Below are 57671 nucleotides of genomic sequence, written 5' to 3'. Positions count from 1 at the left end.
GCCCGTCGCACTTAGCGTGAGGCATCGTTACTGTCCCTGTACCCCTCCTCGCGCAAAGGCGCGAATCATCCTATTCGGCCCGCAACGCCTCGATCGGGTCGAGGTTCGACGCCCGCCACGCCGGGTAGACCCCGGTAATGATGCAGATCGCGGCGCCGACGGCCATAGCCATCGGGACGTAGACGACGCTCCCGGGCGCAAAGAAGTACTCGGCGGTGCCGACCATGCCAAGCACGACGATATAGCCGATGACGATGCTCGCAATGGCACCGATGACCGCTCCGACGAGCCCGAGGATCCCTGCCTCGTAGATGAACATCCGCAGGATCTCGGTTCGCTGCGTCCCGATGGAGCGGAGGATCCCGATCTCACGTACCCGCTCGTTCACCGACATCATCATGACGTTGAAGATCGAGACCGCGGCAACGAGGAGCGAGATCCCGGCAATCGCCATCACGAACGTCGTCATCGTGGAGACCGTCGAGGTGATGCTCTCCATCATGCGGCTGCTGTCCTGGACGGTGACCGTATCCTCTTTCCTGTTGAGTTCGTCTTCGATCGCCTCCGTGACCGCATCGATATCGTTTAAGTCGTTCACGACGACGTTGACCTGGTCGTACTCACTTTCGCCGCCGTAGATGCCGGTGAAGAGTTTCTGGGTGCCGACGATCGCCATATCCGTGGAGAGATCCATCGACATGCCGCGCTCCTCGAGGATGCCGACGACCCGGACAGTCGCGGTGGACCCATCGTCGGGGTCGCCGATATCGATCTTGCTCCCTATCTTGAGGTCGAGCCGTTCTGCAAGCGTCGGCCCGACCACCACCGAGGTCGTGCTCTTGGGGTACTCTCCCGTCTCGACGGTGAGGATCCCGCGGATGATCTCCGCATCAAGGCCGTAGATGGTCGCTCTTCCTTCTTTCGACCCGACCTCGATCCGGTCGGATTCCGACATGACGGTGTAGGTGGTCCCGTACTTCGCGACGATGCGCTGAATTGTCTTGAACTCTTTTTCCGTGATCGCATCGTCGTCGGAGGAGCCACCGTTGCCTCCACCGCCTGGTCCTCCCATCATGCCACCCCCGCCTCCGCGGTATGCGGTGACGGTAAGTTTGTTCGCCATATCGGAGAGTTCCTCCGTGACCGAGAGCGTCATGTTCGCCCCCATCATGCCGATCGAGGCGATGGCGACGACGCCGATCACGATACCGAGGGCGGCGAGGACCGATCTGAGGAAATGGAGCCTGACGCTCCGTATCGAGAGCGCGAAGATGATGTCGTTTCCGATCATGCGACCATCCCGTCCCGTATCGTGATCGTCCTGTCCGCGTACCCGGCGGTCTCCGGGTTATGGGTCACCATGACGATTGTCCGGCCCCTGCCGTGGAGACCCGCGAGGATTTCCATGATCTGGAGGCTCGTTTGCGAGTCCAGGTTACCGGTCGGCTCGTCGCAGAGGAGGATGGCTGGGTCGTTGACGAGCGCCCGGGCGATCGCGATCCGTTGCTGCTGGCCTCCCGAGAGTTCGCTTGGCTTATGTGCCGAGAGGTTTTCGTCGATCCCGACCTGGGCGAGGAGATCCCTCACCCGCCCGGTGTCGTCGTTCTTCCTGTGCTTCATGATATAGGGGTATTCGACGTTCTCGTAGGCGGAAAGAAGGGGGATGAGGTTGAACTTCTGGAAGATGTAGCCGATGGAGGTGAGCCGGAGGCTGGTCAACTCCCGGTCGTCCATCTCCCTGGTGTTCTTCCCGGCGAGAAAGAGGTCGCCCGACGTAGGACGATCGAGGCACCCGATCTGGTTGAGGAGGGTTGATTTGCCCGACCCCGACGGCCCCATGATGGCAACGAACTCTCCCTCGTCGATCCGGAGGGATATCCCTCTTAACGCCTTGACGTCGCCCGAAGGGAGGGGGTAGACCTTTTTGACGTCGTCGAGTTCGATAACCGGACTGATCATCTGTCTTCCCCCGGGTTACTTGCGGAGCCGGTCACGGATCTTCCCTAAGTAACCCTTCCGCCATGCGGCGACGACAGCCACGCCTCCGATGATCACGAGGAGGATCTCCGCTACCGGGATCTGCGAAAACCCGCTGCCGAACGATCCGAACATACCCATGCCCCCTCTTCCACCCTGCGGGCCGCCGGTCATGCCGGATGGCATCTGGTTGCCGGTGCCGGTCTGCGGCGCTTGTCCTGCGGAGGAGAGGGAGACGGTCACGGTCTCGCTGAAGGTCTTACCGTTCTCGTCTTTGTACTGGACGAGGAGTGGGATGGAGGACGCGCCCTCGGCGCTGCACGTGACCTCGAAGCTCGAGAAGTCGTCCGGTTCCAGTCCGCCGACGACGTAGACCGGGTAGGGGTCGGTCGGGGTCGCCGGGTCATCAACGGTGATCTTGACAGAGTACGCATCTTTCAGGCCGGCGTTGGTCACGTCGCCGGTCAGCGTGATCGCGCCGCCGCTCTGCGACACCTCGATGTTATTGACCACCATGTCCGGTTCGACCGTTCTCTGACCGATCTCGATAGGAACGGTCAGGATGGCGTGGTGCTCGTTGATCCCGTTCCGGTAGGAGACATCGAAGGTGAGTTCGGTCGACTGCGATGCCAGGATCCGGAACGAGGCGTTCTTCTCATCGTCCGGCGAGAGGGCGCCGAGGAAGACGGCCGTCTGGGTACTCTTGACGCCTTCGCCGGTCGGGGTGACGGTTACGCCGTTCACGCTGTTCTCACGGGGGTTTCCGACGGAGAGAACGATGGTGTCTTCGCTGTTTGCCGGGTAGGTCTCCGGGGCGTCGACGACGTTGACCTGAATCTCGGTGCTCTCAACCGTCACCGGAATGGAGTAGCGGACGCTCCCGCTGTCCCGGAGGTCCAGGTAGAAGACCGGGTAGTAGATGCCGTCCGCGGTATCGGCCCGCACGGTGAACGTGAACGACATGGTGTTCCCGGGGCCGATGATGCCCACCGAATCGTAGGTCTTGTCGTTGACGACGGCAATCCCGTTGGGATAGAGTTCAGCCCTGCTGATGGCAACGCCTGTCCCCCCGGTGTTCTTGATATCGACCGTCACCGTGCCCATATCCCCGCGCATGAGCGTCTCGGGATTGACGGTGACCCCGGTGACCGCGATCTGTTCCTCCGCCGACGCATTGGCCGCCGCCGCAGCACCCACGATTGTCGAGAGAAGGAGGAGCAGGATGCAGAGGTTACGCATCATCCGCTCTGCCTCCGGGCATGGGAGTTCCCGTACGGTATCGGTGCTGCTCTGGTATCGTTCTGGCAGGTTTCATGGTCTTCTCACTCACTTTTGATATGCTGCTCTGATGTCGCGCCCTTCTCGGAATCTGCGGGAAGGACTGCCGGACAATGTAAGGTACATTTTACATATTGTTATTTATAACCTACTAATGGTGATATATTTTGAACAAAATGGTGGGTTGACTCGACATCTTTCGTGAACGGGCACCGGCCTACGGGTACGTCTCGGTTCGTCCCGCCGAACCACCGGCTTCCATGGATCGTGCGCCGGCATGGTGGGTTATGCAGGATCTGCGATCAAAGGACGCACGAAATCCGGGATCGAAAAGTGGAGGCGATGGCCGGGGGCAGGCTGCCTTATTTGTTATGGTGAATCGGGATTGAGGGCCGGAAACGCCCGGGCAGCGCCCCCGGTCTTGGGGGTTACTTCCGCTCCGTCACATCGCCGTAGAGGAAGATCTCCTCGATGGCGACGCCGAAGAACCTGGCGATCTTGAAGGCGAGTTCGAGCGAGGGGTCGTACTTCCCCTTCTCGATGGCGAGAATGGTCTGCCGGGTGACCCCGAGCTCGTTTGCGAGCCCTTCCTGGGTCAGGTCGTGCATCGCCCGGTAGACCTTAATCCTGTTCTTCATCGGTATCCCAGCCCCCGTACTTGCGGGCGTAATACATCCTGAACCCGACGTACAGGAAGATCATCAGGCAGAGCAACGCCATCTGAAAGAGAGCGAAACCGCCGATGAACGGGAGTTCGAGCACGTCGGGTGGGGCCGTTCCGGGAGGTCCCGGGTGGGGCGGGCGCAACCCGAGCGGCCTCGAGAACGCAATGACCGCGCTCCCCAGGCTGACCGCGAAGAAGACCACCCAGAAGACCTCCAGTGTCCGGAGCGCCGCCTTCTGTGTGATCATCGCCGTCCGTTCGTCCTCTATTCTCTCTTCGACCGCCCTTCGCGCCGCATACAGCAGGAGGACGCCGAGGACGAACGCGACCTGGATCAGGATCGGTCTCTCGAGCTCCACCGAGAGCCAGAAGATGCCGACCTCGGCGAGCGCAACGATGCCGGCCAGAAGATAGAACGTGTTTCGCTTCATAGCAGTCTGTGTATACAAGCTTGGGCATTTCGTTATTAATGTTTAACTTCAGGGTCAGCAGGAGATCCCGCCGTCCTGACAGACGCCCTGTGCGATTATCCGGATTGTTCTCCGCCTGACACTCTGCCGGGAAGGGTTCTATGGTGCCCCTTCCTCCCCTTTTGCGCCGGCATGGGCGCCGATATCCCCTGGGCCGGCGATGAGCGAGACGGTGCACGGTGTGCATTGACGGGTGAGAGAGGAGCGGGCCGGGTACAGGGTATTTATTTTACAGAAAATGCGGGACGTTATCATTAAATGGATTTCCTTTAATCCTGTTAACCGAACAGGACTAAAACAGGTAACCTATGACAGCTACATCTCTACACCCCGGTTCGATTCTCGAAGAAACCCTCGGAGAGATCCGTGAGATCCTTGGAAGCGATCTCGATTCCATCACCGTGGAGCGGGTCGTGATCGGGATCTTCTTTACCGGCGTAAAACTCAGCGACGGCTCCGGGGGCCTCTGTTTCACCCCGATAAAGGAGATCCCGGAAGCGGTCTGCTGCCCGAGTTCGGCCCGCGCCATGCCCTACCCCGGACGGTTTACGGGGCGAAGCGCCGCGGAGTTCCTCCGCGACCTTCCCCGTGCGCCGCCGCTCAAGAAAGCGGTCGGCATCGCCATCCTCAACGCGCTCTCAGAGTCCTGCTGGAAGCGCCGGCCCGACTACGTCCGGGAGACCGGGCGGGACATCCTCGATACCGTCCCGCTGCCCGGGGACGGGTACGTCGCGGTGGTGGGGGCGCTCGTGCCGGTCATCCGGCGGCTCAAGGCGCGGGGAAAGCCGTTCGGGATCCTCGAACTCGACCCGCGCACGTTGAAGCCCGACGAACTGCCCTATGCCGTTCCCCGGGATGAGGTGGATGCAGCGGTCCAGAGGGCCGATATGCTCGTCATCACCGGCACCACCCTCATCAACAACACCCTCGAACCCCTGCTTGCCCTCGCCCGGCCCGGCGCCTCGATCGTCGTCGTCGGGCCGACCGCCAGCATGCTTCCGGACGCATTCTTCCGGCGCGGCGTAACGATGCTCGGGGGGGACAGCGTCACCCGCCCCGACGAGGTGCTCGATACGATTGCAGAGGGCGGCTCCGGGTATCATTTCTTCGGCAAATCCGCGGAGAAGACGACCGTCTGCCGGTCGGACGCCCCCTGAACGAACTTTTTTTACAGACCGATCTTTCGGAGCGGATCCGTCTCCGGGGCACCGGCCCGATCATCCATCGGCATCTGCGCAGGCGGACGATCCTGCCGCTCTGTTCGACCGATCCTTATTTCTGGTAGTATGGGACATTAATGATATATTGTTAACAAATCCGTAAATTATAGTGTGTTTATTTAACTTTGGAAAAGAATCAATATCCATACATGGCTGATGCAGAACCGACGAGATCATCTCTTACGGAACCGACCGGCGCTGCAGCGGAGACCCGGTTGCACACGGCCGGTGCAGCATCGGCCCCGTTCGTATCGGATCGAGAGTTGCCCGACTACCGGTTCCGGTTTATCCTTCTGCTACTCGCCGCCGTTTTCTGCTTCATCGGGTCGTTTGCCGTCGGCAGGTTCTCGCTCGCCGTCGCCGACGCTGTTCTCATTCTCCTCTCGCCGGCCGTTCACTTCGCCATGTCGATGGATATCCCGGTTCTGGGCGATATTGTTCACATCCTTCTCTCGCCGGTCGTCCCCGTGGCGGAGACCTGGGACGATGCAATGTACAGCGTCGTCTTCAACATCCGCCTGCCGAGAATCCTCGCGGCACTTCTCGTCGGGGCCGCCCTCTCGACGGCCGGCGCCGCATATCAGGGAATGTTCCAGAATCCTCTCGTCTCTCCCGATATCCTCGGAGCATCCGCCGGTGCCGGTTTCGGGGCGGCTCTTGCCATCTACTTTTACCTCGGGACCGGAGCGATCACGCTCTTCGCCTTCGCCGGGGGTCTTGTTGCGGTCGGCACCGCGTATGGGGTCAGCCGCCTGACGAGAGGAAACCCCACCCTCGGTATGGTCCTTGCCGGAATCCTTGTCGCCAGCCTCTTCTCCGCATCCACCTCCTACATCAAACTCGTCGCCGATACCAACGATCAGCTGCCGGCCATCACCTACTGGCTGATGGGCAGCCTTGCCGGCGCGACCATGGAGGACGTGTACTTTGCGGGCGTGGTGATCGTCATCGGCCTCATCCCCCTCTACCTGTTCCGCTGGAGGATGAACGTCCTCACCCTCGGCGAGGACGAGGCGAAGAGCATGGGGATCAACACCCACCTGCTCCGGCTGATCGTGATCCTCTGTGCAACCCTCGTTACGGCGGTCGCCGTCTCCATCTCCGGCATCATCGGCTGGGTCGGCCTCGTGATCCCGCACTTCTGCCGGATGATCTTCGGTTACGACTACCGGAGGATCATTCCTGCGGCAATCATTATGGGCGGCGGGTTTCTTCTCCTGGTGGACAATTTCGCCCGGACGATTGCAACCACCGAGGTGCCGCTCGGCATTCTCACCGCGTTTGTCGGAGCGCCGATCTTCGCTTATCTGCTGATGATGGGAGGGAAGCGGTCATGAGCCTGGAGATATCGCACCTCTCCTTTGCCTACGGCAGGCGTACCCGCCTGGTACTCGACGATGTCTCGTTCTCGGTGAAGGAGGGAGACCTCCTCGCCGTGCTCGGGCCGAACGGCGTCGGGAAGAGTACGATGTTCCGGTGCATTCTCGGATTTTTGCGAAACTACCGGGGCAGCATCCGGCTGAATGGCCTGGATATCAAGACGCTCGATCACAAGGAGATTGCAAAGCATGTCGCCTACATCCCCCAGTCGACGCATCCGGTCTTCAACTACACGGTGCTGGATGTGGTTCTGATGGGCCTGACCAATCAGGTGCGTCTGCTTGGTACGCCGAACCGGAGCCACATCGATGAGGCGTACGCGGCGATGGAGAACCTTGGCATCGCCCATCTCCGGGATGCAGGGTACGGCGAGATCAGCGGCGGCGAGCGGCAGCTTGCTCTGGTCGCCCGGGCGCTTGTGCAGAAGGCAAAGATCCTGATCATGGACGAGCCGACGGCAAACCTTGACTACGGCAACCAGTTCCGGGTGATGTGCCGGATATCGGATCTCGCGAGGGACGGCTATATCATCATCCTCTCGACCCACAACCCGGATCATGCATTTCTGTACGCGAACCGGACGCTGATGATCTACGGCGGGAGGGTGATCGCCGAAGGAACGCCGGAGGGTGTCCTGGACGCAGGCCTGATCAAGGATGTCTATGGTGTGGATGTACATATCGAGGATTACCAGTACGGCTCACGCCGCCACAAACTCTGTATTCCGATCGACGGCGGCATCGGGAAGCATGGGTAGCGCGGCTGTTAATTTATTTTGATTTACTTGATCAAAATTATAAGGTATTATATTTTATTCCGTCAAATCCAGATCATAGTTGTATGAGTTCCCGTTTTCGGGAGGTGCACGTATGAAGACAGTGATAAAAATGCTCGTGGTTCTCGTTCTCCTCTCCGGCACCGCCGTCGCATTCTGCAGCGCCGCCGAGGAGACCCGGACGTTCGTTGACGATGTCGGCCGGGAGATCACCCTGCCGGTCAATATCGACGCGGTCTCGCCGTCCGGCCCCCTGGCACAGATCGTGCTCTACTCACTCGATCAGGACCTCTTCGTGAGTGTCTCCAGCGAGTTTACCGATGCCCAGGCGAAGTACATCGATCCCCGGCTTCTGACGCTTCCGGTCACCGGGCAGTTCTATGGTTCCAAGGCTTCGACCATGAACCCGGAGTCGATCATGGAGTTGAACAAAAACCTCAATATCGACGTGGTTCTGGATATCGGCGAGGCAAAGCAGACCATGAAGGCGGATCTCGATGATATCCAGTCGAAGACCGGTGTGGCGTTCGCGTTCGTCACCCAGAACAAGCTCGAAGAGATCCCCGGCTCCTACGTGAAACTCGGCGAACTTCTCTCCCGCCCGGAGCGCGGCCAGGAACTCTCCGACTACGTCTCCGCGCTTCTTGCCGAGTTTGATACCGGCATGAAGGAGGTCGGCGACAATAAAAAGTCCCTGATCTACGTGACCGTCATCGACGGCAACTCCGTATCCATGATCGGAGAAGGCTCGTATCATGCCGAGATTATCGATTATGTCGGCAACAACCTCGCAAAACCCGCGACGACCGGCAGCGGGACGGGCGACGAGTACACGATGGAGGATGTCCTCCAGTTGAATCCCGATTACATCATCGTGGGCTACGTCGACGGGCACGCCTACTACAACACGATCATGACCGACCCGATGTGGCGGTCGCTCTCCGCAGTCAAGAGCGGCAACGTCTACGAGGCACCCTGCGGCCCGTACAGCTGGATGGGCGGTCCGCCGTCGATTCAGCGGCTGTTGTCGATGATCTGGCTCGGCAACCTGATGTATCCGGACGTCTTCGACTACGATATCGACGATCGCGTCAGGGAGTTCTACACGCTCTTCTTCAGGTACGACCTGACGGATGCGGAGTTGGACGACCTGATGGTGTATGCAAAGCCCGCACCGGCATCCGCGTCGGCACAGGCAACCACGCAGGCCCCGACCCCGCTCTTCGGCGTTCTTGCCGGTCTCGTTGCAGCAGCGGCTGTCGCCGGGAGGGGACGCAACCGGTGAGCTGCATGGCGGTCGACCACATCGCTCTCTGGAACGAGCAGCACGAGGCGGCGAACCGCCAGAAGCAGATCCGAAACGACGGCAAAAGTTTCTGGGAAGACCCGGCAAACATCCGCCGCTTTGTGGATCGGCTGCTGAACGGCGACCGGTCGCGTATCGTTGACCAGATTGCGGCGATGCAGATTCCTCCCGGGTCCACGGTGCTCGACATCGGGGCGGGTCCGGGGACCCTCGCCGTCCCCCTTGCTCTCTCGGGCTGCGACGTCACGGTCGTGGAGCCGTCCGCCGGGATGCGGGCCGCGATGAAGGAGTACCGGGAGATCGCCGGTGCTCCGGAGATCCGGGAGATCCCCTCCCGGTGGGAGGACGCGGACCCGGCGGAGGTGGGGACGCACGATGTCGTCGTCGCTTCGTTCTCGCTAGCGCTCGACGATATCGGCCCTTCCCTCAAAAAGATAGACTCGGCGGCGAAGCGGTCGGTACACCTGTTCTGGTTCCTGACGCCGCCCGCGTGGACCCGGGCGAACTTCAGTCTCTGGCCGCGACTGCACGGAAGCGAGTTTGCTGCCGAACCGACGGCGGATCTCCTCTGGAACTGTTTGTGCCAGCTCGGGATCTATCCGGATCTCACGGTCGAAGACGTGGAGAAGGGGCAGCGCTACCCGACCGAGGGGGAGGCTGTTGCCGACTACTGCCGGCGTCTCTATGTCCGCGACGACCGGCAGCGGGAGATCGTTACCTCCTTCGTGCATGAGCGGATCGTGCAGACGAACGCCGGATTCTGTATTCCGGGGGTCTCGAAGACGGCCCATATCCGGTGGGAGAAGTGACCAGTGCCCGGAGCATGAGATAGATCCGGCCACGTTTTGTGATTTCCATGAGGTAGTATGCGGTATGAAAGCACCGGTGCCTCCGGCACCACGATTGACTACGCCCGTTTGTGGGACGAACAGCATGCCCGTTCTCTTGCGCAGAAGGAGAAGATGGGCGAGGATCGCGGGAAGTTCTGGTCGAACCAGGATGTGGTCGACCGGTTTGTCCGAAACCTTATCCTTGGGGATAAGTCCCGTATCGAGAATCAGATCGCCGGGATGCAGATCCCGCCGGGTTCGTCGGTTCTCGATATCGGTGCGGGTCCCGGGACCCTTGCGGTTCCTCTTGCCCTCGCGGGCTGCAGGGTTACGGTTGTAGAGCCGTCGGCCCCTATGGGTGCGGCGATGGAGAGGTACCGCCGGCTGGTGAATGCTCCTCCGATCCGTGAGATCCGCAGTTGCTGGGAGGACGTCGGCCCGGAGGAGGCGGGGGTGCACGACGTCGTCGTTGCTTCGCGGTCTCTTGTCATGGGCGATATCCGCACCAGTCTTCTGAAGATGGATGCGGCGGCGAGGCACGCGGTGCACCTCTACTGGTTCTTCTCCTCCCCGTCCGCTTCGGGAGGGAATGCCGAGCTCTGGCCGGCACTGCACGGGGAACCGTACTACAGTGAAGCGAACGCCGATATCCTGTGGAACGTCCTCTGCCAGTTGGGCATTTATGCGAACGTGCAGGTTGAAACGAAGAAGAGAGGCCAGCGATACACCGGGTTTGAAGAGATGCGGGAGGATTATTACAAGCGTCTTTCCGTAACGGAAGACAGGCAGCGGGAGATCGTAGATGCGTTTCTTCTCGAACGGGCGGTCAGGGACGGTTCCGAGTGCGTTGTCCCGGGCCGTTCGCGAACCGCCCATATCTGGTGGGAGAAGGGTGATCCCACCCCGGATCAGCCCGCTTCCGTGTAATACGATCCCCGGGCGCAGTTGCCGCAGAGGACCGTCTCTTCCGCCACAATCTCTTTGTCGTCCAGGATCGTTTCGCCGCACCTGCTGCAGCGGGTCCGGTGCTTCGGGAAGCCGGGGAGGTCGCCTTCCGGGATCACGACCCTGACTCTCTGCACCCTGAAGAGATCCTCCTCCGGTGCGTCACGCAGCATCTTTCCTGCTTCGTTCATTGCTTCGGAACCGGGCTTCTCCGTTCGCTCCTTCTCCCGGGCCGAGACCCTGACGGCATCCTGTGTCGCGAGGTTGATGAACGTGGCGGCAAACTTGCCGTAGGGCCGGTATTTCAGCGTGCGGTGGCCGAGCGAGCACCCCGTGATCGCCTGGATTGCATCTGTGATGCAGCGGTCGATCTCCACGTAGACGATAAGATCCCTGTTTCTCACCATCGGGTCCATGTGGAGTTCCCGCATCCCGATCGTCGTCATCCGGGTCCCGAGCACGATCCCGGGGCACATATCACCGTGGAACTCTTTTGCCCGTGCCAGGAGGAGATCGATATCAGCCATCGGTTCTCCCCGCCATCTGTTCCGGCAGTTTCATACTGTATATGTCTCAGATAAGTAAACAAATAGTTTTTGATATTTTGAAAAAGTTAAATAAATATTACTGTATGTCCGAGAGTGGAACCAATATTCAGTCCATTTCTCGCCCGAATAGAGCCAGTCGACGGCGATGTCCGAGAAGAACTCCGGATACAGGTAGAGCCGCCGTTCCACGAACCCGAGACCGTTGAGCACCATGGCCTTGACGACCTCTCCGTGGGTGAGGTGATGCTGCGGTGTCTTTGGGATGGCACGGTCGATGACCGCGGCAATGCCGAGGGTCTCGAAGGCGTCGGCGACGATCCCGAGATGACCGAACGAGATGTTGGATCCTTCGATGAAGTTGGCAGAGGCGGGCACAGTAGATGCTTTACTGGAAGTATAAGGATCTTACGGTTTGAGAATTCTACCCGGGGCTCGAATTAGTGCGAAAGGTGGGTTGTACCATCGATTAATCGACTTGAGATACTCAGGATCTGTGCAAAAATAACGTAAGCATATTCTCCTCCTGGGGAGGGGGAGACCTCCTCACCGCCCTCCGGGGATTGCGCGGTGAGCAGGCTGTTTTCATCCGTGCAGTCTCTTTCCTCCCCATCTGCGTTTTAAGGGTGAATTGAACAACGCATCTCTCCAGATTGTGCTTCCATTATCATTGCACGGCTCCTGAGTAACCCATGTTATTCACCCCTCCGACTCGTACAACTCGTAGTAACACCCCTTCCTTTCCATCAGTTCATCGTGGTTGCCGCTCTCCAGAATTTTCCCCTCGCTCATGAAATAGATCGTATCCGCCCTTCGGATCGTCGAGAGCCTGTGTGCGATGATGAATGTGGTGATATTCTTTGAAACGCGGTTGATTGACTCCTGGACGATCGCCTCGGATTCGTAGTCGAGATTACTGGTCGCTTCATCGAGCACCAGGATCTCCGGACTTCGGACAAGAGCTCGAGCTATGGCGATTCTCTGTTTTTCTCCTCCAGAGAACTTGATACCCTGGTCTCCGACAATACTGTCATACCCCTCGGGAAGACCGGCTATGAATGCATGGATATTGGCTTTCTTTGCAGCTTCGGCGATCTCGTCATCTGAATAACTTCCCCCAAATGAGATGTTTTCCCGGACGGTTGTATTATAAATGAACGTATCCTGGCTCACGTATCCCACCTTCTGCAGGAGGGTCTCGCGGTTATATTCTCGCAGGTCGTATCCATTTATCTGGATACGGCCGCCGGTTACATCGTAATAGCGCAGGAGCAGGGAGACCAGCGTTGATTTCCCCGAACCCGAATGGCCGACCAGCGCGGTGACCTTCTTTCTCCTGATGGTCAGGTTGATACCTTCTATCAGGTCCTGGCCTTTATAATACGAAAAGACCACATTGTCAAAGACGATATCCGAAGTAAGGGTATCAAAGGTTCGTGCACCGTCCTCTATTTTGTGGTATTGTGAATCATTCAGGAACTGGTAGATCGTTTCAAGATTGGGCCAGGTCTCCATAACGATCATATACCGGTGGCTCATGGTGGTGATCCGGGGTATTACCTTCATTGCTGAAAATACGAACGTTCCCAGGAACGGGATGACGAACAGAAAACTCTCCTGGTAGATATAATACAGAGTTATTACCATTGCAGCAATCCCTATAAAAAATAAGAACTGGAGCGCTTCACCGGGCAAATGCCGGAAAAAACTGAGCCTGATGTACTTATCCCAGAATTTGTCGAGGGCGATATCGTATTGTTCCCTCCAGTACGCATCCCCGCACACGGACCGGATCTGCCGCAGTCCCTGTACGTAACCGCTGATCACCTCGTTCTCGGACTGCATGGAATGCATATGAAGCCGGCCAAGCCGGAAGGCAACTTTTTTCCCGACAACCCTGACTACCAGGACGAAAAGCAGGCTTCCTGCAATGATCAGGGCGGCTGCACCTGCCGATACAAAAAAAATTGTAACAAGTATGGTGACGACGATAATGCCTTCGGAAAGTATGGTGGTTGACGTTTCTAAGAAATACCTGACCTGACCCGGGGCCGTTACGACATTATAGAGAATATCCCCACGTTTATTCTCTACATAATACTGGTAATCATTGCTGATGAGTTTATCGAAAATCGTCCTCTTTGTCCTGGTTATCACCTTTTTAGTCAGGTATAACGAGAGATACCTGTATACCAGTGAAACAAGGAACGTTACGAATACGATCAGGGTAAACAGGAGAGAGAACAGGACAATGGCGGGCAGGTCTACAGTATTCTGCACGAAGGTATAGAACGGCTCAAGAATCGCGATCTCGGAACCCTGAAAGTTGATTGTGGCGTTTATGATCGGATAAAGAAGAATGATCTGAAACGTCTCCATAAGGCCCTGCAAAATACTCAGGGCAAATAGGGCGAAGAGATACCTCTTGTAACCGTAGCTGTAAAAACGCAGGAGCTGGAGTATCCGCTGAAGATCGTTGAGCGTGCCGGTCATCCGGTCATGAACCGTGGATGCTACCCGGACCACCCTGTTATGAACGCATGTTTTGATGCTTATGGTATCACCGGAACCGAAATTATCCGTTTTATCATCCCCTCGAAAATCGGTAGTGCTCAGGATACCTGAAGATCTATCCAGGAGCTTCTGACCGAATTACGGTGAGCAATACCCGCCTTCATACCAGATACCCGCACGTTGAGAGTGTTTCCAATTACCGGAGACACTATACCCTGCCTCTTTTCCTGGGAATTTGTTTCAGGGGAATAACATGGGGGATGTCGTCATAGTTCCTCACGCGCGCATGAATCCCGTAGACGGCTGCGAGGTTTTCCGAAGTCAGGACATCCTCCGGCCTTCCTGCAGCAAAAATCTTCCCGCCCTTCATCATGATGATCGTATCGGAATACCGCGCTGCCGTATTGAGATCATGGATCGCTATGATGGCGGTCAGGTCCTGGCTGCGCACAAGAGTCCTCAGGATCTCCATCACGTCGATCTGGTGCCAGACATCAAGGTTGCTTGTGGGCTCATCCAGCAGGATGACCCCCGTCTCCTGGGCAAGAGCACGGGCAATGAGCACCTTCTGTTGCTGCCCCCCCGAGAGTTCGGTGAACAGCGAAAGCGCCAGGTCCTCGATACCGAGGAGTCCGAGAACCTCCCAGACCTTCTGCTCGTCCCGGGCCTCCTCCCGCCACCCGAGATGCGGCCGCCTTCCCATGAGAACCACATCGAAGACCGTGTTCGGAAAGACCCGCAGCGAGTTCTGGGGGACGTATGCAATCATCCGGGCCAGCTCCATCTGTTTCATCCCGGAAACCTTCTGCCGGTCAACGATGACCTCACCCTTCGAAGGGTTGAGGATCCGGTCGATGCACTTGATCAGCGTCGACTTCCCGGAACCGTTGGGACCGACGATGCTGACGACCTGCCCGTCGCGGATGTCGAGGTTGACGTCCCGGAGGATCTCAGCGCTGCCGTAACTGAAATGAAGCCCTTTGACTGAAAGTTTTACTATCATGACCAGTACTCCTTTCTTCTCCCTCTGAGGATGAGATACAGGAAGAACGGGACGCCGATCACCGACATCACGGTCCCGGTCGGGATCGTGCTCGGGCTGAAGAGGTTCATTGCGATGACGTCCGCAAACAGGAAGAGAATCGCCCCGAGCCCGCCTGCCGCCGGAATGATATACCGGTGGTCGCTCCCGAGGATCAGGCGCGCGACGTGGGGTGCAACCAGCCCGATAAACCCGATGACCCCGACAAACGCCACAAGAGCGGCAACAAGGAGGCTTGAGACGACCAGCACGAAGATGCGGACATGGCCTGCGTTCACTCCCATGCTCGTTGCAGCTTCGTCGCCGACGGTCATCAGGTTGAGGTCCCAGGCCTTACTGTAGAGCAGCGGCAGGCAGATCATGGAGACCACCGCGATCACCATGATGCTGTTCCAGTTGAGACCGCCGATGCTGCCCATCCCCCAAATTCTCATCACGTCACGCTGTTCGTCGCTGGCGATATAACTGAAGAGCTGGTTCATCGCCTGGAACAGGTAGTTCAGGGCGATCCCGGCGAGGACCATCGTCTCGGAGGTTGCGCCCTTCAGCCCCGAGAGGCCGATGATAACCCCTGAACAGAGAAGAGCGAAGACGAAGGCATTCCCTATCAGGAAATACGGGCCGCCCAGGATGGTGATGCCGAACACCGCCGCCAGTGATACACCAAAATTTGCGCCCGACGAGATCCCGAGCGTGAACGGGCTTGCAAGCGGGTTTTTCAGGACCGCCTGCATCACGCACCCGCAGATGCCAAGTCCTAGGCCGACGGAAATGGCCCCCGCGACACGGGGCAGGCGGATCTGCCAGACGACAGTATTTATCATCGACTCGATGGAAAAGATACCGGGTACAAACTTATCAAGTATGGTGCAGTAGACCTCGATGATGGTGATGGGCATCGGCCCGATGGTGATGATCGCTCCTGAGGCGAGGATGAGGGTCGCCATCAGGGCAAGGATGAAGACCGCCTTTTTCCAGGCAGCACGGGAATACTTCTGTTGAATTTGAGGTATCTTTCCCGTTCTGGCCCGTTTAAGGTTTATCGGCGCCCTCCTCGAGCCCGGTCCCCGCCTCAACACCCTCACTCACCGATCCAGCGCCTTGACGCACCCGAGCGTCGTCCCGAGGCTCTCTGTACCGTTTGTGACGACGATGAGGTTGCGCTCTTTTGCGATCTCGGCAAGGGTCTGGAATTCACGAAGTTTCAGGGCGACCGGGGTCTTTTCATAGAGGCGGGCCGCTTCACTCATCCGCTCCGAGGCCTGATATTCGCCGTCGGCAAGGATGATACGAGCTCTCTTCTCACGTTCGGCTTCAGCCTGACGGGCGATGGCACGGAGCATATTCTCTGGAAGACCAATGTCACGGATCGTCACGACACTGACATGGATACCCCATGGATCGGTCACGTCTTCAATTATCTCTCTGATACGTTTGTTCAGGGACTCCCGGTCAGAGAGGATCGTATCAAGCTCGTTCTGCCCGAGGACATCCCTGAGGATTGTCTGGGAGATAAGCGCCGTCGCCTCCTCATAGTCCTCGACTTCCACGATTGCCCGGGCCGGGTCGGTGACATGGTAGTAGATGATAGCATCAACGTCGATGCTAATGTTGTCTCGCGTCACGGTCGTCTGCTTCGGGACGTCAAACTGCCTGACGCGGAGGTCGACCCTGATAATCTGGTCGACGAAAGGAATGATGACAAATATCCCCGGACCTTTCACTCCGGCCAAGCGCCCTAACCTGAAAACGACCGCACGCTCGTACTGGCGCGTTATCTTAATCGAAAACAACGCAAGTATGGCAAGAATCGCCAGTGTTACCAGTATCATAATTGTCGCACTGAAAGCCATCTGAATACACCTCTATATGCCATCTCTATCTCTACTGGACGCAACTGTTTTTCAGTGTCTTTGCATCGTACCAATTTGAACTGATCAAAAACAGGTAGTGATCGAAGAAACAACTGGTTTGGCAATGGAAACACTCTCATTGTACAGGTATTTGGTACGAGCACACGTTATCGCTTAACGCCATTCTGTCAGATTCACTGGAATGGATTTTCAGTCATATTCTGAAACACTACCCATCTTATTGGCAGATATCTCGACACGCTATCTTTACCTGCCGAATGCAGTTGTACTTAATCATGTTTACATCACTCAATAGTTAAGATTTATCATTTAACTTTGTGATTTCAACTCGTGATCTGTTTCCCAGTATTGTTATCTGCCTAAGATCCCGTGTGCAAATTAAGTCCGGCATTGGCTGCACATGGGATCGTTTTTCATCGATTTCTGAAACTGATCTCGCCGTTTGAGGACTTTTGCAGGGTTACCTGTCGGGAAATTCCCGAGCGAAAGGTTGGCGCGGTGGCAGCATGGGGGCCACATCTGCATTCCATTGAACAAACATTGTTGTCTGGAACAAGCGGCAGGGTGTTGAGTGCGGTGGCGGGAGATAGCACTTTATCTTCAGTTAATTTCTCTCGAAAGTCAAACAATAATATTTAATTCTCTCGTTTTTCAAACACATTAACAGATCTCGGGCATCTCCCTTTCCGGTGCGTGCCGGAGAATTCCAAGAGGACGTGGTAGTTATTACACAACATCGATATATTCTGCTCACCTTGCTCGGCGTCTGTGCAGTTCTCCTCTGCGTCTCCGCCGCCTGCATAACTGCTCAGGAAACACCCGCCCCGGCCGAGAACCGGACGATCACCGATATGGCTGGCCGGACGGTCGTCGTTCCGTCTGAGATCAAGCGCGTCATCTGTACGTCGCCGCCGCCGTCTACATTCGTCTACATGGTCGCGCCCGACCGGCTCGCGGCCTGGAACTCTGCGCTTGGTAAGAACGAATATATCCCCGAGAAATACGCGGAGGGCATTGAGCCCATCGGTGGCGGTGGGTCCGTCGTTGTAACCAACTACGAGCTTATCATATCGCTGAACCCCGACATCGTCGTCGTGAGTTGCACCACCGGCGACGAGGCGACGCTTGCCTCCATCGCTGAACAGCAGAAGAAGCTGGGTTCCATTCCGGTCGTCGCTGTCAAGGATGCCAGGAACTCCACCGGCTACTCCGCGCCCATACGGTTCACGGGCGATCTGCTCGGTGAGGAGGAGCAGGCCGAAGCGATGATCGCGTTCTACGAGGGCATACTCGCCACGGTGACGGAGCGGGCGGTCTCGATCCCCGACGGCGAACGGGTGCGGGTCTACTACGCCGAAGGTCCGCAAGGGCTCGCGACCGATCCCACGGGCTCGGTGCACTCCGAACTCATCGAACTCTGCGGCGGGAGAAACGTTGCAGACTGCGCGCTCAACCCGGGGTCGGGGATGACCGAGGTCTCGATGGAGCAGATCATCCTCTGGGATCCGGAGGTTATTCTGGTCCTCGATCCGGAGTTTTATGCCACGATCCGGACTGACCCGCTCTGGCAGGAGATCACCGCCGTGAAGACTAACCGGGTCTACCTCATTCCGCGAACGGCGTTCTGTTGGTTCGACCGCCCGCCGGGGATCAACCGGATCATCGGGATCCCCTGGACCGCGAAAGTCCTCTACCCGGACCGTTTCAGCGATATGGATCTTGAGGGGCTTGTCAAGGAGTATCACGAGCTCTTCCTTCACATATCGCTCTCTGACGACCAGATCTGGGGTATTTTGAATCTCTGAACCTGGGAATGAACCGGTTTGATTGTGAAACATCGCCGTCAGGTTAACCTTGAAAATCGGCTCTCCTCACCTCTTTTATTACAAATTCCAACAAAAGTAACTCTTTGCATCCCGATCTGCCCACACTACGGATCGTGTCACTTTATTTTGAAGATTTCGATGCGTGAGATACAACGCCAATAACCACACGTGAAGATGAGGTTGTGACCTCACGCAGAAGTGCGCGAAGGTCGCGAAGACGACATTGGATTTTTGGGTTTAAGATGACAAAGAGCACTACCCGCCCTCCGCTGTAAGATGAATCGACTTATCCCGGTAAGAGTTCTGGGCCGGCGTTTTTCTCACATTCCCCTCGTTGAATCAGAGTATCGGGGCAGCAACAGGGTCTCTCGCACTCTCGCGCGAAGCACGCGTGAGGACGCGAAGTCGGCGTGAGTGCTGGCAGTCCCCGCGCCCTTCGCGGCTTTGCGTGAGTTTTCCGGCCGCAGGTGCGCGAGAGAAAGCCGTTCCTGCTCCCGGGCGCTCCTGGTGCAGGTCTCTGCTCCGGCAGGTGTTTCATATACCTTTTGCAGGCAGTATTCATCCCGTGACTTCGTCGCGGGCATTCTGCCTGGATTTATTGTAAACATTGTATTGTTGACTTATATCAATTATAAATATGATTCAGTTAACTTATATACTACACACGCGCATATCTGGACGTAGTTTCCCAGGCTATTGCCCCGGGGGATACGGAAGCATGAAACTATGGAACGCAGAACACGTATTTTAGAAAAAGATGATGCGGTATCACCCGTCATCGGTGTCATGCTGATGCTTGTGGTGACGATCATCATCGCCGCGGTCGTCTCCGCGTTTGCCGGGGGGCTTACAGAAACTCAGAAGGCGGCCCCCCAGCTGACGATGGACGTGGCGATAGTGAACACAGGGCACTCGGGAAGCAGTTACATCCTGTTTGATGTAAAAGGGACGAGTGAGCCCATCCCGACGAAAGACCTGAAGATCGCGACCTCTTGGACGAAAGCGAGCGGGGAAATGGGCGGCGGCGTCTGTACTGTCGGAGAGTGGAACACCAATGTTGCAATACCGGGTCACGAAGAGCACGGCTTTAAGTATAACTCCCCCATCGGCTTTGGCAAGGGGGTCCAGGGTAAACAAGGGATAAACACAACCACCTACGGAACCGGGCAGTACTTCGCCAACTACACGTTAGTTGCGGGAACAACGATGAAGAGTTCGCCTGCAGCGTACGAAATGAGTGGCTACGGCGCAACAGACTCCTACAAATACGCTGTTGGAGAGTATTGGAAGGAGACTAACATCGACGGCATGATGGCAATCCTCGGCAAGGAGTGGTCTAAACTCAGGGCCGGTGACACCGTTGATGTCAGGGTCACTCATATCCCGAGTGGAAAGGTCATATTTACGAAGACCGTGGGGGTGCAGGGATGACCTCCCGGGAGAAGAACGATGATGCGGTCTCGCCGGTTGTCGGCGTCATGCTGATGCTCGTGGTGACGATCATCATCGCTGCGATCGTCTCCGGATTTGCCGGGGGGCTCGCGAGCGGTACGAGCAAGCCTGTTCAGGCAACGATCAAGGCGGACTACAGCCAGAACAACGGCATGACCATCACCCACACGGGTGGGGATACCATCAACACGCTCCAGACAAAGATCATTGTCGCTCCCACAGCAGATTTCGGCGGCTACGAGCATCTCAGGTGGGAAGTGAGCACCGCCAATGTAAACGTCGCGAAAGATGGAGGGGGCAGGCCCTGGTTTGATCCGAAGAAATCCTCAGGCGAACTCGCCCGCACCTTCCAGCCGGGAGAGATGGCCGTGGTGCGTGATCTTGCGCAGGTTCAGCCCGCAATGAGTGGGGAGCCTGGAGAAACCGATGTAAACAACGTGGATTACGGTTTCCAGAACAAAAACGCCCGCGGCCAGCGCTTCATCCTGAGTATTGTCGACGACACCGGGAGAACGATTGCACAGACCGAGGTGCTGATCAGGCCATAGGAGGTGATGAGCAATGAGACAGTCAAGAATGAAATTATTATCCAGTGAAGAGGCGGTCTCGCCGGTCATCGGCGTCATGCTGATGCTTGTGGTGACGATCATCATCGCGGCGGTCGTCAGCGCGTTCGCGGGGGGCCTGATCGGAAACGAAGACCAGAAAGCACCGAAACTCATAATGGATGCTAAGATCGTCAACACAGGTTACTGGTCTTCAAGTTACTTCAAGGCAGAGGTAACGGGTGTGGACGACCCCATTGATACGCAGGATCTGCAGATCATGACATCCTGGTCCAAGAAGCTCGTCAACGGGACCACGATTGACGGAGGTGCGACGATGGTTCCCGGTGACCGGAATTTCCGTGTGTTCTATGTCGTCAACGGCTGGTCGGCGAAGGATAACTGGACGTACGTCTGTCCCCAGGGGTACGGCCCCGGAGTCGGACTGAGTGGAGAGGAAAATACAAATTTCTGGCCTTTTGAGAAAGGTCCAAATTATACAAAGCCAGCTACCATGGCTCAATTCGAAACGGGAGGATTAACGAATTACTCATGGTTCGGTAATTATAACCTCCAGTCCGGCACTATTATGTTCGCCCGGCCGTTCGGTGGAAGATTGGGCGGGCAGGCAACGGGAGGTGGAGGATTCTCTGTTGGTTATGGCATGGCTGCCGATACCTCGCAGGGTAATACCGGTGGCGGCAGATACTGGTATTCATACGGGACGGACTCCAAAGGGGCAACTTTTGAGTCATATCCCGAAAGCATCGACCAGATGATGGCCGTCCTCGGGAACAACTGGAACTATCTCAGGGCCGGGGATGTAGTGACCATGAAAGTGATCCACACTCCGAGCGGAAAGGTCATATGGCAGAAAGATATTTCAGTGGAGGGCTAACCCATGGAGTGCGTGAATGAATCGGCAGTTTCTCCGGTCATCGGCGTGATGCTGATCTTGGTCGTGACGATCATCATCGCGGCGGTCGTCAGCGCGTTCGCGGGGGGCATGATAGGCACAGAGACCAAACCTCCCCAGGCAACAATCCAGGGAACATACAGCCTGTCTTCGGATATTCTCCAGCTTCATCATGCTGGGGGGGATCAACTGCCAACACAAAAAATTATTATAACGATCCAGCAGAACGACGAGGACTTCGGGGGGTATATGAGCCTTTTCAGCCAAAAAGGGACGGGTGCGGGATTAATCGTTGCAAATAAGTCGTGTATCCGTAACTCTGGCGGGGAATGCTGGCTCAATTCGACAACGGGCGCCTTCGAGGTACCGGTATTCCGTCCCGGAGAGACGATGTTCTACACAGATGTTATCAAGAAAAACATAGTAAATCTTGATCCCGTCGGCAAGTCCCTGATTCTCCAAGTGAGTACTACAGAAGGAAAACTTATCTCAAAGAGCAAGGTGATGATCGATCCATAGAAAAGAAATCATCCTCAATTCCAGGAGTGGTTTTTCCTTTCCTGGTAAACACTATCTTTTTGGTTAGTGTACTGCGAAGAACGAGAGAAGGATGGGGTTTAACACCATCCAATCCCTTATTTTTATTGCAAAATGAACGAGGCACCCGATCCCTTCTGGAAGACCGCCGGGGATGCCCGGCAGTACGACGAGTTCACCAAAACGACGTTCGCCGCAATCTACCCGGTCATCGCCGGGCAGGTTCTGGAACGAACCGGGATTTCACGCGGCACCTGCCTTGACGTGGGATCCGGACCCGCCCCGCTCGCGATCGCCCTTGCCCTCCAATCGGATCTCCGGGTCACTGCACTCGACAGCTCATCCAAGATGCAGTCGCTCGCCGCCCGGAATATCCATGACCGTGGGCTCGAGGGCAGGGTTATCCCCATGCTCGGCGACGTCCATGCGATCCCGGCTGATGGGGAAACATTCGACCTCGTGGTGAGCAGGGGTTCTTACCATTTCTGGGTCGATCTCCCCGGGGCGCTCCGGGAGATCCACCGGGTCCTGAAATCCGGCGGCATGGCATACATCGGCGGGGGATACGGCAGCCTGGAAGCCAGAAAGAGCGTTCTTGCCGGGCGGAAGAAGCGTGGGATCGTGGACGACCCGGACAACCCGTCCCGGCCGCGGTTCCGGAAGTTCCGGCCCGGGGAGATCGAATCTTCGATTGAAGCCGTCGGGATCGAGGATTACCGGATCATCAGCGATGATTCCGGGTTCTGGATGGTAATCAGGAAATCGGCATAACGTCGCGGCCTGAATCGTACATATGGCAATCGTTTTCCCGGCAGCAACGTGCAGGTAGCCGGATCTTTCCGGTCCGTGCCCGACGAGATGCAGGCCGGGATCTCCGGAATTCCCGAAGAACAACAAGTCCGCGTATATTATGCCGGGGGAACGACCGGCCTCTCGACTATCTCATTGGGTCGCCTCATTCGCAGTTGGTCGATGTCTGCGGGGGCTGAATGTCGCGGGAAGCCCGGTTCCCGATGGTTCTCAGTCGCCTGCGGCGACCGGGGAGTCGGTGCTAATGTGGAAACCGGACCCGGTCATACCAGCAAGCGAGGAATTCGCTGCCCTGGTCTATAACGATACGGCATGGCAGCTGATCCCGGCCGTGCAGAACTACAGGGTCTACCTGACACCAAGCAAGCCATACAACTGGTTCGCCCGCCCGCCGGGCGTCAACCGGATCGTTGGCATCCCGTGGACAGCGCACGTGCTCTACCCCGGCCTGTTCCTGGAGGACAGGTTCAGGGAGAAGGCAAAGGAATTCTACGCGATCTTTTATCACTACGATCTGAGCGGCGAGGAACTCACCGCCTTACTGTCCGGGTAACAGGGAGGTTCCCATGGCAGATGATGAATTTTCAGGCAAAAGAAAAATTGTCCGATATTCAGGCTCGTAGTAATCGACCGGAGAGTAAAACAAAATAGGTATATTTTTCAAAAAGTAAGTGTAATTTGTTTAATGCAGGCTGGTGCAAACAGGCCGGAGTACTCTGATGAAACTGATTATCTGTGGAAAAGGCGGATCCGGAAAGAGCACGATCACCGCGCTCCTGGCCCGGCAGTATGCCCGTGAGAGAAAGCGGGTCGTGGTCGTTGATACCGATGTGTCCAACGTCGGGCTGCACCGAATCCTGGGGATGGACCCCCCACCGGACCTGATCGGGTATTTCGGCGGCAAGACAAAGATGATGGAGTTCATGCGCGGGTCGCGGCGGGGGGATGTTCCTGCGGACACGCCTGCTCTGGGAACATGGACCTATGACACGATCCCCAAAGAATTCAGCTCGGTACAGGATGGTGTGCAGCTGGTCTCGGTCGGCAAGATCAACGAGGCGACCGAGGGCTGCAAATGCTCCATGAGCGCGCTTGCCCGGCAGTTCATCCTCGGCCTCTCACCGGCTGAAAACGATCGTGTCATTATCGATACCGAGGCCGGCATCGAGCATTTCGGCCGGGGGTTCGACACGTTGTGCAACGCCATCCTCATGGTCATCGACCCCTCGTACGAGTCACAGTGCCTTGTCGGGAAGATCTCGGGCATGGCGGACTCGATCGACGTACCTCTGTACTTTATCCTGAACAAGACGGATGAGGCCACTTCGGCGGCCCTGCGGGACACCATTCCGGACACGGCCCGGATCATCGGCGAGTTTACCCTCGACCCCGTGCTGATCGAAGCCGGTCTTATGGGCCAGGCGGTGCCGAGCGGTTACCCGGCCGCGGCCGCGGTCCTGGAACGCCTTGCAGCCCGGGTCGAAGGGACATGTCCCGCCGGATAATGACCAATGCCGGCGCAGATGCCCAGAACCACACCGGTTCTTCCGGCATCTCCCGGGAGGAATTACCATGAAACTGATGATTTGCGGAAAAGGCGGGTCAGGAAAAAGCACGGTTGCGGCGCTCCTTGCAAAGCAGTATGCGCATGTCGGGAAACGGGTTGTTGTCGTGGACGCGGAGGTCTCAACGGTGCTCGGCCCCCACCGCCTCCTTGGGACCGGTGTCCCTCAGGACCTGATCGGATATTTCAACGGGGAAAAGTCGGTGAGGGAGAAGATGAAGGCTCTCCGGCAGGCCGAAATCCCACCGGAAACTCCCCTGCTCGGCACCTGGACGTATGACACCATCCCGCAGGATTTCAGCTCGGAAAATGACGGGGTAAAACTGGTGACAATCGGGAAAATCAGGGATACAACCGTGGCATGCAAATCGCCATGGATGGCGCTTGCCCGGCAGTTCATCCTTGGGCTGGATCTTGCAGAGAATGATCGGGTCATCGTTGATGCGGAAGCGGGCATCGAGCACTTCGGCCGGGGAATCGATGCCGCATGTGATGCCGTCCTGATGGTCATCGACCCTTCGCACGAATCTGTCCGTCTTGCCGAACGGGCATCGGGCATGGCGGATTTTGTGAACGTACCCCTGTATTTTGTCCTGAACAAAACCGATGTGAACACATCCCCGTTTCTCCGGAAGGTCATCCCGGCCGGGAACCCGATTATCGGGGAATTCCCCCATGACCCGGAACTTCTTCGGGCCGGAATTGAAGGTCGGGCGCTCCCTGGCGGGTACCCTGTGGCTGCAGCAGTCCTCGATAACCTTGCAGTCCTGCAGGGGTGATCCTGATTTCCCGCGAGAGAGTTACAATGCCAGTTAAAAAGAACACCATTCCCCAGGCTTAAAAACATACCCTTTGAGTGGAACCATGAAACTGATGATTTGCGGAAAAGGCGGGTCAGGAAAGAGTACGATCACCGCGCTCCTTGCCCGACAATATACTGCGGAGGGAAAACGGGTCGTAGTCCTGGACACCGATGTATCAAATGTCGGGCTTCACCGTATCCTTGGAACAGCCGCACCCCCGGACCTGACCGGGTACTTCAGCGGGAAACGGTCGATGAGGGAGGCCATGAGAAATGCCCGGCAGAATGGGATCCCTCGCGGGACCCCGCTTTTGGGCACGTGGACCTTTGACACAATTCCCCCGGAATATCTTTCTGAGAACAGGGGCGTGGCTCTGGTCTCGGTGGGAAAGATCCGCGATGCAACGCAGTTCGGCAAAGGCCGCTGGGTCGGACTTGCCCGCCAGTTTCTTGCCGGGCTGGTTCTTGCCGCTGACGATCGGGTCATTATCGATACCGATGCGGGGGTAGAACACCTTGCGCGGAAGATGGGAGAGGCATGCGATGCCATCATCGTGGTCGTCGACCCCTCGTACGAGTCCATCTGTCTTGCAGCGACCGTGTCGGGTATGGCAGATCAGGTGCATGTCCCCGTCTATTTCGTCCTGAATAAAACGGATGTGCATTCGTCTGCGTTCCTCCGGAACGCATTGCCGGATTCGTTCCGGATCATCGCAGATTTCGGGCAGGACCGTGCCATTCTCGGAGCCGGGTTCACGGGCTGTCCGCTTCCTGCAGGCAACCCTGCTGTCATGTCGGTTATCGAGATGATCGAGGGAGTCCATGCGGCACAGTCCGGTTGTGCCCCGCTAAGAACATGATACTGGAGAGTCAGGTCAATGGAGAATAAAATTTCGTGGATAGTCGTCGTCGCATTGCTTGCGGCCATTGTATGCGGCATGTACGTCGTGCTTGTCGAACTGAACAATGTGGTGGCGGAGGCCCCGGCAGCGACGCCCGGTTCCTCTGCCGTAAGTGAGAGCACACTCCCGTCCGGACAATTTGTGGAACAGAATGCCTCGTATCGAACCGTAACCGATATGGCCGGGCGCAGGGTAACCATCCCCGCAAACGTTTCCCTGGTGCTCTGTACCGGCCCGCCCCCGACAACGTTCGTGTACATGCTTGCGCCGGAGAAACTGGGGAACGTCGAATCTTCTGCAACCAACCAGAGCGGATTGAACCTCTCATCGATTTCGACCCGTCTCACCACTACCGGCGGGGGTTCGACCAACTATGAAGCCTACATTGCCATGTCCCCGGATCTTGTTTTCATCTCCTGCGAATCGGGGCTCTCAGATCCCGGGAAAGCGGACCTGACCCAGGAGAAACTCGGGACTATCCCGGCGGTATGCGTGGACAATGCCCGCAACGCCACCATGTACGGCCCGACGCTCCTCTTTATGGGCGATGTCCTCGGCGTTCCCGATGTGGCTGCCAGACAAAATGCGTATTACCAGTCCGTACTCGCCGAGGTCCAGACAAAGGTCGCCGCGATCCCGGAGGAAAAACGCGTGCGGGTCTATTATGCGGAAGGTACCGACGGTCTCTCGACCGATGCCGGCGGTTCGTGCCACTCGCAGTTGATCGATGTCTGCGGCGGGATCAACGTAGCCGGCACCGACGCCCCGTTCAGTTCCTCGTCAGCGACCGTGACCAAGGAGTTGGTGCTGGTGTGGAAACCGGACCTGATCATCACAACAAGCAAGGAATTCACCGCTCAGGTCTATGACGATACGGTATGGCAGCTGGTCCCGGCCGTGCAGAACCGCAGGGTCTACCTGACACCAAACAAGCCATACAACTGGTTCGACCGCCCGCCGGGCGTCAACCGGATCGTGGGCATCCCGTGGACAGCGCATCTCCTTTACCCGGACCTCTTTTCCGAAGAGTGGTTCCGGGCAAAGGCAAAGGAGTTCTACCATTTGTTCTACCATGTCGACCTGAGCGATGAGGAGCTGACTTCGCTGCTATCCGGGTGAAAAAAAGGTCCCGTTGTGCCCGATATCGGTAGGGTAAATCAACACGTTCCGCGGGAACTCGTAGGGTGAACAGTCAGATGAACACACAATTGCCTGCATGTTGTTTTTGCAGGCAACAAACAACCAGAGGATTAAAAATGCACCAGGACACGAATGTAAAGAACTGGATCGACTGCTGGAAATCGTCGAGAGGTACACCTGACCCCATGAGCAAGCTCGGGTCGGTCGAGTTATGGAACGAGCGGGCCGACAACTTTGCAAAGGTGCTTGACCCGAAGAAGAGACAGAAGCGGATGGATGAGATCTTCTCGCTGCTGGATGAGGTCGGGTTCCGGGCGGAAGGTTCCCGCGTACTCGATATCGGGTGTGGGCCGGGGGCGATATCCATCCCGCTCGCCCGCGCCGGTGCAGAGGTGACATCGCTTGACATCTCGTATAAGGCCCTTGAGTACCTGAAGGACAACGCGGAATGCGAAGGGCTCTCGATCGAGCCGATCGAGGCCTCGTGGTGGACGGCAGACATCGACGAGCTCGGCCTGCGGAACAAGTTCGATCTTGTCGTGGTCTCTGCAACGCCTTCGGTCAAGGACCTTGAGACCTTCGAGCGGATGATCGCCTGTTCCCGGAAGTTCTGCTATTACAGCCATTTCCTCCCGGGCGGGAGGGGTCAGGCCAATGACGAGGGCCTCAGGAAGATCCTCGAGAAAGAGTCGCCCCGGCCCTCCCGCGGTTCGATGTCCGGGTTCATGTACAATTTCATGTACCTGTACCTGAACGGTTACCGTCCCATCGTGCGGGTCAATCATAACAAAAGGGAGACTGCTGTTGGCTGGGAAGAGGCGGCCGACCGCACAATTAAGTCTCTTGAACGCAGGGGGGGATGCACGGCAGCGACAGAGAAAAAAGTTCGGGACTATTACAAGGCAGCAGCGGTGGACGGAAAGTACCACTCTGTCTCCGAGGGGTATTCCGGCATGATGGTATGGAACGTGAATATTGAGGAACAAGCGAAAGGATCATAATCTCCGGATTCATGCGGATCCGTGAGCGCTGTTTGGGATCCCATGGGCCGGTATGGGATCAGTTCCGGGCAATCCCTGTCAGGGCGCCCGGATCTGAACATATACCAGATCAATATTCTGCTTTTACGGTATACAATCGCCCAAGCGTTGTCTGTTTTCGGAGAGATAGCCGGGTTGAGCAGTTCAACTGTATCGCCTGTATGCCCGGTCATCGTCAGGCCGGGTTGCAGGCAGACCTCACAGGCATGCTCCTTGAACTGAATTACAAAAAAAATGTCACATTCGGTTAGAATTTCACATTCCATCTAACCACACAGGTTTCCCGTCCAGGAGCCATAAGAGCCATTACATACTCACGTTATACTTCCGCTGGTGCTTCCGGAGCGCCGTCTCCATGTCCGGCGCATTCATCACATCATATTCAAACCTTGCCGGATCGCTGATGGCAACGGACATCGCAACATTGATCCCGTTCTCAAAGAGTACGTCCGGGATCAACTGCGCGCTCGAGCCGTAAAGCGCACGGATTCGGGCATGCTTCGCATACCCGACGACTTCCTCAAAGGTGCCGTTGACGAGCGTCGAGCCGGTGATGATCGCAACATCTGCGTCCCTAAGGACCTCTTTGTTCTCCTCCGCCGGGTGGACCATGATGCCTGCGGGTCCGTACTTGATTGTGTCGCCGACAACCGTTGTCCGGAACGTCTCCGGCGGCCGCTGGTCGGTGACGTGCAGTTCGCGGCACCGCCCCGCATAGCTCTTCACCAGCCCACCGTACCCGACGATAACCATCTTATCATCGCTTTTTACCTGGTCTTTGACCTCGATCCCGACCGAATATCCCTTTGCCAGCAGTACCTCATCGGTAACGAGCGGCTGTGAGAGTGCGTTGAGCGCGGCAAGAGCAACGGAACGCCTGCTGATACGGGGTTCGGCAAGGCAAGCGGATGCAACCTCAAAGAGGGGTTTTCCGACAAAGGATTGTAAAAATACCAGATCCTGCCGTGTTTCTTCTGTGCCGTAGAGCGGGTTGTTGTCCACAAAACTCATGGCAACTCCTGAGCACCCCCTGGTCCCGATCACGGCATTCCAGCCCGGGTTGAGGCCGAAGTTCTTTACCGCCGGTTCCGGCAGCCTGAGCCGCCGGTATTCGGCGATGAGTTTTGCATACGCCTTTTCAAGAATTGTTATGGGAGTGTCGCACATCATGGTCTCATTGTCCTGATCTCTGAAGCATACCGGAGAGTCTGCCGCCGGAAAACGATCCGGATGTCGAAAGTATAATAATACCATTAAACATTTTAATTTTGTCAATAATAAATATTTATAGCACTGCAGGAAAACAGAGAGCCGGGTATTGGAGAGGAGAGGAAACACGGATGATCGATATCGGCAAGATTGACTGGAACGAAGAATGGAAACGATCGGGGCCCGGACAGAAAGGGAGCAGAGGGTCGATCTCCTGCCTTGGTCGGTGGTCGGATCCAAAACGATGCAGAAAATATGACAAAACGGCCAAAGCGGACAACTGGGGGCGGTCGTGGGCACGAATCCGGGCGATGAAGATCACCCCGGCATCCAGGGTTCTGGATATCGGAGCCGGTCCCGGTACGCTCGCCGTCCCCCTATCTGGACTCGTCCGGCACGTTACCGCGATCGAACCCTCTGCCGGGATGGCTGAATGCCTGATGGAGAATATACGGGCATCCGGCATACGAAATATCAGGGTTCTTACCCGGAAGTGGGAGGATCTGGATATTTCGACGGACCTCGATCCCCCCTACGACATCGTGGTGGCATCTTATTCGCTGGGTTTCCCCGACCTCCGCGATGCCCTGCTGAAAATGAACGATGCCTCGGAGAAATACGTGTACATCTTCTGGTTCGCAGATATGCAGTCTCCCTGGCGACGGAATTACGGTGAGATCTGGGAACATCTCTTCGGGGTTCCAAACAAAGAACCCGGAAGGCCAAATATCATCTTCAACCTGCTCAATCAACTTGGCATCTATGCCAATGTTGAAATATCGAAGGAAGGGCACATTACGAGTTTCTCCAGCATCGACGAGGCGGTGGCCGATCAGGGGGCCGGCCTGGGGCTGACCACAAAAGAGCAGGAATCGATACTCCGTGAGTTCTTGACGCAGAAATTACAGCCTGATAACGGGAATTACCTGCTTCGTGGGACGTCATATCAGGCAAAAATCTGGTGGGAAAAGGAAGGGTGATCCCCTTCCGGAACAATCTTTACTCCGTCTCTGTGTAATACGATCCCCGGGCGCAATTGCCGCACATGATCGTCTCTTCCGTCACAATCTCCTTGTCGTCCAGGATCATTTCGCCGCACCTGTTGCAGCGAGCCCGGTGCTTCGGGAGGCCGGGAAGGTCGCCATCCGGGATCATGACCCTGACTCTCCGCACCCTGAAGAGATCATCCTCCGGTGCGTCACGCAGAATTTTTCCTGCTTCTTTCATAGCTTCGGGACCGGATTTCTCCGTCCGCTTCTTCTCCAGGACCGAGACCCTGACGGCATCCTGTGTCGCCAGGTTGATGAACGTGGCGGCAAACTTGCCGTAAGGCAGGTATTTCAGAGTGCGGTGGCCGAGCGAGCACCCCGTGATCGCCTGGATTGCATCCGCAATGCAGCGATCAATCTCTACGTACACGATAAGATCTCTGTTTCTTACCATCGGGTCCATGTGGAGCTCCCGCATCCCGATCATCGTCATCCGGGTCCCGAGCACGATCCCGGCGCACATGTCGCCGTGGAACTCTTTTGCCCGTGCCAGGAGGAGATCACTATCGGCCATCGTTCCTCCCGGCTCCTGCTATCTGCTCTAACAGCTTCATACCGTATATGTCTCAGATGAGTTAACATATAATCTTTGACATTTGGATAAGTTAAATGAATATCCTTATTTGTCCGGGAGTGAAACCAATATTCAGTCCATTTCGTGCCCGACTGTTCCCCGGCGAAGAACTGGACTTCAAATCCGTTGAGGTGACTGAAATGAACGAAAAAGCGGTACAAAAAGGTGAATTAGAGGGAATAGCAGCATACAAGGAAGCTGTACTAAAAGGAGATTTCGGCAAAATAACAGGATATTTCTCTTTACATGACTGGGGAGTGATCGTCTTTTTTGCAATTGTCGCATTCGCTACGAGCAGTTACGGGCTTCGCTACATCCTTCCGGGAGGGACTGCCCCGAGTTTTGTCCACGGATTTCTAAAATTACCCGGACCGGGAGCGGGCATCTTCATCAGCAGCGCCTTCATCTGTGTCTGGCTTGTGCTTGCGATCCTCCTGGTAAAAAAACCCGGCACTGTTCTGTGTGTGACCTTCCTGATGGTCATTCTTAGCACAGCGGCGTCGCTTATAACCGGAGGGAATGTCCGGTTTGATTATCTGCCGTTCCTCGTTGCGATCATCATCGAGGGAGCAGGACTGCTGTCGCTGGAGAAGAAACCGTACCGGTACATCTTTCCATCATTCCTCACGATCATGGGCCTCATCACCCTTGCGCTGATGCTGACCGGCAACGCGAAGATGGGCGAGAGCGGCGCGGCGGCTACCGTCTTCCCGCTCGGGTACGCGGTATCCGGTATCTTTGCCCTTGGTCTTGCCGTCATCTTCTTCTCGTATCCCTCGGTGAAGTTCATCATCGGCGCCGGTTGCGCGGAGATGTTCAACATCGTCTTCCGCTGGGCAACCCATGGGAAGACCGGCCTCTTCACCTGGGTTCCGGTGCCCCTGGCGATCCCACCGCTCCTGACGTTTGCCTTTGTCTGCGGTGCAGTGATGGCGTTCCTGGCATACTGCGTATACATCCTTTTCCAGACCTACCGGGGAGAAGGTCCGCTGGCACGGTTTAACCAGTGAAGGAGGGAGGGATCAAATGACACAACTGTTTTGGGATGTGCGCCAATGATCGGAAAAGAAATGAAATCAACCGGATACTTCTCCTTCAGGGAACTGGGGATGATTGCCTTGCTTGCTATACTTGCCGTTTTCAGCGGTACGTATGCGCCGGTGTATCTCCTGCCCGGAGGCAGCATTGCCGGGTTCGTCCACCAGTTCCTGATACTGCCGGGGCCGGGAGCGGGTGTGTTCGTCTTCGGGAGCATCCTGTGCTTCTGGCTTGTCCTCGGTCTTCTTCTCGTGAAAAAACCGGGAACAGCAGCGGTCATGTCGCTGCTGATCGTCGCCATCGACCTCCTCATCGGAACACAGGCTGTCAGCATCCATGCAATCGACGTGATAGTACTCGTCGCCGTGATCATCGAGATACTGACCATGCTTCCCCTCACGAACACCCCCCTGAAGTATGTGACTCCCGCGCTGCTGGCCGTGCTTGGTGCGACGACCCTGCTCCTTTTCCTTGCCGGGCAGGCCAAGATGGGAGAGAACGGTGCGCCAGCCACCTCGTTCCCGCTAGGCTACGTCGTTATCTCACTGATTGCTCTCTGTTACGCAGTGATCTGCTACCGCCACCCGGCAAAGTATCTGGCTGCATCCGCCATTGCCAACATGTATTATCTCCTTCACTTCTGGCTGTTCTGGGGCAGTTCATTCGCAGGAAGATTCCCTGTAGCCCCGGATATCATCCCGGTACTGCTCTGCGTCGCCGCAGTCGGCGGAGTGCTATCTGCATCCGGCGCATATGCAATCGATCTTCTCGTGAAGATGTACAGCAAAGCAGATGACGGCTTGGTGCAGGGTCAATGAGAAATATTTATCTTTTTGTAAAAGTTATGCATATCTATGAAACCAAGGGAGGTGAACTCGCGTGTGCATACCCGTAATTCTTCCTGAAGCGGCGATCGGTCTTGCGGCGGCCCATATCCTGGGTGTCGGACTGATTGCAGGAATCGTAGTGATGAACTCCAATGGTGTAAGGAAGGCAATGGGTGCTCTTCTGGGCATCTGGGAAGATCCAAAGACAGATCCGGACATCGTTCGTGCCACATAGACACCGTAAGATACAGTATGTCAGTGTATGACTATGTAGTACCTCCGATCCTGCAGCTGGAGCCCACGACGGCCTGCAACCTTAATTGCCCGTTCTGTCTGCGCAGTTCCCTGAACCGGTCGGAGGAATCCATCACTTTTGAGGCGTTCCGAAAGATCATCGATGCCTCGAAGAGCCGGTTCCTGACACTCCATGGGTGGGGGGAACCGCTCCTGCATGCAGATCTTCCTGCGATGATCTCCTACGCTTCCGGGAAGAGAATGTCTGTGAATTTTACTACGAATGCGACGTTGCTGCCCGGAAGAACGGACGAACTCCTGAACTCCGGGCTCGATGCGATCGCCTTCAGTTTTCCGGATTCACACCTGTTCGGGCCGATTGTCGAGAGAAATGTCAGCGGATTTATCCGGAAACGATCCGCCGGAAACCGGAAATCCCCGAAGACGTACCTGAACATTGCCCTTATAGAGGGAAATTCAAATTGCATCGAGGAGGGGTTTGATCTTGCCCGCGCAACCGGGATCGATGCCGTGAACTTCGAACGCTCCTTCCCGTGGACGGAAGCGCAGACGGAATCGGAAAAAGACCTTTTCGCCTATATTAAAAATGCCGCAAAAAAAACCGGGTGCAAAGTGACCTTGCCGGTGGTTCACTCCCGGCCCTGCCCCCTATTCAGGCTAACCCTTTTTGTCAGATGGAATGGAGATGTTGCTCCTTGCTGCTACCGTGCAGATCTTTCGCTCGGGAATCTGTTGGTGGATAACCTAGCAACGATCCTGAAGAACAGGAGGGCATTTCAGAAAAAAATGAACCTGGATCCGGTATGCCGCACGTGCCGGGTGTAGCGGTTGTTCCTGCATGCATAGGGGGGACACGCGACCGTAACGCTCCGGGTCAGCACCTTCGTATTCTTCCCGGAAAAAGATACGTTGCCCTACCGGTGCGCAAAATACGTGCTCACCCGGCCGCCGTCCGCCGAGTCTACCCTCGCAAACCCGATCCGCTCGAACTGGACGACGTTGTCCGCCTCGCCGGCGACCGGCGGCTCGCAGAACCCCTCGAGGCTTCCCTCCTGCTGCAGAAGGGTGCAGGGAAGTTTCGCGTCCGCCGGCAGCCACTGGATGATCGGCGCCTTCTCGCGCCGGGCATCCTCGAGTGCATCGCCCGCGTAGAATACGTGCGGCGTATCGCCGTCCCACGCGATCCTGATGTTATAGAGGTCTTTTAACCAGACCATGCTCCGGCCCTCGATGTCCGCTCGTGGTAGGAGGAGCTTTCCGGCGGTGACGAGGATGCGGACCCCCGGGAGGGGGCGTCCCTCTCCCGGCATAGAGGTTTTGGAACAACCTCGTATATTATTTTCGTTGACAAAACGATTTTATTAAATATATATGATTAACATAAGATCAGTGGTAGCGTAACGAAAGTTCTGCAGTACTAGAAGCGGACGGTCGGGAGAACGGCATGAAAAGCCTCATCATCTGTCTCCTCAACCCGGCGATGCTGCGGGAAGCATTCCGGCAGGCCGGAGCCATTCATACGAGAGGACCTACAAGAAGGCATATCGGAACGGTTACAGGGGTATCGGGGCGCCTCCCGGCATATGGGAGCCGTTTACAGGCAGGAAGCGGTTGTTTCTGAGGCGCACGGACGCGACCCGGACGTTTTCGATGGGCTACAGAAGCATTCTTGAGATGGAAGGCCGGATTCGAGGGCCCGATTGACGGTGCCGTCCGCGTGGTGAGCATGGAGAATGTCGAAGTGTTGTGGAGAGGAGAGGCATGAGAAGAATACTGTCGTCCGGCAGGCGCGCCGGGCTGTTCCGGCAGGCCGATGAAAAGATGTACATGCCGCGGCGCGGTGCAGATAATGCTATGCACGTCCGAACCCCCGCCCTCCTCCTGATCGCTCTCCTTCTCGTCGCGTGCTGTGGATGTATTGCCCTTGAAAAGGATGACGACCTCGACCCTGCTGAATCGCCATGGTCGGGTGCATATCAGCCGCCTCCGGGCGAAACAGCCCCTGCTTCTTCCGTGACAGGGAACAGGAATACGGTGATCCCGGTCGATCCGGTGCCGGTGCAGCCCGGCGAGCACCTCCCGAACCCGAACACGGCCAACGTCACGCCCATTCCGATGACCCGGATGGATGCCGTAAAGCCCCTCGTGGAGACGACGAAGATCTTCGAGGAACAGTATACCCTCTACCATTCCGCCAGGGGGCTGCAGGTGGACGTCGTCGACGTGCCCTTCATCATCACCTTCTCCGCGACCCCGAAGCACCCCGAACCGGACGCGAACTCCCGGCTCGTCGTCACCGTCCGCGACTCCGAAACCCTCCGGCTCATCACCGACGAGGGTTACCACGGGATATACGGGAGCGACCGGGAGAAGTCGATCAAGCTCTACCGGGCGGGACGCTATATCGTGACCCTGGACGGGCGATTCGTCGATGTGAAGGTGACGATGGGCACCGAGATGACGAGCGTCCCCGGATAGGCCGGGTCAGGGGCTGTCTCTTCGATCGCTATCCAGCCCTTCAGGTTCATACTCATTCTGTCAATCCGGCAGGTCGGCGTCATGAGGCGGCCGGATACCCCGGCCGCCCGGAACAGTGTCCGGGTTTGCACCGGTCAGTTATAGATGGACAATGCCCGGCGCAAACCACGCGGCATTCCGGCCGGCTATGCGCCTTCAGCGGGCGGAGACGACGACCCAGACCCGGCGCAGCGTCACCCCGGGTGCCTGACCGTCGGCGAAGGAGAGCGTCACCGCGCCGTCTTCGGAAGAGAATGTGCAGTTTTCGATGTTGTTGTAGGTCTTATTCATCTCATGGAGCGTCGTGTTGCAGTTCTCCCACAGCGATGTGTTCAGCGGGACCGGGAGGGCTGTGTTGACCGCAACCTCCATTTTCGGGTCGGCGGTCATGTTGATCGGTATCTCTTCCACCGTAGCATCCAGCGAAAGCGTCCCGATGCCGTTTCCGCTCGCGAGGTTATCTTCCCCGGGCTCGAACGTCACGAGCGATATCCGGACGGCGGTGCAGTTGCCCCCCGCACCCTCGTGCTCGATCCCGATGAGCGATCCGGCGAACCCCGAGGTCTTCGCGCCCTTGCGAACTTCCTCCATATCCGTGTATTCGAGCGGCGTCTGGAGGACTCCGTCAGTGACGTTGGTGTAGCCGTACTGCCAGGCGTACCCCTGGTCGCGCCAGAAGTTGTCCATCGGGGTGTAGGAGAACCGCGTCAGGTTGCAGTGGTAGGGCGTCCCGTTCAGGGTCACGTTCGCAACCGGCCCTCCCGGGTCCTCGATGACCCGGAGCGTCCCCCCCGACCTGACCGGGTCGAGGATCATATCTCCCCCGCCGAGGGGGATGCGTTTCGAGAGGCGCATATCCTGTTTAAGCGCCGCGGCGGTGGTCATGTCCGACCCGAACGCGAGGAACGACTCCTCGACCGCGTGCAGGTGCTCCACCTCCGCCTGCTGCTTGAGCGAGGGAATGACGACGGCGTTGTAGGCCGAAAGGAACGTCACCAGGACGGCGAGGAGGAGCATCGCCGCGACGACCGGCGAGACGGCGCGATCGTCCATTACCGCACCTCCCCGGTGAAGAGGACCGCCCGCGGCATGACGAGGCGCACCGTCTCGTCGCCGGCGACCGTCCAGTTCACGACGATGCTGCTCCCGAGGTCGAAGACCTGCTTTTCAGGCGACAGGATGAACGTATCGGAGCGGTACTTCCGGGTCGCGGTGGTGTTCGAGACGACGATTTCGAGGTCGGCCGCCCGCACCCAGTCGCCGCCCTTATGGTAGAGCGTGACGTTCTCCGTTGTATTCGTCATCATGATGGTGACCGTCGGCGCCCGCTCGGTGGGGAGGAAGTTCCCGAGCGATACGGCGAAGACGCCGACGAGGAGGAGCACGAGGGAGATCATGAGCATCTCCCCGACGACTTCGGATACCGCTTCATCGTTCATAGAGCACCCCCGATGAAGACGACGAAGACCACGACCGTCGCGATGAGGAAGACGATGCTGTGCTTGAACCCGGAGAGGATGCTGTTTGCGCTGAGTTGCCCGGCCATGATGCCCGAGAACGCCCCGAGGACGATGGCGACGTGAAACATGTCGGTCGTGTTCCCGGCGACGTCCAGGGCGACGTCGAATGCCGTGAAACTCGACACGAACCGGGTATTGAGTTCGAGGGCGGTGTAGAGGTAGACGCCGAAGGAGAGGTAGACGACGGCGATGTAGGTGAACGCCGAGTTGAACCGCTCCCGTTTCATCTTGAGATAGTGTTCGAAGTCGCTGATGGCGACCATGAGCGTCTCCCGCAGGTGATCGGTGATCTCGCTCGCCTTCACCACGAGCGATATCGCGCGCTTCACCGAGACGAGCCCGATCCGCTCCTCCATCCGGACGAGGGCGTTGCCGATGCTGACGCCCCGCCGGATCTCCTCGGAGGTGATCTGTAGTTCCGAACTCAGGAGCCCGAGTTTCGTGTTTGCGATCCGGTGGATCGCCGACTGGAGCGTCATCCCGATATCCTTCATATCGGCAAGTTCGCGCAGGAACTCCGGCATCTGGCGCTCGACGTTGTTGACGTACCACCGCCTCCCCTCGTAGGCGATCATCACGGGGAAGAAGGAGACGCAGACGATGGCGCAGACGCCGACCTCCAGGGTGTACATCGGGAACCACGCGTCGAAGTAGCCGAGCAGGAGAAGAGCGGTGGCGCCACCGCCGCAGAGCATCGCGAGCACGAGGCTCCAGCCGTAGTTCGAGATGTAGTGACGGAACGGCTGTCTCAGCGCCTTCATAATCCCGAGGGTGCGGTTCCGCGCCTTTAAGGCCTTGATCAGCCGCGGGTCGACGTCTCCTCCCGGGTCCGGGACGTCGAGGCGCTCGCGGTCCCCCCGCTCCTGCCGGCTGATCTGGAGATTTTCAGCGGGGAGGAGGGTGTACAGGATCCCGATCATCGCCAGCGCCCCGGCAGGAATGCCGAGGGTGATCAGCGGCATCCAGCCCGCGAGATCGCCCTGTCCGGCGAGGTTCTGCGAGAGGATCATGATCATGATGACGATCGGGCCCGCCACGAACGCCGTGACGTAGACCTCGGCCATGATCTCGATGGTCTGGAGCGCCATCTCCTGCTCGCGCTCCGCGACGTCCCTGAAGAACCCGGAGCGCGCCCCGAGGAACGCGGTGATGTCCCCCCCGCTGTCGGAGAGGAGGGCGAGGTCGTTGAAGAAGTCGGCGAGGTTCGGCGACGGCGTGGTGCGCTGGATGTTCTTCATCGCCGTATGCAGGTCTTCGCCGAAGAGTTCCACATCGCGCACGACCACGCCGAACTCTTTTGAAACCTCCCCGAAGAGATCCATCTCTTCGTAGACCTTCCGGATGACCTCGTAGAGGGTCATGGTGGTGGAGAGGGCCTCCATGTAGGTGATGGCGTAGGGGAGGTCGAGGTCGATCTCTGTCTTCCTCCCCTGTGCGACGAGGAAGGGGTAGCTGTAGAGGGCGCCGGAGACACCGGCGATCAGGACGAGGAAGAGGATGATCTTTGTGGCCGCGTCGGGGACGACGGAGAAGAGGAGGATCCGGTAGCCGGCGTGGGTGAGGTAGGCGATGATCGCGAGGTATACGGCTGCCGCGCCGGCGGTGGCAAGGATGACCTGTCGCAGATAGGCGGGATACGCGATGGGGATGTGCGCCATCCGCAGCGCCCTCCGGAGCTGGCCGCCGTCCGGAAGGGGCAGGTCACTCAGGACCGACATCTGCGCCTCCTCCGAATGCGGCTATCCGGCGGATCAGGTCGTCCACGCCGATACCCCCGTTCGCGTGTATCCGTGCGAGGAACTCCGCGCGGCGTGCAAGTTCCCTCTCCAGTTCGTCGGCTGACCACCCGCGCCTTCTGGCGATATCGTCGAGGACATGCGAACCGCTGCTTTCCCGGTGAAACTCATCGGTGAGGGGGTCCCAGCGGTAGAGGCAGTCGTGGACGATCTCCCTCCCCTGCTCGACCCGGATCTCGTGGAGCGAGTCGCACCGCCTGGCTGTTCCATCGTTCAGGTAATGGAGAGACTGGATGACCATCAGGTCCAGCGCCCCGAGCATCGCGGTCGGCACGTTGATCGGGTCGCTGACCAGGCGGTTGATCGCCTCGTCGATGCTGCCGGCGTGGAGGGTCGAGAACGTCGTATGCCCGGTGTTCATCGCCTGGAAGAGTGTCTGGGCTTCACGGCCGCGGACCTCCCCGACGATGATGAACTCGGGGCGCTGGCGGAGCGCCGCCTTGAGGAGGGCGAACATGTCAACGTCTCCTCTCGAACCCCTGACGTTGATCTCGCGGGTCTGCGTCGGCAGCCAGTTCTCGTGCGGGAGCTGGATCTCGCGGGTATCTTCGATGGAGACGATCTTTGAGTGGTGGGGAATGAAGAACGAGATCGCGTTCATCGTCGAGGTCTTGCCGCTCGCCGTCCCGCCGACGACGATCATGCTCTTGCGGTTCTCGACGGCAAGCCAGATGCACGCGAGCACCTCCGGGCTGTAGGTCCCGTACTCGATGAGCGAGACGGGCGTCATCGGGTCTTTGCGGAACTTCCGGACGGTGAACGAGCTCCCCCTGGTGGAGACGATGTCGGAGAACGTCAGCTGGATACGGGAGCCGTCGGGGAGCGACGCATCGACGAGCGGCGTCGTGAGCGATATCTGCCGGTCCGCCTTCTGGGCGATCTTGAGGACGAACCGGTTCAGTTCGTCGCCCTTAAACGTGATGTTCGTCGGCATACTCTCGTAGAGCCTGTGATAGACATAGACCGGGACGCCGACGCCGTTGCAGCTGATGTCCTCGAGGTAGTCGTCGTGCATCAGGGGTTCGATCCTGCCGAACCCCTGGAAGTTGCGCTTCAGGTAGTAGTAGAGGACAGCGATCCGGTCTTTGGCCAGTTTCGGTGCGAACCGCCGCAGGATCGGCACCACGTCGTCGTACGTGAGGCTGATCTCGTTCTTTTCCCGGGGCGAGTCGAAGAGGAATACATCGCGTATGTAGTCATGGGCTTCGTTGAGGAGGATGTACTCCGAGGGTTCCAGAGCGGGTTCGAAGACCTCATACTTCAGACTTGAGTTTTTATCCCGGGTGACGACGGCGTACGAGAACCCGGGGTCCAGCCAGTAGGTATTGACCGTGCCGTCGCCGGCGGAGGGGAGGGCCAGGCTATCGAAGGCGATCTCTGCCCCCGGCGCGTCGCGCGCCCTGAAGCGTGCGGCCAGGGTTTTGACGCCACCAAGTATCCTGGACGGAACTCCTCCGTTCGGGATGCTTCCGTTTTCTTCCGTCGAACCCTGATCCCGGTGCCTGAAGCGTTCGGTCAGCGCCTTGATACTCCCGGGTATCCTGAGCCCTGCGGTCGGGGTAGCTCCGTATGCTTCCTCTGTCGAGCCCTGCTCCCTGCGCTGCAACACCTCTAATCTCCTGGAGTATTTTTTATAGTTAATTAGTCCCCTAAGTTAACTATCTTATGTATACTCGCGAGGGTCTTTCCTGGGTGACGATCTCCTTGTGCGTGGCGGTGATGGTGGCCCGATCGTCGCGTCTGCCACAATCGATGAGAACCCGGACGGCACGGATGTTTTTCTATGAGTTCATCTGTTGGTTATGTGTAGTAACACTTATTATATAAATTATAATAGATTGTAATACTGGTGCAGATACGTCCGGGAGAATAAAAGATGGTATTCGGGGAAGGGTAGGGCCGTGCAGGTATTCTTTTCCGCGGTGAACGCCGTCCTGCTGGTAACCGTGGGCATCGTCGTCGCGAACATCCTCGCCGAGACCGGGGTCTTTTCCCGGCTTTCATCGTTCACCGGGCCGTTTTGCAAGATCTCCGGCCTCTCCGATGCGTGCGTCCTCTCGATCGTCGCGATGGGGGTCAACGCCACGGCAGGAAAGTCGATGCTCGCCGAATACTACCGCGACGGGAAGGTGACAGAGCGGGAGGTGATCCCGATCCTTATCATGGGCGCCTTCCCGGTGGTGCTCGGGGAATCGCTCTTCCGCGTCCAGCTCCCTGCGGCCCTGATCCTCCTCGGCCCTGTTGTCGGGGGGATCTACACGGGGCTGAACCTCTTCTCAAGCGGCATCCAGGCGCTTTTCGCCCTCCTCTACAGCCGCCGGTTCCTCGCAGATCCCGGACATGTGATCGCCCCGGTTCCTGCTGCCCCCGTGGCCGCGCTCGCGCTCAATCGGGGTTCTGTCATCGCCGGGTGCAGGAAGGCGGTCCCGCCGCTCCGGCGGGTCGTTCCCATCACCCTGGTCGCGCTGATCGTTTTTTCGCTTCTCTCCGCGACGGGGGTCATGGACGGCGTCGCTGCCGCGTTCGACCCGCTCCTCCGGGCCGTCGGCCTTCCCGGCGAGAGCGCCGCGGCGCTCGTGGCGCAGTTCGTCCACTTCTCGGCGGGCTACGCGATCGTTGCGTCCCTGCTGGACGGGGGCGTCCTCACGCTCGAGACGGCGCTCGTCACGCTCGTCCTCGGGAGCATGGTGGTCATCACCATGATCTACGTCAAGTACTCCGTGCCGCTCTACCTCTCGCTCTTCGGTCGGTTCGGCGTCCGGGTGGCGCTGGTCACGTACGCGGCGAGCATGGCTGCGAAAGTGGTTACGATCACGCTGGTGCTTCTTCTGTTCTGAGAGAAATGAGTACAGAAAAATGTGGTGGGGTTCAGGGTTTGATGATCACTTCAGTCTGTCCAAAGACCCGGCCTGCATCGTCGACAAACTCCACATAGAATGTTCTTCCGATATTGTCGAGATTGTCGAACTTGTAGGTTGCGCTTGCTCCGGGCTGCAGGAATGTAGAATTGTGATAGGGTGAAAGGATATGATGCGTTTCCCCGGGTCGGAAGGCCTTTGCGCCTGTCACACCGCTTGCTGCTAACCAGGGAGTTCCATCTGGGTAGGCAGTAGTTTTCTTCTCGTCGGTGATGCTTGTCTTGTTCACGACCCATCTCATGTGCTCGGCGTTCCCGAAGGTCTTTGAGGGCCGGACGATCACGTTGGTCGATATCGTTGCGATGGCGTCGCCACCGAGATGTTCGATGGTCATGCCGTCAGCCTGGCTGTACGTCGCTCTGAGCTGCACCTGCTGGAGTTTCTCCGATCCGCTACCCATGCCGCCAGCGAAGGCGCTCACCACTGCCGCGATGATGACCGTCACCACGAGCATCAGCATCACGCCCACCACCGGGGACACCGCATCGTCACGTTGTCTTCTCATTGTCTATCCCTCCACCACGACATTTTTCTCGAAGATGACCTTCCCGCTCGGGATATGTGCAAGTTTCACGCTAACCACATCTCCCGGCCGGAGATGGTACCAGTCCTCGCCGAGGATTGCCATCATCGCGTCGCAATCCTGGTTTGCGAGGCTGAACGTCGAGCCATCTGTGTATTGGTATCGCGATCCAGGCGTGACCCCGTAGCCGCCGTAAGTCTCGTTCCATCCGTATGCACTGTTGTGCATCGCTGTTCCGGCCATGATAGTGTAATTCCCGAAATGCTGCGATGATGTGTAATTGCCGGATGCCACCCAGTCTCCTGCACCTGGACCGAAGCCCAGTGGCGAGTGGTATGTACTTTCAGGGGTGCCGGTAGCGTTCTTGTAATGTGTGTTCGGCTCTATCGAAGGTCCGGTGATCGTTGCCCCTCCTGTGGTACCGTCCGATGCCTTCCAGCTGGTCACCAGTCTCAGGTCCTTTGTGGGGATGCCTTCGCTGGTACCAAGGCAGGTCAGGTCGAAACTGCTCCCGCCCCAGGAACCGTCGTTTGAAATGACGCACTCGAAAGAGGCTTGAGGCGCTGTTTGCTCGCTCTTCATCATGCCGCCTGCAAACGTGGAGACAACGGCGGCGATGATTATCGTGACGACCAGCATCAGCATCACCCCAATCACCGGCGAAACAGCGTCTTCGGTTATGTGCTGTTCTTTCATGTGTTTCTACTCCTTTTCAGTTTCGTGAGATCTGGTATTACAGATCGATCGATAAATAACACTAAGTGGAATATTAATGTTTTTATTTAGTAAAGCCGTCCGGAGTGCCGCCCGGGGGAAGGGGGTATCCCTGAACATCCTGTATCCGCTCCGGTGTGTTCCGGTGCAGTGGACGCCGGGAGGGGAAAACCTACTCGCGGCCTCGTGGTGCTCATGCTCCTTTGGGTCAATCCTCCCTATCAGACAGCCGGAAAATTTCATTCTTGCTATATCGTTGATTTATGCCGGATTTGAGCCCTAAACCGGGAGAGGACAACCGCCATTTCTTCGGGATCTCTTCCAAATCTCAACACCCCGCGGTCGCACTCCCGGCCTGCACAACGATTGTCGATGTGCCGAAAAACTCGGATGTAATGACTTTTTGATATTTGTTAGCATCATGTCATACAAAATTGGAACCACTCGGAATAAGTAATACAAATAATAAGATATTTAATACTATACACCAAACTCCCTGCAGTGACACCGAACAGAGCAGCACTCCTGTATATTCTGATCCTTGTGCTCGCGGTTCCCGTAGCGGCCGGTAGCGTCGAAAGGATCGCCGCTCCCCTCCCGGAAAGCCCGGAGGGTGGTCTTGAGGTGACGCTCACGGTGAACGATATCCCTGTCGGGGGTATCGTCGAGACCATCCCCGACAGCTGCACGTGGGCCGGGTGCGACCACCCGGACAACCGCACCCGGGTCTCCGACCAGCACGTCGCCTTCGCCGTTATCGGCGAAGAAACGATCTGCTACCGGGTGCAGGGGCCGCCGGAGGCCGGAGAAGCGTTCGCCGGCACGTGGGAAGACCTGTTGACCGGTGAGTCGGGCGTCGTGGGCTCGGACGAACCCCGTGACTCAGGGCAGGCTGCGCAGACAACTGCTCTGGAAACACCCGGTTTCGGGTATGCAGTCGCCCTGGCGGCGCTTACCGTGGTATTCGGGCGGGGGTGCTGTCGGTGACCCGGCGATTCCTCCTGCTCGCCTGCTGCATCTGCCTCCTGGCCGGGGCGACAGCGGCGGCGACAGTCCCGTGCGACCGTGACGGTGACGGCACCCTGACAGCATCGGAACTCGGGACTGCAATCCTTGATTCATTGGATGCCCGGTTCATGGGCGGAACGGTTGAGGGTCCGACGCCCGGCGACCTCCGGGACGCTGCGTTCGTCCATGAGCACTGGGACGGCCGGCCGCTCACAATAACCGACTCCTCCGGGCGAACAACGACACTTTCCCGCCCGCTCCGGAGGATTGCGGTCTTTAATAGCGATACCCTCGAGATGATGCGGTCGATCGGGATCGAACCCGACCGTTTCGTGGGTGTGAGCAAGTACACCCTTGAAGACCCGACATTCTTCCCCGAGTACCAGGGTAAGGCAAACCTCGGATCGATCTGGTCGCCTGACTACGAGCAGGTTACCGGGGCTCGTCCCGATGCGGTCTTCCTCTACGCAACCCTCTCCGAGAGTTCGTGCACCGAGATCGAAGAGACCCTCGGGTCCATCGATCCCGGCATCCGTTTCTTCCGGTTCGACAGTTACCGGCCGGCGGTATACGCCGACGAGGTGCGGACGCTCGGGCTCCTTCTCGGGAAAGAAGAGGGAGCAGAGCGGTTCCTTGCGTTCCATGGGAACGTTACGAATACGGTGGCAGAAGTGGTCAACGCAATCCCGGTCGACGACCGGGTTCCTGTCTACCTGGAGAGCTGGAACGACTACAAGAGCGCTGGAAAGGGCTCGGGCTACGACGAGAAAATCGAACTTGCCGGCGGCAGAAACATCTTCGCCGACAACCCGGTCGAGTACCCTGTGGTCGACCCCGAGGCGGTCATCAGCAGGAACCCCGACGTCATCGTCAAGATTGTGGGTGCCGGCGAACTGGTGTTCGGCGGCTACGGCGACGACGACCCGTCGTCCTTCGAGAACGTCCGTCGTTCGATCGCGAACCGCCCGGTCTGGGATAGGATCGGTGCGGTCAGGGACGACCGGGTGCATATCATCCACTCCGACGTCATCGGAGGGCCAGAATACTTCATCGGCGTCGCATACATGGCGAAATGGTTCTACCCAGACCGTTTCCCCGACCTGGATCCCCGTGCCGTCCACCGGCAGTACCTGGACGAATTCCAGCGGCTCGACTACGACCTCGACGAACACGGAACGTTTGTGTACCCGGCATGATAACCGATACCGGCAGGCAGGAATACGCGCGGCTCACCGAGAAGCGAGCCCTCTTCATCACTAGCCTCATTCTGATCCTCATAGCGCTCGCCGGGGTCGCGGTCACCCTCGGGTCGGCCGACCTCTCGGTCGCCGACTCCTACCTCGCGGTCCTCGCCGGGCTCTTCCCCGACGCGGTCGACCTGCCTGACCGGATGATTGAGTCCAACGCTGTCGGGATCGTCTGGGGCTGGCGGCTGCACCGGGTGCTCTTTGCGATTGCGGCAGGATTCGGGCTTGCGATTGCAGGCTCGGTGATGCAGGGAGTCCTCCGAAACCCGCTTGCAAGCCCCTTCACCCTCGGGATCGCCTCAGCTGCTTCGTGCGGCGCATCGGTTGCCATCATTCTCGGGGCCGGTTTTCTCTCCGGCTACCTCGTCGTCGGCAACGCCTTCCTCTTTGCCATGCTCGCTGCCGGCGCCATCTATGGCATGGCCCGCCTGCGGGGCATGGGGAGCGAGACGATGATCCTCGCCGGCATCGCGCTCATGTACCTCTTCTCGGCCGTCACCTCTCTTCTTCAGTACCTGGGTAACTCGGAAAAGGTGCAGGCGGTCGTCTTCTGGATGTTCGGGTCCCTGGACAAGTCATCCTGGCCGAAACTGGCGATCGTGACGGTCGTCGTCGCCGCAGCCGTCCCGCCCCTCCTCTGGCGTGCGTGGGACCTCAACGCCCTCGCCGAGGGCGACGAGACGGCCAAAAGCCTCGGTGTGCCGGTGGAGCGGTCCATGGCCGGGTTCATGCTCGCCGCCTCCCTCGTGACGGCGGTGATCATCTGCTTCACCGGCACTATCGGGTTCATCGGCCTCGTGGCGCCCCACATCACCCGGATGGTGATCGGAACCGATCACCGCACCCTCCTCCCCGCGTCCGGGCTCGTGGGTGCCGTCCTCCTCCTCGGCGCCGACTGCCTCGCCCGCACCCTGATCCCGGGGACCATCATTCCGGTCGGGATCATGACCGCGTTCCTCGGCATACCGTTCTTCCTCTACCTCTTCATGCGCAGGAGGGATGCCTGATGCCGCTGCTCTGTGCAAGGAGGGTCTCGTTTGCCTACCGCGACCGACAGGTGCTCGAGGACGTTTCGTTCGTCCTCGATGCGGGGGAGGTCATCGGTCTCGTCGGGCCGAACGGCTCGGGGAAGACGACGCTGCTCCGGTGTCTGGACCGGATCCTCGACCCGGAAGGAGCCGTTTTCCTTGAAGGGAGGGAGATGTGTTCCATGAACCGGACGGAGATCGCGCGGGCGGTTGCCTACGTCCCGCAGAACGGCGGTGTATCCGGTTCCGCGACGGTCTTTGAGACTGTCCTGATGGGCAGACGGCCGCACCTGCGCTGGAGTGTCTCCGAAGAAGACAAACAGAAGGTCTCGGAAGCGCTCTCGCTTCTCGGTATCGGCGACTTCGCATCACGCAGGGTCGATCGCCTCTCGGGCGGGGAGCGGCAGCGGGTGCTGATTGCACGAGCAATCGCGCAGGATGCCCGGATCCTTCTCCTCGACGAGCCGACGAGCGCGCTTGACGTCCGCAACCAGATTGAGGTGATGGATCTCCTGCGCCGGCTCGCCGAAGAACGCCGGCTTGCAGTGGTGGCTGCGATCCATGACCTGAACCTCGCCGCCCGCTACTGCCACCGGCTCCTGATCCTGAAAGAAGGGCTGGTGCTCGGCTGGGGGACGCCGTCCTCTCTCCTGAGTGGGGAGATGGTGCGCGCAGCCTATAGCATCGAGGCGTCCGTAAAGGACGAGATGGGCGTGCCGTACGTGGTCCCCCTTCGTCCGTCAAACAACGATGATCCGGTGAAGATCGAATGAAAGTAACTATAGTAGCCTGGGGCAGCGAACTGCTGCAGTTTTCCGGTGCAGCGCGGGAGGCGGGGATCGCTCTTGCCGCGTGGCAGGTACATGAACTGAAAGACGATCCGGAGCAACGGAAGCGATGCATCGAGTCGTGCAACGGGGCGGATGTCGTCCTGATCCACCCGTCACACGACCCGGTCTGGGACGAGATCCTGGGCGGTCTCCGGGAAGGTGTTCCGGTTATACCGTTCGGCTACACCGATGCCTCGTGGTCGGCCTCGACCGTGCCGCTCGCCGTCGTCTCCACGGTGAGCGCTTACTTCCTCTACGGGGGGCCCGAGAACATCCGGAACCTGATCAGGTATGTCCAGGCTGAAGTTACCGGTATGGACGTCGCTTACGATCCTCCGCACGAGACCCGCTGGGAAGGGATCTATCACCCGGACATTGGGTGTGTCTTTGATGATCCCGATGAGTACCTCGCCGGGTATCCGTCCCGGCACAGTGTCCGTGTCGGCCTTCTCTTTTCCCGGACGCACTGGGTAAACGGGGACCTGGCCGTCGAAGATGCCCTGATCCGGGAGTTCGAGAAGTATTACGACGTCCTCCCGGTCTTCTGCTTCGGGGTACAGGATCAGGGGATCGGGGCGCGTTCCGACCCGGAAGTGATAGATACCTTCTTCAAAGGCCGGATCTCTGCGCTCATTGATGCACGGACGTTCACGCCGCCCCGTGACGGCGATGCCTGCACCGCGGCGCTCGTGAAACTCGGGGTGCCGGTCTTTCACCCTCTGATCCTCTATCACCGGACCGAGGCCGATTGGAAGGCCGATACGGACGGGATGCGTGGGAGCGACGTCTCCTGGTACGTTGCGCTGCCCGAGTTCCTGGGCGCGATCGAGATGCTGCCGGTCGGCGCGGCGGAGAGCCGTGACCCGGTGGGCACCGAGGGAGAGCGGCACGTCCCTATCGCTGAGCGGGTAGAGAAATTCGTGGGCCGGGTCCGGAAGTGGGTCAATCTTGCGCAAAAACCGGCTGAAGAGAGGCGGGTGGCCTTTATCCTCCACAACAAACCCTGTTCATCGGTCGAGGCGACGGTCGGGTCCGGGGCGCATCTCGATACGCTGGAGAGTGTCGCAAGAATCCTCAAGGCGATGCGCGACAGGGGGTATGCGGTCAAATGCCCGGAGAGCGGGAAAGCCCTGATCGAGACGATCATGGAGAGAAAGGCGATCAGTGACTTCCGCTGGACGTCGGTTGCGGAGATCGTCCGGAGAGGGGGCGCCCTCGCGCTGGTAGAGCCCGAGGATTATGCTCTCTGGTTTGAAACCCTGCCTTCCGGGATTCGAACCCGCATCTGTGAGGCGTGGGGACGGCCCCCGGGCGAAGAGGTGGACGGGGTTCCGCCGGCGATGGTCTACGAGGGGAAGATCGTCGTCACCGGGATACGCTACGGGAACGCCGTCGTCTGCGTCCAGCCCAAACGCGGGTGCGCAGGCGCGCGGTGCGACGGCGAGGTCTGTAAGATCCTCCACGACCCGGGCGTTCCGCCGACTCACCAGTACCTTGCGACCTACCGCTACATCGAGGAGACGTTCGGTGCGGACGTGATCGTCCATGTCGGCACGCATGGGAACCTCGAGTTCCTCCCCGGCAAATCGGTCGCCCCCTCGGATGCCTGTTTCCCCGATATCGCCATCGGGACTGTCCCTCACCTCTACATCTACAACGCCGACAACCCGCCGGAGGGGACGCTCGCCAAGCGGCGGAGTTACGCAACCCTGGTCGACCATATGCAGACGGTGATGGTTGCAAGCGACCTCTATGCGGGGTTAAAAGAACTCGAAGAGCAGATCGCGGACTATCACCGGGCGAAGGACGTCGATCGGGCAAGGGCGCACGCGCTCGAGCATACCATCGCCGACCTGCTTGAGCAGACCGGCATAGCCGACGAGATCGGGTTTGCGGCCATGCGCGAAGAGGGGAAATCGTTTGGGGAAGTGGTTGCCGCCGCCCATACCGCCGTAACCCGGATCGCCGATACCCGGATCCCGGAGGGAATGCATGTCTTTGGAGAGGTGCCGGAGGGCGAGCGCCGGGTGGAGTTCATTCATGCCGTCATGCGCTACGACGGCAAGGTGAGGGAAGCGGTGCTCCGGATGATGGGGCATGACGCCTTGACTGCGGACGAGGCCCGGTTGCGGGATGCCGACGTTGCGGCAAAAAGTCTGATAGCCGCGATCCTTGCGGGGGAGCCCCCTGACCGGGCGGCGGAGCAGGCACTCTCCGACTGCCTGTGCAGGCACGACCATGAGGCGCTTGAAGCAACCCGGGCGGGTGTTATCGATATCGCGGCACGGATGGACGCCTCCGACGAGATCGGGAGCCTTCTGTCGGGGTTCGCCGGAGGCTACATCCCGCCGGGCCCTTCAGGGTTGATCACGCGGGGCAAGCCTGAGGTGCTCCCCACCGGGCGGAACTTCTACTCGCTCGACCCCTTCCGGGTTCCCACCCGTGCCGCGTGGCGGATCGGGACGCGGCTTGCGGAAAGCGTCGTTGCGAAATACGTCGATGAAAATGGGCGGATTCCGGAGAATATCGGCATGTACTGGATGGCATCCGATGTTATGTGGGCCGACGGCGAGCAGCTTGCCCAGATCTTCTCCCTCATCGGGGTCGAGCCGGTCTGGACGGACGGCAGGGTCAGGTCCTACCGGGTGATCGCCCTCGAAGAACTCGGACGCCCGAGGATCGACGTCACTGTCAGGATGAGCGGGATCCTCCGGGACTGCTTCTACACCTCCATCGAACTCCTGGACGACGCTATCAGGGAGGTCGCCGCGCTGGACGAACCGCCCGAGATGAACTTCATACGGAAGCACGCCCTGCAGGGGAGCGGCACGGCCCGGATCTTCGGGAGCCGGCCGGGAACCTACGGCAACGGCGTCAGCCTGGCGGTCTACGCATCGGCCTGGAAGGGGGAGGCGGATCTTGCGGAGGTCTTTGTCCGGTGGAACAGTTATGCCTACGGGCGGGGGAGTTTCGGTGAAGAGTCCCCCGAGACCTTCTCCGCGCAACTTGCCGCCGTCGACCTGACCTTCAATAAGACGGTAACCGACGAGTACGATCTCCTCGGGTGCTGCTGCTACTTCGGGACGCACGGTGGGCTGACCGGGGCGGTGCGGGCTCTCTCGAACCGGGACGTGCCCGCCTATTACGGCGATACGCGTGACCGGGACCGCGTGGAGGTCAGGACGGTCGCTGAGGAAGTGCGGCGGGTCGTCAGGGCGAGGCTTCTCAACCCGAAGTGGATCGAGGGGATGAAGCGGCACGGCTACAAGGGTGCCGGCGATATCTCGCGGCAGGTGGGCACTGTCTATGGGTGGGAGGCGACGACGCAGGAGGTGGACGACCGGATCTTCGACGATATCACCCGCACGTTCGTCCTGAACTCGGAGATGCGGCAGTTCTTCGCGGACGAGAATCCCTGGGCACTCGAGGAGATCGGGAGGAGGCTGCTTGAGGCGCACGAACGCGGTCTCTGGGATGCCGACCCTGACGTTCTTGAGGGGTTGCGGACGGCATACCTGGAGATGGAGGGCTGGATCGAGGATCGGATGGGAGCTGTCGGCGGCGATGTCCAGGGAGGCGCGGTTCGCGTGGTGACTGTCGAAGAGGTGAGAGCGTTTCGGAAGGGGCAGAAGGGTGAATGAAGAGTATGGGGAAGAGATCACTGCCCTGCCGACATGCGGGGCTGTACCGGCGAAACGATGGAAAAGGACGTGTGCCACGGCGCGGCGGAGACTTCCGTAGCGCACCTGCCCGAACCGCCGCACTCATCCTGATCGTCGTCCTTGTCGCCGCGTGCTCCGGATGTATCGCCCTCGAGAAGGACGATGAGCCGATCCCCTCCGACGCCGTCGATCAACCGTGGTCGGGCTCATTGGAACCGTCCCGGGAGAACCGCCCGACCCCCTCCGTGACGCAGAATTTGAATCTGGTGGTTCCGGTCGATCCGGTGCCGGTTCAGCCCGGCGAGCACCTGCCGGATCCGAACCCGTGCAACGTCTCATCTCTGCCGATGACCCGGGTGGATGTCGCAAAACCCCTCGTAGAGACGACGACTGTCTTCGAGGAGCAATATTCCCTCGTTTATTCCGCCAGGGGGCTGCAGGTGGACGTCGTCGACGTGCCGTTCATCATCACCTTCTCTGCGACCCCGAGACATCCCGAGCCGGACGCGAACTCCCGGCTCGTCGTCACCGTCCGCGACCCCGAAACCCTCCGGCTCATCGCCGATGAGGGCTACCACGGGATATACGGGAGCGCCCGGGAGAAGTCGATCAAACTCTACAGTCCGGGGCGCTATATCGTGACCCTTGACGGGCGGTTCGTCGATGTGAAGGTGACGATGGGCACCGAGAAGGTGAACGTCCCCGGATAGGCCGGGCCAGGGGTTTCCCCTTCGATTCGGCGTGTCCCCTGTCCTGGCCCCCACATTTTCCGGGATCCTGTCCCTCACGATGCGTAGCGAAGGAGCCGGCACCGCCGGTCCTGCGCTTCATGGCACACAGTATCATCTGTTGCACTCCGGGGTGATCGCAACGGAGATCTGTAAGAGGGAGTATTGCTGGCTCGACTGGTTTTAAAGACTCTGGTGGGTGCATGCAGCGCCCCCTTCGAGTGACCTAGGGCATGCCGGTCGGGCGGTTTGCTACTAAGATCTTATTTTATAATATTTGGTGCTACTACTCGAAAGATATATGTTACCTGCTGTTCTATCCCCAACCGGCGGGCGGTGGCAAAATCTCCAGTTCGACCCGGGCTGCGGAAGGGCCATGGCCACCTCGCCGGGCTCCCGGAGCTCATCGTCGCCGCCTGCCGAACTGCCCTGCACGGCTGGCGGGGCAGAGGTGACTGAACATGAAGAGATGTATTCAATCCGAGAAAGGCGAGATCCTCCTCGACACCGACCGCGACGCCTGGCTCTACCTCGCGCCGCGGGGCGGTGACGCAGGCGGGGCATTCGGGCGCGGAAGGGATCTTTACCTGCACGAAGAGGAGGGGCTGCCGGACATCTACTACATCCATACCTGGTCGATGGTGCCCGGCGAAGACGAGCAGCTTCAGCCCATCTCCATCGTCTCCGCCGAGGAGTTTCTGGAGTCGCGGGGGCTCGTGCTTGCCGCATACCCGGAGCAGCGGGGGAGCGAGGTACTGCGGTCATACGGCTACGGCATCGCGGAAGAGTTCTGAGACCACATGGTTCCGGGCGGGGGCAGGGCCGCCCTCGTCCGCTATTGGTTATTACGAAATAGAAACTATTTAACATCAATTGCATCATATTCTCTCATATGTCATACTCGGCGCGAAGGAGTGTCCTTCCGTTCACCGCTATTGTCGGTCAGGAGATAATGAAACGTGCGCTCATTCTCAATGCCGTTAATCCGGGGATCGGCGGCGTGCTCATCCGTGGCGAGAAAGGAACCGCAAAATCTACAGCAGTCAGGGCGCTTGCCGACGTGCTCCCCGAGATCGATGTGATCCGGGACTGTCCGTACAGTTGCGATCCCACAGGCAACGGTGGCCTGTGTACTGCCTGTACCGAAAGGGAGGCCTTGGGCGATGACCTGGAAGTGGAACGGCGCCGTGTCCGCGTCATTGATCTCCCGCTCGGGGTGACCGAAGACCGGGTGGTGGGCACCGTCGACGTGGAGCGAGCGATCCGGGAGGGGAAGGTAACCATCGATCCGGGCATCCTCGCGGCGGTTAATCGCGGCATCCTCTACATCGACGAGGTCAACCTGCTCGACGACCATGTTGCCGACGTGCTCCTGGATGCCGCCGCGATGGGCGTCAACGTGGTGGAACGGGAAGGTATATCGTTCTCCCACCCTGCCCGGTTCATCCTGGTCGGCACCATGAACCCGGAGGAGGGAGAACTGCGGCCGCAACTGCTCGACCGGTTCGGGCTACAGGTGGCCGTGGAGGGGATCGAGGAGGTCGCCGAGCGGGTGGCGATTATCAGGGCCGCCGAGGCGTTCGCGTGCGACCCCGACGGGTGTCGGGGGGCATACCAGGCGGCACAGGAGGAACTGCGCAAAAAGATTACCGATGCACGTGCGCTGCTCCCGGCAGTCACGACCGACGACACGCTTTTGAATGCTGTGGCGGAAGCATGCATCCGGCTAGGAGTCAGGACCCACCGTGCCGATATCGCCGTCGTCCGCACGGCGAAGACGATCGCCGCTCTTGACGGACGAACCGCGGTTACCCGCGACGATGTCCGGGAAGCCATGGAGCTTGCGCTCCCGCACCGGATGCGTCGAAAACCGTTTGAAGAGCCCAGGATTGATCCCGAAGATATCGACAAAGCACTGGATGACGCCGGGAGGAGGCATGACGACTCTCCCCGGGACGGTGGGGAGCAGGGCGGTGACGAGCACCCCGGCGGGCGTGGTGGGGAACCCCCCCCTTCCCAAGGAAACGGTATGCACGAAACCGTTTTCCAGGTTGGAAACCCGGTCGATGTCGGAAAGATGAGCCTGCCGAAACGACGGGATACCCTTGAACGGCTGAGACCATCCGGCAGGCGACTCGAGACGTTCTCAGCGGATAGCGTGGGGAGATATGTTTCTGCACGGTTTCCCACCGGAACTGCTGATGTCGCACTCGACGCCACGCTCCGGGCCGCCGCTCCGCACCAGTCGGTGCGCGACCGAAAGGGCATGGCGGTCGCCGTTCGCGAAGAAGACGTCCGCGAGCGGGTCCGGGTGGGGAGAGTTTCCATCGCATGCGTCTTCGTGGTCGACGCCAGCGGTTCGATGGGAGCCGCAAAGAGAATGGAGTCGGCCAAGGGCGCGGTCCTCTCGATGCTGCTGGACTCCTACCGGCATCGCGACCGCATCGGTCTTGTGGCGTTCCGGGGGAGCGGCGCCGAAACCCTCCTCCCGCTCTGCTCAAGTGTCGATCTCGCGCAGAAGCAACTGGAAGATCTCCCCACCGGCGGGAAGACGCCGCTTTGCGCCGGGCTGATGAAAGGCATGGAGGTTCTCCTGCAGGAGCGGCGGAAGAACGGCGAGGTGATCCCGATGATGGTCGTCATCTCCGATGGTCGGGCAAACGTTCCTGTGTCGGGAGACGTGCGCAATGAGGTTCTCGGTGTAGCAGAGGAGATTCGATCGCACGGCATCCGGATGGTGGTCATCGATACAGAGGAGGCGGGGAACTCTTTTCTGGAGTTCCGGCTGGGCTACTGCAGAGTCGTCGCGGAACATGCCGGCGGCGGGTACTACCCGATCGCCGACCTCTCTGCTGGCCTCCTGCAGAAGATCACGGCGGCCGAACGGGATGCGGCGGTGTACCCTGCCTGAGCGGCCGCCAACCCTTTTCACCGGCAGTACGGCGGGAATTTCCCGACCCGGTGTTCCGCCTGCCGGACGATTCGTCAGGGTTTAGGCCGTTTCAAAACGTGGATCCGTTTCAGTACCCGCACTGCTAAACTATGATCGTACCCGTTGGTTGGGGTAACACAGGGGTTCTTTCACCAGCCTCATCGATGCCCGGATCGCCTTCCCGACGATGACAATAAACCGTTCAAACCGGAACGCGCTTCCCGGACGCCCGGTTCGCTCCGTATGTCTCGGGTTGCCGTTGAGGTAAACTCCCGTTGTCGTGGCTGGTCGCATGTCGCTGTGAACATTCGTTCCATCCCGACGGGGTCGCCGATGCCGGGACCTGCCGGGTTGATCAGAGTCACCACCGGGGGTTCTCCTCCCTCTGTCTCACATCTCTCTTGCCCCTTCATATCCTCAAGCACTCCTGACTGGGCATCTCGGTACAATCATGTAATTATATGTCGAACGAATAGTACCTGCATCCATACCACGCCATACATACAGACGAACGCGAGGATAACGGTGAGAAGTGCATGCGTTCGAGGGATATATCTGCTGTACTGGGTGGCTGCGACATGGACAATGAACGTCCATACAAAGCTGATGGTGCCTATTAACCAGAAGACCATCCAGAATACCGCTATTGTGGGATCGGTTGAAAGATTTGGAAGGGAAAGATAGCCAGAGCCCATCATCAAACGAGACACTTCATGCATGATCTGTCGTCCGGCGAGAACGCTGAAAATTGCCTGAATAAGACTGATCATATATCCCACAAGGAGACCATACGCTGTGAATGTGAGAAGTCGGGTAAAAGACCCTTCTCCGCGAAACAGCACCGATATCCCGAAGACAACACCGGTAATGAGACCCAGTGAATGGCGGGGCCGATCATGAGCAGTACCATCGACCAGAGCGCAAACCCGCCGGCGGGAAAACTGCTTCCTTCGAGCAGTCGTACCGTGTAGTCTGCGAGTACCTGGAAATGCCATACGCTCCGCACCAAGCAGATACCCAGTATGAGGAGCAGCGGCGGCAGGAGGCGTGGATGCTCCAACCTGCCGTCGAAGAATTGAAACGGGTGGAACAACAACTTCCGGAGGTTCCGGAAGAGGTGTCCCGGCATCTCATCGATCGGCATTTCAGCACTCCATCACATAGACTCCCGTTATCTCCACGTAGCCACCCCCGGCGAAGTCTTTGTTAACCTCAGCCGAGACACACGACCTCTCGTGTATATCATCTCCTGAGGTAGCGCTGCCTGCTCGTCCTCTCACCCTGACTATCACCCGGTGCAATCCACCCCTACATTGTAGACTGAAGTAGAGCGATAGATTATTTCGTGGTCCCTCAGGTTCAATCCAGTGCCCGGATGGCCATCACCAGCACCGAAAATGCCAGTCCGAGGATCATAAGCACCAGCCCGACCCGTGCCCAGAACCGATTGTAATACCATGTTCCCCGCAGTTCCGGGTCCCGGGGGTGCATCCGCCAGTCGATGTAATCCCGCATGAACGGACGGCCGCACTCCGGACAGATGGAACGAAACTCCCTACTCCTGCGCCCGCAATGTGGGCATGTGAAACCCTGTACTGACCCGTCATGAGTTCCGGACTCCTGCTCCGCAGTCCCCTTCAGGAGAACGATGACCATAATGCACTTCGTGGGATTCCCGTTCTATTGAGCCGGTTCGTCGTTGCCTGCCCGCGGAAGTACTGTTCGAGCAGCATCGGCATGGTCGTCCTGCCGGTACCCGGGACCGATGCAATCACGTAGGTACGGCTTGTGAAGATCCACCGATCACATAACACGATAGTGAAGGATATTAGCATGTGATCATATCAATAATCGGATAAAAGCATGTCGATCCGGATGTCTCCCGCAGTCTTGGGGCAATTCGGTTTTATCGGTTCGATGGCGGCAGTTATATCGAATTTTCCCTGCCTGCCGTACTGAAAGGGCTCGGCGTCGCTCATGGCCGCCTCCCGGATCTCCGGCCGAGCATCGGGAGGAGAACGAGCGCCGCCAACGCTCCTGTAACCCCGAACCCCGGGGACGCGGGCGTTGTCCGGTCGTCGAACGCGATCACGGAGATATCGTCGCCGTCACTGACGGCAATCATCCGGCCGTCGGGCGACCACTGGTGCATTATGGCATTGCCGGGAGCGAGCGGTTCGAGGTCCGAGCCGCCGCTCTTCATCACCCAGAGCGCCGATTGGTTCCGCGACATCGACCTAAACGCGATCCTGTCGCCGTCGGGCGACCAGGCCGGAGCCTGATCCAGGTTCCCGGAAGTCAACTGTCGCACACCCGATCCGTCAAGGGGGACAACCCAGAGAGAAAATTCCGGCCACTCTCCCGCCGGAGCTCCGACAACACAGACGATCGCACTCCCGTCCGGCGACCACGCATACCCGGTGACATTCCCTTCGAAGAACGTTACCTGTTCCGCTCTCCCGCCGCGGTCCGTGACCCAAACCCCCTGGCCCCCGGACTTCGTCGAAAGGTATGCGATCCGGTCGCCGTGGGGCTCCCAGAGGGGGAGCCGTGCATCCCCGCCGGTCGTCAGCTGGCTCTTATTGCTGCCGTCCGCATCCATGATCCAGATGTCGGCGTCTTTCCGGATATCCGAGTAGTTCACTGCAGGCGACCCTTCCGCGGTGGTCGCCACGAGGGTCTTCCAGACAGCTGAATTGTCGAAGAGGCAGGAGGTGTAGACGATTTGCCTCCCGTCGTCGCTCCAGTCGGCTCCATATCCCGCGAGCGGCAGACCGGGAACGATCCGGCCTCCGTCGGTCAGGCGCATCCTTTCGGTCCCGCCCGGGTTCATTCTCCAGAGATCTGCGTCGGTGGAGAGAAAAAGGAGAGTTTTCCCGTCCGGGGACCAGGGGTCGAACGGCGCGAACTCCCACGAACGTCCTTCTCTCGTCTGCTCCATG

At 58.6% G+C, this 57671-nt stretch carries 57 protein-coding genes and 1 pseudogene; 33 read left to right on the top strand and 25 right to left on the bottom strand.

Annotated elements, in window-relative coordinates; all coding sequences use genetic code 11:
• Window positions 1-70: 70 nt before the first annotated feature.
• The 5 genes from L21_RS00710 to L21_RS00690 all read right to left on the bottom strand — a co-directional run bounded on the left by L21_RS00710 (window position 71) and on the right by L21_RS00690 (window position 4350).
• Window positions 71-1291 carry an ABC transporter permease gene (locus L21_RS00710; RefSeq protein ID WP_074368589.1) on the bottom strand — a complete coding sequence of 407 codons (1221 nt, stop codon included), beginning with the start codon at window positions 1289-1291 and terminating at the stop codon, window positions 71-73.
• A complete protein-coding gene (locus L21_RS00705) occupies window positions 1288-1959 on the bottom strand; it encodes an ABC transporter ATP-binding protein (protein WP_074368588.1) in 672 nt (223 codons plus the stop codon). Before L21_RS00705 ends, L21_RS00710 begins: the two co-directional genes overlap by 4 nt.
• A 15-nt stretch (window positions 1960-1974) precedes the next feature.
• Complete coding sequence (locus L21_RS00700; RefSeq protein ID WP_074368587.1) at window positions 1975-3219, bottom strand: COG1361 S-layer family protein; 1245 nt, start codon at window positions 3217-3219, stop codon at window positions 1975-1977.
• 464 nt (window positions 3220-3683) lie between these two features.
• Window positions 3684-3893 (bottom strand): helix-turn-helix transcriptional regulator, encoded by a 210-nt coding sequence (locus tag L21_RS00695; protein ID WP_074368586.1) that lies wholly within the window; start codon window positions 3891-3893, stop codon window positions 3684-3686.
• Window positions 3877-4350 (bottom strand): DUF2178 domain-containing protein, encoded by a 474-nt coding sequence (locus L21_RS00690; RefSeq protein ID WP_074368585.1) that lies wholly within the window; start codon window positions 4348-4350, stop codon window positions 3877-3879. Before L21_RS00690 ends, L21_RS00695 begins: the two co-directional genes overlap by 17 nt.
• Window positions 4351-4697: 347 nt before the next feature.
• Between L21_RS00690 and L21_RS00685 the strand changes: the two genes are divergently transcribed.
• From L21_RS00685 to L21_RS00660, 6 genes are all read left to right on the top strand, one after another.
• The gene (locus L21_RS00685; RefSeq protein ID WP_074368584.1) at window positions 4698-5546 is read left to right on the top strand and encodes a DUF364 domain-containing protein; all 849 of its coding nucleotides are present in this window, start codon (window positions 4698-4700) and stop codon (window positions 5544-5546) included.
• A gap of 212 nt (window positions 5547-5758) precedes the next feature.
• Window positions 5759-6946 carry a FecCD family ABC transporter permease gene (locus L21_RS00680; RefSeq protein WP_083608674.1) on the top strand — a complete coding sequence of 396 codons (1188 nt, stop codon included), beginning with the start codon at window positions 5759-5761 and terminating at the stop codon, window positions 6944-6946.
• Window positions 6943-7746, top strand: coding sequence for an ABC transporter ATP-binding protein (locus L21_RS00675; RefSeq protein WP_074368583.1), 804 nt, complete (start codon window positions 6943-6945; stop codon window positions 7744-7746). Before L21_RS00680 ends, L21_RS00675 begins: the two co-directional genes overlap by 4 nt.
• Before the next feature lie 112 nt (window positions 7747-7858).
• Window positions 7859-9049: an ABC transporter substrate-binding protein gene (locus tag L21_RS00670; RefSeq protein ID WP_143727175.1), complete on the top strand. Its 1191-nt coding sequence runs from the start codon at window positions 7859-7861 to the stop codon at window positions 9047-9049.
• Between the two features lie 5 nt (window positions 9050-9054).
• Window positions 9055-9879: a class I SAM-dependent methyltransferase gene (locus L21_RS00665; RefSeq protein ID WP_074368675.1), complete on the top strand. Its 825-nt coding sequence runs from the start codon at window positions 9055-9057 to the stop codon at window positions 9877-9879.
• 57 nt (window positions 9880-9936) lie between these two features.
• Window positions 9937-10827, top strand: a complete 891-nt coding sequence (locus tag L21_RS00660) for a class I SAM-dependent methyltransferase (RefSeq protein WP_074368581.1) — start codon at window positions 9937-9939, stop codon at window positions 10825-10827.
• Here L21_RS00660 and L21_RS00655 read toward each other — a convergent pair.
• The 6 genes and pseudogenes from L21_RS00655 to L21_RS00630 form a co-directional block, all read right to left on the bottom strand.
• Window positions 10809-11372 carry an FmdE family protein gene (locus tag L21_RS00655; protein WP_074368580.1) on the bottom strand — a complete coding sequence of 188 codons (564 nt, stop codon included), beginning with the start codon at window positions 11370-11372 and terminating at the stop codon, window positions 10809-10811. The two genes, L21_RS00660 and L21_RS00655, sit on opposite strands and share 19 nt — an antisense overlap.
• A gap of 150 nt (window positions 11373-11522) precedes the next feature.
• A pseudogene (locus L21_RS14655) lies at window positions 11523-11747 on the bottom strand (DUF4277 domain-containing protein); the annotation flags it as partial.
• Window positions 11748-12089: 342 nt separating this feature from the next.
• Window positions 12090-13916 carry an ABC transporter ATP-binding protein gene (locus tag L21_RS00645; protein ID WP_143727174.1) on the bottom strand — a complete coding sequence of 609 codons (1827 nt, stop codon included), beginning with the start codon at window positions 13914-13916 and terminating at the stop codon, window positions 12090-12092.
• 196 nt (window positions 13917-14112) lie between these two features.
• The gene (locus tag L21_RS00640) at window positions 14113-14907 is read right to left on the bottom strand and encodes an ABC transporter ATP-binding protein (RefSeq protein ID WP_074368577.1); all 795 of its coding nucleotides are present in this window, start codon (window positions 14905-14907) and stop codon (window positions 14113-14115) included.
• Window positions 14904-15893, bottom strand: a complete 990-nt coding sequence (locus L21_RS00635) for a FecCD family ABC transporter permease (protein WP_218600615.1) — start codon at window positions 15891-15893, stop codon at window positions 14904-14906. Before L21_RS00635 ends, L21_RS00640 begins: the two co-directional genes overlap by 4 nt.
• Window positions 15894-16031: 138 nt before the next feature.
• On the bottom strand, window positions 16032-16778 hold the full coding sequence (locus L21_RS00630) for a slipin family protein (protein WP_218600614.1): 747 nt from the start codon (window positions 16776-16778) through the stop codon (window positions 16032-16034).
• 797 nt (window positions 16779-17575) lie between these two features.
• Here L21_RS00630 and L21_RS00625 point away from each other — a divergent pair.
• From L21_RS00625 to L21_RS00570, 12 genes are all read left to right on the top strand, one after another.
• Window positions 17576-18625, top strand: a complete 1050-nt coding sequence (locus L21_RS00625; protein ID WP_083608671.1) for an ABC transporter substrate-binding protein — start codon at window positions 17576-17578, stop codon at window positions 18623-18625.
• A 747-nt stretch (window positions 18626-19372) separates the two neighbouring features.
• Entirely contained in the window at window positions 19373-20077 is a 705-nt protein-coding gene (locus tag L21_RS00620) for a type IV pilin N-terminal domain-containing protein (protein WP_074368575.1), read from the top strand.
• Window positions 20074-20646: a type IV pilin N-terminal domain-containing protein gene (locus L21_RS00615; protein ID WP_074368574.1), complete on the top strand. Its 573-nt coding sequence runs from the start codon at window positions 20074-20076 to the stop codon at window positions 20644-20646. Before L21_RS00620 ends, L21_RS00615 begins: the two co-directional genes overlap by 4 nt.
• 13 nt (window positions 20647-20659) lie before the next feature.
• Entirely contained in the window at window positions 20660-21541 is an 882-nt protein-coding gene (locus L21_RS00610) for a type IV pilin N-terminal domain-containing protein (protein WP_074368573.1), read from the top strand.
• Between the two features lie 12 nt (window positions 21542-21553).
• Window positions 21554-22078 (top strand): type IV pilin N-terminal domain-containing protein, encoded by a 525-nt coding sequence (locus L21_RS14005; protein ID WP_256711777.1) that lies wholly within the window; start codon window positions 21554-21556, stop codon window positions 22076-22078.
• 132 nt (window positions 22079-22210) lie between these two features.
• On the top strand, window positions 22211-22867 hold the full coding sequence (locus tag L21_RS00600; RefSeq protein ID WP_074368572.1) for a class I SAM-dependent methyltransferase: 657 nt from the start codon (window positions 22211-22213) through the stop codon (window positions 22865-22867).
• Window positions 22868-23150: 283 nt separating this feature from the next.
• Window positions 23151-23459: a TroA family protein gene (locus tag L21_RS00595; protein ID WP_074368571.1), complete on the top strand. Its 309-nt coding sequence runs from the start codon at window positions 23151-23153 to the stop codon at window positions 23457-23459.
• A 166-nt stretch (window positions 23460-23625) separates the two neighbouring features.
• Window positions 23626-24411, top strand: a complete 786-nt coding sequence (locus L21_RS00590; protein ID WP_074368570.1) for an ATP-binding protein — start codon at window positions 23626-23628, stop codon at window positions 24409-24411.
• 67 nt (window positions 24412-24478) lie between these two features.
• Window positions 24479-25249: an ATP-binding protein gene (locus tag L21_RS00585; protein WP_074368569.1), complete on the top strand. Its 771-nt coding sequence runs from the start codon at window positions 24479-24481 to the stop codon at window positions 25247-25249.
• 85 nt (window positions 25250-25334) lie between these two features.
• Window positions 25335-26132 carry an ATP-binding protein gene (locus L21_RS00580; RefSeq protein WP_074368568.1) on the top strand — a complete coding sequence of 266 codons (798 nt, stop codon included), beginning with the start codon at window positions 25335-25337 and terminating at the stop codon, window positions 26130-26132.
• 18 nt (window positions 26133-26150) lie between these two features.
• Window positions 26151-27293, top strand: coding sequence for an ABC transporter substrate-binding protein (locus L21_RS00575; RefSeq protein ID WP_074368567.1), 1143 nt, complete (start codon window positions 26151-26153; stop codon window positions 27291-27293).
• 137 nt (window positions 27294-27430) lie between these two features.
• Window positions 27431-28315: a class I SAM-dependent methyltransferase gene (locus tag L21_RS00570; protein WP_074368566.1), complete on the top strand. Its 885-nt coding sequence runs from the start codon at window positions 27431-27433 to the stop codon at window positions 28313-28315.
• Between the two features lie 345 nt (window positions 28316-28660).
• Here L21_RS00570 and L21_RS00565 read toward each other — a convergent pair whose 3' ends face one another.
• Complete coding sequence (locus tag L21_RS00565) at window positions 28661-29524, bottom strand: Rossmann-like domain-containing protein (protein ID WP_178377656.1); 864 nt, start codon at window positions 29522-29524, stop codon at window positions 28661-28663.
• Window positions 29525-29694: 170 nt separating this feature from the next.
• Between L21_RS00565 and L21_RS00560 the strand changes: the two genes are divergently transcribed.
• Window positions 29695-30543, top strand: coding sequence for a class I SAM-dependent methyltransferase (locus tag L21_RS00560; protein WP_083608668.1), 849 nt, complete (start codon window positions 29695-29697; stop codon window positions 30541-30543).
• A 19-nt stretch (window positions 30544-30562) separates the two neighbouring features.
• Here the strand turns inward: L21_RS00560 and L21_RS00555 are convergent, their stop codons facing one another.
• A complete protein-coding gene (locus L21_RS00555; protein WP_074368564.1) occupies window positions 30563-31126 on the bottom strand; it encodes an FmdE family protein in 564 nt (187 codons plus the stop codon).
• Window positions 31127-31221: 95 nt separating this feature from the next.
• Here L21_RS00555 and L21_RS00550 point away from each other — a divergent pair, with 95 nt between their 5' ends.
• The 4 genes from L21_RS00550 (at window position 31222) to L21_RS00540 (ending at window position 34131) form a co-directional block, all read left to right on the top strand.
• Complete coding sequence (locus L21_RS00550) at window positions 31222-32196, top strand: hypothetical protein (protein ID WP_143727173.1); 975 nt, start codon at window positions 31222-31224, stop codon at window positions 32194-32196.
• A gap of 45 nt (window positions 32197-32241) precedes the next feature.
• A complete protein-coding gene (locus L21_RS00545; protein WP_074368562.1) occupies window positions 32242-33042 on the top strand; it encodes a hypothetical protein in 801 nt (266 codons plus the stop codon).
• A 61-nt stretch (window positions 33043-33103) separates the two neighbouring features.
• Window positions 33104-33286, top strand: a complete 183-nt coding sequence (locus tag L21_RS13710) for a hypothetical protein (protein ID WP_143727172.1) — start codon at window positions 33104-33106, stop codon at window positions 33284-33286.
• A 17-nt stretch (window positions 33287-33303) separates the two neighbouring features.
• Window positions 33304-34131, top strand: a complete 828-nt coding sequence (locus L21_RS00540) for a radical SAM protein (protein WP_074368561.1) — start codon at window positions 33304-33306, stop codon at window positions 34129-34131.
• A gap of 89 nt (window positions 34132-34220) precedes the next feature.
• On the opposite strand, the gene L21_RS00535 is transcribed toward L21_RS00540, so the two are convergent.
• A complete protein-coding gene (locus tag L21_RS00535) occupies window positions 34221-34616 on the bottom strand; it encodes a hypothetical protein (protein WP_256711762.1) in 396 nt (131 codons plus the stop codon).
• Between the two features lie 451 nt (window positions 34617-35067).
• Here L21_RS00535 and L21_RS13705 point away from each other — a divergent pair, with 451 nt between their 5' ends.
• Complete coding sequence (locus L21_RS13705; protein WP_143727171.1) at window positions 35068-35784, top strand: hypothetical protein; 717 nt, start codon at window positions 35068-35070, stop codon at window positions 35782-35784.
• A gap of 195 nt (window positions 35785-35979) precedes the next feature.
• Here the strand turns inward: L21_RS13705 and L21_RS00525 are convergent, their stop codons facing one another.
• The 4 genes from L21_RS00525 to L21_RS00510 are packed head-to-tail and all read right to left on the bottom strand — an operon-like array spanning window position 35980 to window position 40748.
• Complete coding sequence (locus L21_RS00525; RefSeq protein WP_074368559.1) at window positions 35980-36876, bottom strand: hypothetical protein; 897 nt, start codon at window positions 36874-36876, stop codon at window positions 35980-35982.
• On the bottom strand, window positions 36876-37262 hold the full coding sequence (locus tag L21_RS00520) for a type IV pilin N-terminal domain-containing protein (protein WP_074368558.1): 387 nt from the start codon (window positions 37260-37262) through the stop codon (window positions 36876-36878). Before L21_RS00520 ends, L21_RS00525 begins: the two co-directional genes overlap by 1 nt.
• Entirely contained in the window at window positions 37259-39061 is a 1803-nt protein-coding gene (locus tag L21_RS00515; protein ID WP_074368557.1) for a type II secretion system F family protein, read from the bottom strand. Before L21_RS00515 ends, L21_RS00520 begins: the two co-directional genes overlap by 4 nt.
• Window positions 39045-40748 carry a type II/IV secretion system ATPase subunit gene (locus L21_RS00510; protein ID WP_143727170.1) on the bottom strand — a complete coding sequence of 568 codons (1704 nt, stop codon included), beginning with the start codon at window positions 40746-40748 and terminating at the stop codon, window positions 39045-39047. The genes L21_RS00515 and L21_RS00510 overlap by 17 nt, the downstream gene beginning before the upstream one ends.
• Before the next feature lie 292 nt (window positions 40749-41040).
• Here L21_RS00510 and L21_RS00500 point away from each other — a divergent pair, with 292 nt between their 5' ends.
• Window positions 41041-41976 carry a nucleoside recognition domain-containing protein gene (locus tag L21_RS00500; RefSeq protein WP_074368555.1) on the top strand — a complete coding sequence of 312 codons (936 nt, stop codon included), beginning with the start codon at window positions 41041-41043 and terminating at the stop codon, window positions 41974-41976.
• Window positions 41977-42007: 31 nt separating this feature from the next.
• Here L21_RS00500 and L21_RS14000 read toward each other — a convergent pair whose 3' ends face one another.
• Window positions 42008-42562, bottom strand: a complete 555-nt coding sequence (locus L21_RS14000; RefSeq protein ID WP_083608667.1) for a type IV pilin N-terminal domain-containing protein — start codon at window positions 42560-42562, stop codon at window positions 42008-42010.
• A 3-nt stretch (window positions 42563-42565) separates the two neighbouring features.
• Window positions 42566-43276 (bottom strand): type IV pilin N-terminal domain-containing protein, encoded by a 711-nt coding sequence (locus tag L21_RS00490; protein WP_074368554.1) that lies wholly within the window; start codon window positions 43274-43276, stop codon window positions 42566-42568.
• Between the two features lie 519 nt (window positions 43277-43795).
• On the opposite strand from L21_RS00490, the gene L21_RS00485 reads away from it, so the two are divergent.
• The 8 genes from L21_RS00485 to L21_RS00450 all read left to right on the top strand — a co-directional run bounded on the left by L21_RS00485 (window position 43796) and on the right by L21_RS00450 (window position 54708).
• On the top strand, window positions 43796-44281 hold the full coding sequence (locus L21_RS00485; RefSeq protein WP_074368553.1) for a hypothetical protein: 486 nt from the start codon (window positions 43796-43798) through the stop codon (window positions 44279-44281).
• The gene (locus L21_RS00480) at window positions 44278-45498 is read left to right on the top strand and encodes an ABC transporter substrate-binding protein (protein WP_074368552.1); all 1221 of its coding nucleotides are present in this window, start codon (window positions 44278-44280) and stop codon (window positions 45496-45498) included. Before L21_RS00485 ends, L21_RS00480 begins: the two co-directional genes overlap by 4 nt.
• Window positions 45495-46556 carry a FecCD family ABC transporter permease gene (locus L21_RS00475; protein WP_074368551.1) on the top strand — a complete coding sequence of 354 codons (1062 nt, stop codon included), beginning with the start codon at window positions 45495-45497 and terminating at the stop codon, window positions 46554-46556. Before L21_RS00480 ends, L21_RS00475 begins: the two co-directional genes overlap by 4 nt.
• Window positions 46556-47350 carry an ABC transporter ATP-binding protein gene (locus tag L21_RS00470; RefSeq protein ID WP_074368550.1) on the top strand — a complete coding sequence of 265 codons (795 nt, stop codon included), beginning with the start codon at window positions 46556-46558 and terminating at the stop codon, window positions 47348-47350. The genes L21_RS00475 and L21_RS00470 overlap by 1 nt, the downstream gene beginning before the upstream one ends.
• Window positions 47347-51048: a cobaltochelatase subunit CobN gene (cobN, locus tag L21_RS00465; protein WP_074368549.1), complete on the top strand. Its 3702-nt coding sequence runs from the start codon at window positions 47347-47349 to the stop codon at window positions 51046-51048. The genes L21_RS00470 and cobN overlap by 4 nt, the downstream gene beginning before the upstream one ends.
• 71 nt (window positions 51049-51119) lie before the next feature.
• On the top strand, window positions 51120-51779 hold the full coding sequence (locus L21_RS00460) for a hypothetical protein (RefSeq protein ID WP_074368548.1): 660 nt from the start codon (window positions 51120-51122) through the stop codon (window positions 51777-51779).
• A 479-nt stretch (window positions 51780-52258) separates the two neighbouring features.
• Complete coding sequence (locus L21_RS00455; protein ID WP_074368547.1) at window positions 52259-52591, top strand: hypothetical protein; 333 nt, start codon at window positions 52259-52261, stop codon at window positions 52589-52591.
• A 158-nt stretch (window positions 52592-52749) separates the two neighbouring features.
• A complete protein-coding gene (locus tag L21_RS00450; protein ID WP_256711751.1) occupies window positions 52750-54708 on the top strand; it encodes a magnesium chelatase subunit D family protein in 1959 nt (652 codons plus the stop codon).
• A 470-nt stretch (window positions 54709-55178) separates the two neighbouring features.
• Here the strand turns inward: L21_RS00450 and L21_RS14560 are convergent, their stop codons facing one another.
• The 5 genes from L21_RS14560 to L21_RS00435 form a co-directional block, all read right to left on the bottom strand.
• Complete coding sequence (locus L21_RS14560; protein WP_394329521.1) at window positions 55179-55571, bottom strand: hypothetical protein; 393 nt, start codon at window positions 55569-55571, stop codon at window positions 55179-55181.
• Complete coding sequence (locus tag L21_RS00440; RefSeq protein WP_074368544.1) at window positions 55496-55873, bottom strand: hypothetical protein; 378 nt, start codon at window positions 55871-55873, stop codon at window positions 55496-55498. Before L21_RS00440 ends, L21_RS14560 begins: the two co-directional genes overlap by 76 nt.
• 215 nt (window positions 55874-56088) lie before the next feature.
• Window positions 56089-56244, bottom strand: coding sequence for a hypothetical protein (locus tag L21_RS13995; protein WP_178377655.1), 156 nt, complete (start codon window positions 56242-56244; stop codon window positions 56089-56091).
• Window positions 56245-56573: 329 nt separating this feature from the next.
• Window positions 56574-56708, bottom strand: a complete 135-nt coding sequence (locus L21_RS14350; RefSeq protein WP_256711749.1) for a hypothetical protein — start codon at window positions 56706-56708, stop codon at window positions 56574-56576.
• Window positions 56705-57671: TolB family protein (locus L21_RS00435; protein WP_074368543.1), on the bottom strand; the 967-nt coding region annotated here is incomplete at its 5' end. The genes L21_RS00435 and L21_RS14350, both read right to left, overlap by 4 nt.

Origin of the sequence: Methanoculleus chikugoensis, from assembly GCF_900095385.1 — an archaeon.
GTDB classification, from domain to species: Archaea; Halobacteriota; Methanomicrobia; order Methanomicrobiales; family Methanoculleaceae; genus Methanoculleus; species Methanoculleus chikugoensis_A.
The sequence above is the reverse complement of the archived record's forward strand: the minus strand, read 5'-3'. Positions and strand labels throughout refer to the sequence as shown.

What these genes read in the sequence shown, in the direction of transcription:
- L21_RS13995 (WP_178377655.1), bottom strand. Translation starts at nt 56,244, where the DNA reads ATGCGGGATTACATCGACTGGCGGATGCACCCCCGGGACCCGGAACTG.
- L21_RS00470 (WP_074368550.1), top strand. Translation starts at nt 46,556, where the DNA reads ATGCCGCTGCTCTGTGCAAGGAGGGTCTCGTTTGCCTACCGCGACCGA.
- L21_RS00670 (WP_143727175.1), top strand. Translation starts at nt 7,859, where the DNA reads ATGAAGACAGTGATAAAAATGCTCGTGGTTCTCGTTCTCCTCTCCGGC.
- L21_RS00560 (WP_083608668.1), top strand. Translation starts at nt 29,695, where the DNA reads ATGATCGATATCGGCAAGATTGACTGGAACGAAGAATGGAAACGATCG.
- L21_RS14000 (WP_083608667.1), bottom strand. Translation starts at nt 42,562, where the DNA reads ATGAGAAGACAACGTGACGATGCGGTGTCCCCGGTGGTGGGCGTGATG.
- L21_RS00490 (WP_074368554.1), bottom strand. Translation starts at nt 43,276, where the DNA reads ATGAAAGAACAGCACATAACCGAAGACGCTGTTTCGCCGGTGATTGGG.
- L21_RS00630 (WP_218600614.1), bottom strand. Translation starts at nt 16,778, where the DNA reads ATGATACTGGTAACACTGGCGATTCTTGCCATACTTGCGTTGTTTTCG.
- L21_RS00675 (WP_074368583.1), top strand. Translation starts at nt 6,943, where the DNA reads ATGAGCCTGGAGATATCGCACCTCTCCTTTGCCTACGGCAGGCGTACC.
- L21_RS00705 (WP_074368588.1), bottom strand. Translation starts at nt 1,959, where the DNA reads ATGATCAGTCCGGTTATCGAACTCGACGACGTCAAAAAGGTCTACCCC.
- L21_RS00550 (WP_143727173.1), top strand. Translation starts at nt 31,222, where the DNA reads ATGAATATCCTTATTTGTCCGGGAGTGAAACCAATATTCAGTCCATTT.
- L21_RS00450 (WP_256711751.1), top strand. Translation starts at nt 52,750, where the DNA reads ATGAAACGTGCGCTCATTCTCAATGCCGTTAATCCGGGGATCGGCGGC.
- L21_RS00580 (WP_074368568.1), top strand. Translation starts at nt 25,335, where the DNA reads ATGAAACTGATGATTTGCGGAAAAGGCGGGTCAGGAAAGAGTACGATC.
- L21_RS00515 (WP_074368557.1), bottom strand. Translation starts at nt 39,061, where the DNA reads ATGTCGGTCCTGAGTGACCTGCCCCTTCCGGACGGCGGCCAGCTCCGG.
- L21_RS00685 (WP_074368584.1), top strand. Translation starts at nt 4,698, where the DNA reads ATGACAGCTACATCTCTACACCCCGGTTCGATTCTCGAAGAAACCCTC.
- L21_RS00690 (WP_074368585.1), bottom strand. Translation starts at nt 4,350, where the DNA reads ATGAAGCGAAACACGTTCTATCTTCTGGCCGGCATCGTTGCGCTCGCC.
- L21_RS00575 (WP_074368567.1), top strand. Translation starts at nt 26,151, where the DNA reads ATGGAGAATAAAATTTCGTGGATAGTCGTCGTCGCATTGCTTGCGGCC.
- L21_RS00635 (WP_218600615.1), bottom strand. Translation starts at nt 15,893, where the DNA reads ATGGCGACCCTCATCCTCGCCTCAGGAGCGATCATCACCATCGGGCCG.
- L21_RS00455 (WP_074368547.1), top strand. Translation starts at nt 52,259, where the DNA reads ATGAAGAGATGTATTCAATCCGAGAAAGGCGAGATCCTCCTCGACACC.
- L21_RS00520 (WP_074368558.1), bottom strand. Translation starts at nt 37,262, where the DNA reads ATGAACGATGAAGCGGTATCCGAAGTCGTCGGGGAGATGCTCATGATC.
- L21_RS00655 (WP_074368580.1), bottom strand. Translation starts at nt 11,372, where the DNA reads ATGGCTGATATCGATCTCCTCCTGGCACGGGCAAAAGAGTTCCACGGT.
- L21_RS00665 (WP_074368675.1), top strand. Translation starts at nt 9,055, where the DNA reads ATGGCGGTCGACCACATCGCTCTCTGGAACGAGCAGCACGAGGCGGCG.
- L21_RS00555 (WP_074368564.1), bottom strand. Translation starts at nt 31,126, where the DNA reads ATGGCCGATAGTGATCTCCTCCTGGCACGGGCAAAAGAGTTCCACGGC.
- L21_RS00565 (WP_178377656.1), bottom strand. Translation starts at nt 29,524, where the DNA reads ATGATGTGCGACACTCCCATAACAATTCTTGAAAAGGCGTATGCAAAA.
- cobN (WP_074368549.1), top strand. Translation starts at nt 47,347, where the DNA reads ATGAAAGTAACTATAGTAGCCTGGGGCAGCGAACTGCTGCAGTTTTCC.
- L21_RS00620 (WP_074368575.1), top strand. Translation starts at nt 19,373, where the DNA reads ATGGAACGCAGAACACGTATTTTAGAAAAAGATGATGCGGTATCACCC.
- L21_RS00535 (WP_256711762.1), bottom strand. Translation starts at nt 34,616, where the DNA reads ATGCCGGGAGAGGGACGCCCCCTCCCGGGGGTCCGCATCCTCGTCACC.
- L21_RS00660 (WP_074368581.1), top strand. Translation starts at nt 9,937, where the DNA reads ATGCGGTATGAAAGCACCGGTGCCTCCGGCACCACGATTGACTACGCC.
- L21_RS00570 (WP_074368566.1), top strand. Translation starts at nt 27,431, where the DNA reads ATGCACCAGGACACGAATGTAAAGAACTGGATCGACTGCTGGAAATCG.
- L21_RS00545 (WP_074368562.1), top strand. Translation starts at nt 32,242, where the DNA reads ATGATCGGAAAAGAAATGAAATCAACCGGATACTTCTCCTTCAGGGAA.
- L21_RS00440 (WP_074368544.1), bottom strand. Translation starts at nt 55,873, where the DNA reads ATGCCGATCGATGAGATGCCGGGACACCTCTTCCGGAACCTCCGGAAG.
- L21_RS14350 (WP_256711749.1), bottom strand. Translation starts at nt 56,708, where the DNA reads ATGAGCGACGCCGAGCCCTTTCAGTACGGCAGGCAGGGAAAATTCGAT.
- L21_RS00680 (WP_083608674.1), top strand. Translation starts at nt 5,759, where the DNA reads ATGGCTGATGCAGAACCGACGAGATCATCTCTTACGGAACCGACCGGC.
- L21_RS00475 (WP_074368551.1), top strand. Translation starts at nt 45,495, where the DNA reads ATGATAACCGATACCGGCAGGCAGGAATACGCGCGGCTCACCGAGAAG.
- L21_RS00600 (WP_074368572.1), top strand. Translation starts at nt 22,211, where the DNA reads ATGAACGAGGCACCCGATCCCTTCTGGAAGACCGCCGGGGATGCCCGG.
- L21_RS00640 (WP_074368577.1), bottom strand. Translation starts at nt 14,907, where the DNA reads ATGATAGTAAAACTTTCAGTCAAAGGGCTTCATTTCAGTTACGGCAGC.
- L21_RS00595 (WP_074368571.1), top strand. Translation starts at nt 23,151, where the DNA reads ATGTGGAAACCGGACCCGGTCATACCAGCAAGCGAGGAATTCGCTGCC.
- L21_RS00615 (WP_074368574.1), top strand. Translation starts at nt 20,074, where the DNA reads ATGACCTCCCGGGAGAAGAACGATGATGCGGTCTCGCCGGTTGTCGGC.
- L21_RS00710 (WP_074368589.1), bottom strand. Translation starts at nt 1,291, where the DNA reads ATGATCGGAAACGACATCATCTTCGCGCTCTCGATACGGAGCGTCAGG.
- L21_RS13705 (WP_143727171.1), top strand. Translation starts at nt 35,068, where the DNA reads ATGAGAAGAATACTGTCGTCCGGCAGGCGCGCCGGGCTGTTCCGGCAG.
- L21_RS00525 (WP_074368559.1), bottom strand. Translation starts at nt 36,876, where the DNA reads ATGGACGATCGCGCCGTCTCGCCGGTCGTCGCGGCGATGCTCCTCCTC.
- L21_RS00695 (WP_074368586.1), bottom strand. Translation starts at nt 3,893, where the DNA reads ATGAAGAACAGGATTAAGGTCTACCGGGCGATGCACGACCTGACCCAG.
- L21_RS00590 (WP_074368570.1), top strand. Translation starts at nt 23,626, where the DNA reads ATGAAACTGATTATCTGTGGAAAAGGCGGATCCGGAAAGAGCACGATC.
- L21_RS00700 (WP_074368587.1), bottom strand. Translation starts at nt 3,219, where the DNA reads ATGATGCGTAACCTCTGCATCCTGCTCCTCCTTCTCTCGACAATCGTG.
- L21_RS00585 (WP_074368569.1), top strand. Translation starts at nt 24,479, where the DNA reads ATGAAACTGATGATTTGCGGAAAAGGCGGGTCAGGAAAAAGCACGGTT.
- L21_RS00610 (WP_074368573.1), top strand. Translation starts at nt 20,660, where the DNA reads ATGAGACAGTCAAGAATGAAATTATTATCCAGTGAAGAGGCGGTCTCG.
- L21_RS00540 (WP_074368561.1), top strand. Translation starts at nt 33,304, where the DNA reads ATGTCAGTGTATGACTATGTAGTACCTCCGATCCTGCAGCTGGAGCCC.